This window comes from Luteithermobacter gelatinilyticus, assembly GCF_005849285.1.
In the GTDB taxonomy this organism is placed as follows: domain Bacteria; phylum Pseudomonadota; class Alphaproteobacteria; order Sphingomonadales; family Emcibacteraceae; genus Luteithermobacter; species Luteithermobacter gelatinilyticus.
Window position 1 is genome coordinate 1,687,529 of the sequence record NZ_CP040517.1, and the last position, 57,671, is coordinate 1,745,199.

General features: G+C 54.3%; 53 protein-coding genes and 1 tRNA gene (1 of these 54 cut by a window edge). 28 read left to right on the forward strand and 26 right to left on the reverse strand.

Features of this window, described 5'->3' with window-relative positions:
• The first annotated feature begins 191 nt into the window (after positions 1 to 191).
• On the forward strand, positions 192 to 386 hold the full coding sequence (locus FE788_RS07625; RefSeq protein WP_138380072.1) for a hypothetical protein: 195 nt from the start codon (positions 192 to 194) through the stop codon (positions 384 to 386).
• A 163-nt stretch (positions 387 to 549) separates the two neighbouring features.
• Here FE788_RS07625 and aspS read toward each other — a convergent pair whose 3' ends face one another.
• The gene (aspS, locus tag FE788_RS07630) at positions 550 to 2,334 is read right to left on the reverse strand and encodes an aspartate--tRNA ligase (RefSeq protein WP_138380073.1); all 1,785 of its coding nucleotides are present in this window, start codon (positions 2,332 to 2,334) and stop codon (positions 550 to 552) included.
• Positions 2,335 to 2,457: 123 nt separating this feature from the next.
• Between aspS and rnd the strand changes: the two genes are divergently transcribed.
• Positions 2,458 to 3,621, forward strand: coding sequence for a ribonuclease D (rnd, locus tag FE788_RS07635; protein ID WP_138380074.1), 1,164 nt, complete (start codon positions 2,458 to 2,460; stop codon positions 3,619 to 3,621).
• A 24-nt stretch (positions 3,622 to 3,645) separates the two neighbouring features.
• Here rnd and ppx read toward each other — a convergent pair whose 3' ends face one another.
• From ppx to FE788_RS07655, 4 genes are all read right to left on the reverse strand, one after another.
• Positions 3,646 to 5,115: an exopolyphosphatase gene (gene ppx / locus FE788_RS07640; RefSeq protein ID WP_138380075.1), complete on the reverse strand. Its 1,470-nt coding sequence runs from the start codon at positions 5,113 to 5,115 to the stop codon at positions 3,646 to 3,648.
• Positions 5,116 to 5,122: 7 nt separating this feature from the next.
• Complete coding sequence (locus FE788_RS07645; RefSeq protein ID WP_138380076.1) at positions 5,123 to 7,282, reverse strand: RNA degradosome polyphosphate kinase; 2,160 nt, start codon at positions 7,280 to 7,282, stop codon at positions 5,123 to 5,125.
• 75 nt (positions 7,283 to 7,357) lie between these two features.
• Positions 7,358 to 8,038, reverse strand: coding sequence for an HdaA/DnaA family protein (locus FE788_RS07650; protein ID WP_138380077.1), 681 nt, complete (start codon positions 8,036 to 8,038; stop codon positions 7,358 to 7,360).
• A complete protein-coding gene (locus FE788_RS07655; protein ID WP_168190326.1) occupies positions 8,035 to 9,138 on the reverse strand; it encodes a DUF2066 domain-containing protein in 1,104 nt (367 codons plus the stop codon). Before FE788_RS07655 ends, FE788_RS07650 begins: the two co-directional genes overlap by 4 nt.
• Positions 9,139 to 9,484: 346 nt before the next feature.
• Between FE788_RS07655 and purM the strand changes: the two genes are divergently transcribed.
• Together purM and purN are read left to right on the forward strand one after the other, a co-directional pair.
• On the forward strand, positions 9,485 to 10,603 hold the full coding sequence (gene purM, locus FE788_RS07660) for a phosphoribosylformylglycinamidine cyclo-ligase (RefSeq protein WP_138380079.1): 1,119 nt from the start codon (positions 9,485 to 9,487) through the stop codon (positions 10,601 to 10,603).
• Between the two features lie 19 nt (positions 10,604 to 10,622).
• Positions 10,623 to 11,291, forward strand: a complete 669-nt coding sequence (purN, locus tag FE788_RS07665; RefSeq protein ID WP_138380080.1) for a phosphoribosylglycinamide formyltransferase — start codon at positions 10,623 to 10,625, stop codon at positions 11,289 to 11,291.
• A 160-nt stretch (positions 11,292 to 11,451) separates the two neighbouring features.
• On the opposite strand, the gene ndk is transcribed toward purN, so the two are convergent.
• Entirely contained in the window at positions 11,452 to 11,874 is a 423-nt protein-coding gene (ndk, locus tag FE788_RS07670) for a nucleoside-diphosphate kinase (RefSeq protein WP_138380081.1), read from the reverse strand.
• Positions 11,875 to 12,010: 136 nt separating this feature from the next.
• Here ndk and FE788_RS07675 point away from each other — a divergent pair, with 136 nt between their 5' ends.
• Entirely contained in the window at positions 12,011 to 13,894 is a 1,884-nt protein-coding gene (locus FE788_RS07675) for an ABC-F family ATP-binding cassette domain-containing protein (RefSeq protein WP_138380082.1), read from the forward strand.
• A 3-nt stretch (positions 13,895 to 13,897) separates the two neighbouring features.
• Here FE788_RS07675 and FE788_RS07680 read toward each other — a convergent pair whose 3' ends face one another.
• Both FE788_RS07680 and FE788_RS07685 read right to left on the reverse strand, forming a co-directional pair.
• On the reverse strand, positions 13,898 to 14,347 hold the full coding sequence (locus tag FE788_RS07680) for a DNA polymerase III subunit chi (RefSeq protein ID WP_138380083.1): 450 nt from the start codon (positions 14,345 to 14,347) through the stop codon (positions 13,898 to 13,900).
• Positions 14,348 to 14,384: 37 nt separating this feature from the next.
• The gene (locus tag FE788_RS07685) at positions 14,385 to 15,875 is read right to left on the reverse strand and encodes a leucyl aminopeptidase (protein ID WP_138380084.1); all 1,491 of its coding nucleotides are present in this window, start codon (positions 15,873 to 15,875) and stop codon (positions 14,385 to 14,387) included.
• A 188-nt stretch (positions 15,876 to 16,063) separates the two neighbouring features.
• On the opposite strand from FE788_RS07685, the gene FE788_RS07690 reads away from it, so the two are divergent.
• From FE788_RS07690 to rsmA, 4 genes are all read left to right on the forward strand, one after another.
• Positions 16,064 to 18,262, forward strand: a complete 2,199-nt coding sequence (locus FE788_RS07690; protein WP_138380085.1) for an LPS-assembly protein LptD — start codon at positions 16,064 to 16,066, stop codon at positions 18,260 to 18,262.
• A 76-nt stretch (positions 18,263 to 18,338) separates the two neighbouring features.
• Positions 18,339 to 19,643 carry a peptidylprolyl isomerase gene (locus FE788_RS07695; RefSeq protein ID WP_168190327.1) on the forward strand — a complete coding sequence of 435 codons (1,305 nt, stop codon included), beginning with the start codon at positions 18,339 to 18,341 and terminating at the stop codon, positions 19,641 to 19,643.
• Positions 19,621 to 20,685 (forward strand): 4-hydroxythreonine-4-phosphate dehydrogenase PdxA, encoded by a 1,065-nt coding sequence (pdxA, locus tag FE788_RS07700; protein WP_138380087.1) that lies wholly within the window; start codon positions 19,621 to 19,623, stop codon positions 20,683 to 20,685. The genes FE788_RS07695 and pdxA overlap by 23 nt, the downstream gene beginning before the upstream one ends.
• Positions 20,682 to 21,542 carry a 16S rRNA (adenine(1518)-N(6)/adenine(1519)-N(6))-dimethyltransferase RsmA gene (gene rsmA, locus FE788_RS07705; protein WP_138380088.1) on the forward strand — a complete coding sequence of 287 codons (861 nt, stop codon included), beginning with the start codon at positions 20,682 to 20,684 and terminating at the stop codon, positions 21,540 to 21,542. The genes pdxA and rsmA overlap by 4 nt, the downstream gene beginning before the upstream one ends.
• Positions 21,543 to 21,618: 76 nt before the next feature.
• Here the strand turns inward: rsmA and gmk are convergent, their stop codons facing one another.
• Both gmk and FE788_RS07715 read right to left on the reverse strand, forming a co-directional pair.
• Positions 21,619 to 22,251: a guanylate kinase gene (gene gmk, locus FE788_RS07710; protein WP_138380089.1), complete on the reverse strand. Its 633-nt coding sequence runs from the start codon at positions 22,249 to 22,251 to the stop codon at positions 21,619 to 21,621.
• A gap of 6 nt (positions 22,252 to 22,257) precedes the next feature.
• The gene (locus FE788_RS07715; protein ID WP_138380090.1) at positions 22,258 to 23,145 is read right to left on the reverse strand and encodes a YicC/YloC family endoribonuclease; all 888 of its coding nucleotides are present in this window, start codon (positions 23,143 to 23,145) and stop codon (positions 22,258 to 22,260) included.
• A gap of 81 nt (positions 23,146 to 23,226) precedes the next feature.
• Between FE788_RS07715 and FE788_RS07720 the strand changes: the two genes are divergently transcribed.
• Positions 23,227 to 23,991, forward strand: coding sequence for an SDR family NAD(P)-dependent oxidoreductase (locus FE788_RS07720; RefSeq protein ID WP_138380091.1), 765 nt, complete (start codon positions 23,227 to 23,229; stop codon positions 23,989 to 23,991).
• 118 nt (positions 23,992 to 24,109) lie between these two features.
• On the opposite strand, the gene FE788_RS07725 is transcribed toward FE788_RS07720, so the two are convergent.
• The 6 genes from FE788_RS07725 to fabD all read right to left on the reverse strand — a co-directional run bounded on the left by FE788_RS07725 (position 24,110) and on the right by fabD (position 29,164).
• Positions 24,110 to 24,394, reverse strand: a complete 285-nt coding sequence (locus tag FE788_RS07725) for a hypothetical protein (protein ID WP_138380092.1) — start codon at positions 24,392 to 24,394, stop codon at positions 24,110 to 24,112.
• Positions 24,395 to 24,552: 158 nt separating this feature from the next.
• Complete coding sequence (gene mltG, locus FE788_RS07730) at positions 24,553 to 25,539, reverse strand: endolytic transglycosylase MltG (protein ID WP_138380093.1); 987 nt, start codon at positions 25,537 to 25,539, stop codon at positions 24,553 to 24,555.
• A gap of 6 nt (positions 25,540 to 25,545) precedes the next feature.
• Positions 25,546 to 26,808: a beta-ketoacyl-ACP synthase II gene (fabF, locus tag FE788_RS07735; protein WP_138380094.1), complete on the reverse strand. Its 1,263-nt coding sequence runs from the start codon at positions 26,806 to 26,808 to the stop codon at positions 25,546 to 25,548.
• A gap of 134 nt (positions 26,809 to 26,942) precedes the next feature.
• Positions 26,943 to 27,176, reverse strand: a complete 234-nt coding sequence (locus tag FE788_RS07740) for an acyl carrier protein (protein ID WP_138380095.1) — start codon at positions 27,174 to 27,176, stop codon at positions 26,943 to 26,945.
• 266 nt (positions 27,177 to 27,442) lie between these two features.
• On the reverse strand, positions 27,443 to 28,180 hold the full coding sequence (fabG, locus tag FE788_RS07745; protein WP_138381330.1) for a 3-oxoacyl-[acyl-carrier-protein] reductase: 738 nt from the start codon (positions 28,178 to 28,180) through the stop codon (positions 27,443 to 27,445).
• A 33-nt stretch (positions 28,181 to 28,213) separates the two neighbouring features.
• Positions 28,214 to 29,164, reverse strand: a complete 951-nt coding sequence (gene fabD / locus FE788_RS07750; protein WP_138380096.1) for an ACP S-malonyltransferase — start codon at positions 29,162 to 29,164, stop codon at positions 28,214 to 28,216.
• 341 nt (positions 29,165 to 29,505) lie between these two features.
• Between fabD and rpsF the strand changes: the two genes are divergently transcribed.
• From rpsF to FE788_RS07805, 11 genes are all read left to right on the forward strand, one after another.
• Positions 29,506 to 29,853 carry a 30S ribosomal protein S6 gene (gene rpsF, locus FE788_RS07755; RefSeq protein ID WP_138380097.1) on the forward strand — a complete coding sequence of 116 codons (348 nt, stop codon included), beginning with the start codon at positions 29,506 to 29,508 and terminating at the stop codon, positions 29,851 to 29,853.
• 20 nt (positions 29,854 to 29,873) lie between these two features.
• Positions 29,874 to 30,137, forward strand: a complete 264-nt coding sequence (rpsR, locus tag FE788_RS07760; RefSeq protein WP_138380098.1) for a 30S ribosomal protein S18 — start codon at positions 29,874 to 29,876, stop codon at positions 30,135 to 30,137.
• An 11-nt stretch (positions 30,138 to 30,148) separates the two neighbouring features.
• Positions 30,149 to 30,793 (forward strand): 50S ribosomal protein L9, encoded by a 645-nt coding sequence (gene rplI / locus FE788_RS07765; RefSeq protein ID WP_138380099.1) that lies wholly within the window; start codon positions 30,149 to 30,151, stop codon positions 30,791 to 30,793.
• Positions 30,794 to 30,896: 103 nt separating this feature from the next.
• A complete protein-coding gene (locus FE788_RS07770) occupies positions 30,897 to 32,426 on the forward strand; it encodes a replicative DNA helicase (protein WP_138380100.1) in 1,530 nt (509 codons plus the stop codon).
• On the forward strand, positions 32,426 to 33,562 hold the full coding sequence (gene alr, locus FE788_RS07775) for an alanine racemase (RefSeq protein WP_138380101.1): 1,137 nt from the start codon (positions 32,426 to 32,428) through the stop codon (positions 33,560 to 33,562). Before FE788_RS07770 ends, alr begins: the two co-directional genes overlap by 1 nt.
• Before the next feature lie 35 nt (positions 33,563 to 33,597).
• Positions 33,598 to 34,374, forward strand: a complete 777-nt coding sequence (locus tag FE788_RS07780) for an MlaE family ABC transporter permease (RefSeq protein ID WP_138380102.1) — start codon at positions 33,598 to 33,600, stop codon at positions 34,372 to 34,374.
• The gene (locus tag FE788_RS07785) at positions 34,371 to 35,162 is read left to right on the forward strand and encodes an ABC transporter ATP-binding protein (RefSeq protein WP_138380103.1); all 792 of its coding nucleotides are present in this window, start codon (positions 34,371 to 34,373) and stop codon (positions 35,160 to 35,162) included. Before FE788_RS07780 ends, FE788_RS07785 begins: the two co-directional genes overlap by 4 nt.
• Positions 35,163 to 35,164: 2 nt before the next feature.
• Positions 35,165 to 36,538: a DNA repair protein RadA gene (gene radA / locus FE788_RS07790; RefSeq protein WP_138381331.1), complete on the forward strand. Its 1,374-nt coding sequence runs from the start codon at positions 35,165 to 35,167 to the stop codon at positions 36,536 to 36,538.
• A gap of 5 nt (positions 36,539 to 36,543) precedes the next feature.
• On the forward strand, positions 36,544 to 37,191 hold the full coding sequence (locus tag FE788_RS07795; RefSeq protein WP_138380104.1) for a CvpA family protein: 648 nt from the start codon (positions 36,544 to 36,546) through the stop codon (positions 37,189 to 37,191).
• 166 nt (positions 37,192 to 37,357) lie between these two features.
• The gene (gene purF / locus FE788_RS07800; protein ID WP_138381332.1) at positions 37,358 to 38,812 is read left to right on the forward strand and encodes an amidophosphoribosyltransferase; all 1,455 of its coding nucleotides are present in this window, start codon (positions 37,358 to 37,360) and stop codon (positions 38,810 to 38,812) included.
• 1 nt (position 38,813) lies between these two features.
• Positions 38,814 to 39,551: an SDR family NAD(P)-dependent oxidoreductase gene (locus FE788_RS07805; RefSeq protein ID WP_138380105.1), complete on the forward strand. Its 738-nt coding sequence runs from the start codon at positions 38,814 to 38,816 to the stop codon at positions 39,549 to 39,551.
• 144 nt (positions 39,552 to 39,695) lie between these two features.
• Here FE788_RS07805 and der read toward each other — a convergent pair whose 3' ends face one another.
• The 9 genes from der to FE788_RS07850 form a co-directional block, all read right to left on the reverse strand.
• On the reverse strand, positions 39,696 to 41,114 hold the full coding sequence (der, locus tag FE788_RS07810; protein WP_138380106.1) for a ribosome biogenesis GTPase Der: 1,419 nt from the start codon (positions 41,112 to 41,114) through the stop codon (positions 39,696 to 39,698).
• 106 nt (positions 41,115 to 41,220) lie between these two features.
• Positions 41,221 to 42,567, reverse strand: coding sequence for an outer membrane protein assembly factor BamB family protein (locus FE788_RS07815; protein ID WP_138380107.1), 1,347 nt, complete (start codon positions 42,565 to 42,567; stop codon positions 41,221 to 41,223).
• A 22-nt stretch (positions 42,568 to 42,589) separates the two neighbouring features.
• Positions 42,590 to 43,234 carry a tetratricopeptide repeat protein gene (locus FE788_RS07820; RefSeq protein ID WP_138380108.1) on the reverse strand — a complete coding sequence of 215 codons (645 nt, stop codon included), beginning with the start codon at positions 43,232 to 43,234 and terminating at the stop codon, positions 42,590 to 42,592.
• 103 nt (positions 43,235 to 43,337) lie between these two features.
• Positions 43,338 to 44,162 (reverse strand): 3-methyl-2-oxobutanoate hydroxymethyltransferase, encoded by an 825-nt coding sequence (gene panB, locus FE788_RS07825; protein WP_138380109.1) that lies wholly within the window; start codon positions 44,160 to 44,162, stop codon positions 43,338 to 43,340.
• 112 nt (positions 44,163 to 44,274) lie between these two features.
• Positions 44,275 to 45,822, reverse strand: a complete 1,548-nt coding sequence (guaA, locus tag FE788_RS07830) for a glutamine-hydrolyzing GMP synthase (RefSeq protein WP_138380110.1) — start codon at positions 45,820 to 45,822, stop codon at positions 44,275 to 44,277.
• A 72-nt stretch (positions 45,823 to 45,894) separates the two neighbouring features.
• A complete protein-coding gene (locus tag FE788_RS07835; protein ID WP_138380111.1) occupies positions 45,895 to 47,178 on the reverse strand; it encodes an RsmB/NOP family class I SAM-dependent RNA methyltransferase in 1,284 nt (427 codons plus the stop codon).
• Between the two features lie 8 nt (positions 47,179 to 47,186).
• Entirely contained in the window at positions 47,187 to 48,647 is a 1,461-nt protein-coding gene (guaB, locus tag FE788_RS07840; protein WP_210413819.1) for an IMP dehydrogenase, read from the reverse strand.
• Positions 48,648 to 48,860: 213 nt separating this feature from the next.
• Positions 48,861 to 49,550 carry an SAM-dependent methyltransferase gene (locus FE788_RS07845; protein ID WP_138381333.1) on the reverse strand — a complete coding sequence of 230 codons (690 nt, stop codon included), beginning with the start codon at positions 49,548 to 49,550 and terminating at the stop codon, positions 48,861 to 48,863.
• A 38-nt stretch (positions 49,551 to 49,588) separates the two neighbouring features.
• Positions 49,589 to 50,686: a Ppx/GppA phosphatase family protein gene (locus tag FE788_RS07850; protein ID WP_138380113.1), complete on the reverse strand. Its 1,098-nt coding sequence runs from the start codon at positions 50,684 to 50,686 to the stop codon at positions 49,589 to 49,591.
• Between the two features lie 289 nt (positions 50,687 to 50,975).
• Here FE788_RS07850 and FE788_RS07855 point away from each other — a divergent pair.
• The 7 genes from FE788_RS07855 to lexA all read left to right on the forward strand — a co-directional run bounded on the left by FE788_RS07855 (position 50,976) and on the right by lexA (position 56,081).
• Positions 50,976 to 51,049 (forward strand) — tRNA-Gln (locus FE788_RS07855).
• A 121-nt stretch (positions 51,050 to 51,170) separates the two neighbouring features.
• Positions 51,171 to 51,785 (forward strand): anthranilate synthase component II, encoded by a 615-nt coding sequence (locus FE788_RS07860; RefSeq protein ID WP_138380114.1) that lies wholly within the window; start codon positions 51,171 to 51,173, stop codon positions 51,783 to 51,785.
• The gene (gene trpD, locus FE788_RS07865; protein ID WP_138380115.1) at positions 51,782 to 52,798 is read left to right on the forward strand and encodes an anthranilate phosphoribosyltransferase; all 1,017 of its coding nucleotides are present in this window, start codon (positions 51,782 to 51,784) and stop codon (positions 52,796 to 52,798) included. Before FE788_RS07860 ends, trpD begins: the two co-directional genes overlap by 4 nt.
• A 24-nt stretch (positions 52,799 to 52,822) precedes the next feature.
• Positions 52,823 to 53,620 carry an indole-3-glycerol phosphate synthase TrpC gene (trpC, locus tag FE788_RS07870; protein ID WP_138380116.1) on the forward strand — a complete coding sequence of 266 codons (798 nt, stop codon included), beginning with the start codon at positions 52,823 to 52,825 and terminating at the stop codon, positions 53,618 to 53,620.
• Positions 53,620 to 54,096 carry a cyclic pyranopterin monophosphate synthase MoaC gene (moaC, locus tag FE788_RS07875; RefSeq protein ID WP_138380117.1) on the forward strand — a complete coding sequence of 159 codons (477 nt, stop codon included), beginning with the start codon at positions 53,620 to 53,622 and terminating at the stop codon, positions 54,094 to 54,096. Before trpC ends, moaC begins: the two co-directional genes overlap by 1 nt.
• 9 nt (positions 54,097 to 54,105) lie before the next feature.
• On the forward strand, positions 54,106 to 55,314 hold the full coding sequence (locus FE788_RS07880; RefSeq protein ID WP_138380118.1) for a molybdopterin molybdotransferase MoeA: 1,209 nt from the start codon (positions 54,106 to 54,108) through the stop codon (positions 55,312 to 55,314).
• A gap of 92 nt (positions 55,315 to 55,406) precedes the next feature.
• Entirely contained in the window at positions 55,407 to 56,081 is a 675-nt protein-coding gene (lexA, locus tag FE788_RS07885; protein WP_138380119.1) for a transcriptional repressor LexA, read from the forward strand.
• Positions 56,082 to 56,161: 80 nt separating this feature from the next.
• Here lexA and FE788_RS07890 read toward each other — a convergent pair whose 3' ends face one another.
• A protein-coding gene (locus FE788_RS07890; protein ID WP_168190328.1) for a ComEC/Rec2 family competence protein crosses the window boundary here: on the reverse strand, positions 56,162 to 57,671 show its 3' portion. It continues 650 nt past the right edge of the window; only the last 1,510 of its 2,160 coding nucleotides appear in the window; its start codon lies beyond the right edge, outside the window — the gene reads right to left on this strand; it ends in the stop codon at positions 56,162 to 56,164.

The following is a 57,671-nucleotide window of genomic DNA, read 5'->3' on the forward strand; positions in this document are numbered from 1 at the left end:
ATTGAGGTGCTGTTTCCAACAAAAGATTGTTTTTGTTATATTTACTGGTCAGGGCCAGCATACCGTCTTCTGTTAACCATAACCAGAAACTTTTCCCGGGAACGATATTTTTTTGGCCCCTATATTACGTGTTAATCTTTTGGTAAAGTTTATGATATAGGGTCGGGACGAATAGTTTTGAGGATAAAAAAATGGTAGATATAGCCGAAGCCAGCAAAGCTTCTAGTACCGTTCAGGTAGACGCCGGACGCAGCAGCACCCAGGAAAGCCGTGCCGCCATTCAGGAAACTGTTCAGAAAGCGGCCGAGGATTCCGCCATTGAACGGAAAGAAGTGGAAGCGGATACCGGCCCCAATGTGGGACAAAAAATCGATATCCGCGCCTGAGCGCCCTCCTCCCCCTTTATACCATATCTCCACCACACAATCGCGAACCCGCGCCATATATTTTTAGGGAAGGGTGCGGCGATCCGGAAACGCCACAGAAGCACGGATAGTTTTGTCGCTGGCGCTTGCTCGCCATGACAATCTCAGCGCATCAAAATTTGCCCTATTCTTTCTCCGTCTCCGGCAAAACCGTACGGATATGCAATTCCCGAAGTTGGGCATTGCTGGCCTCGCTCGGGGCCTTCATCATCAAATCTTCCGCCTTCTGGTTCATCGGGAAGACGATGACCTCACGAATGTTCGGCTCATCGGCCAGAAGCATCACAATCCGGTCGATCCCCGGGGCAATACCACCGTGGGGCGGCGCGCCGTATTTCAGGGCGTTAAGCATGCCGGAAAACCGTTCTTCCACCACTTCCGGCCCATATCCGGCGATTTCAAACGCCTTATACATGATTTCCGGTTTGTGATTCCGGATCGCACCGGAAGACAGCTCAATCCCGTTACAGACGATATCATACTGATAGCCCAGAATATCCAATGGATCCTGAGTCTCAAGCGCCTCCATTCCGCCCTGCGGCATGGAGAACGGGTTGTGGCTGAAGTCGATGCGTTTTTCGACTTCATCATATTCATACATGGGGAAGTCAACGATCCAGCAGAATTTATAGACATTCTTTTCAATCAGATCGAGATCCTCACCCACTTTGGTGCGCGCAAGCCCGGCCAATTTGGCGGCGTCGCCTTCTTTGGCGCAGGCAAAAAACACCCCGTCATCCGGTCCAAGACCAGCGGCTTCGCGCAATTGCGCCAATCGTTCTTCACCCAGATTTTTGGCAATGGGTCCCTTGCCTTCCCCATCCTTGAAGATCACGTAACCCAGACCAGCATAACCTTCGCTGCGGGCCCAGTCATTCATCTTGTCAAAAAAGCTGCGGGCCTGACTTTCGCCGGCACCCGGTGCAGGGATCGCCCGCACCACAGCGCCCTTGTCAATCATTCCGGCGAAAATGCCGAAGCCGGAATTGCGGAATACTTCCGTCACGTCACTGATTTCAATAGGGTTGCGAAGATCCGGCTTATCACTGCCGTATTTCAGCATGGCTTCGCGATACGGAATCCGCGGGAATGGCGCGGGGGTGACTTTTTTGTCGGAAAATTCCTCGAACACCCCGACCATCACGGGTTCGATGGCCGCAAAAACGTCTTCCTGAGTGACAAAAGACATTTCCATATCCAGCTGATAAAATTCCCCAGGAGAACGGTCCGCCCGGGCGTCTTCATCACGGAAACAAGGCGCAATCTGGAAATACCGGTCAAATCCAGCAATCATCAAAAGCTGCTTGAATTGCTGTGGTGCCTGGGGCAGCGCATAAAACTTGCCCGGATGCAAGCGGCTGGGCACTAGGAAGTCCCGGGCGCCTTCCGGCGAGCTGGCGGTCAGAATCGGGGTTTGATATTCCCGGAAGCCCTGTTCGGTCATCCGCCGCCGGATACTGGTAATCACATCGGAACGCAGTACAATATTTTTGTGCAGACGCTCCCGGCGCAGGTCCAGAAAACGATATTTCAGGCGGGTTTCCTCAGGATACTCCTGATCGCCGAAAACCGGCATGGGCAATTCTTCCGCCGCCGACAAAACCGTAAAGCCGGTCACTTGAATCTCGATTTCCCCGGTCGGCAGGTTGGGATTCACAGTCTCCGGGGTCCGGGCCACCACCTTCCCTTCAACACGAATCACGCTTTCAGGGCGAACCTGCTCTGCCTCTTTAAAAAAGAGGCTCTCTACATCAACTACACACTGGGTCAGGCCGTAATGATCTCTCAGATCAATAAACAGCAATCCCCCGTGGTCTCTTTTTCTGTGGACCCAACCGGAAAGACGGACAATCTGGTCAACATTATCCAGGCGAAGTTCGGAACAAGTGTGCGTTCTGTATTCGTGCATTACATTTCTTCTATATTTCGAGTTCAATTCATGGTGTTTTTGTGCTTTATTGCCATTTTGTCAAGTCATTCCGATGACGATTCCCCAGAAAAGCAGCAATGGAAAGCGCGTTAGAGTCCATAAATGAGTGTTATTACAAAAAATGATCAGCTGATAGCGCTGTGTGAGCGCCTGTCCCAAGCCGAATATATTACTGTCGATACGGAATTCCTACGCGACAAGACTTACTGGTCCAAACTGTGCCTGATTCAGGTCGCCAGTGAAGAGGAATATCATGCCATTGATCCATTGGCCGAAGATATTGACCTTGCCCCCTTTTATGATCTGCTGGCCAATGAAAAGGTGCTGAAGGTTTTTCACGCCGCACGACAGGATATCGAGATTTTTGTCAAGGAAGCCGGTGTCGTGCCCAAACCCCTGTTCGACAGTCAGGTCGCCGCCATGGTCTGCGGTTTCGGGGACAATATCGGTTATGACAAGCTGGTCAGCAACCTGACGGGGCAGACTTTAGACAAAAGTTCCCGCTTTACGGACTGGTCCCGCCGGCCCTTGACCCAAAGGCAGATTGAGTATGCGCTGGGGGATGTTACACATTTGCGCATCATTTACAAAAAGCTCCGCGACAAACTTGAACAAAGCGGCCGTACCAGCTGGCTGGATGAAGAGATGGCCGAACTTCTCAACCATGAAACCTATATCACCCGGCCCGAAGACGCCTGGAAACGGATCAAGATGCGCAATAACAATCGCCGTTTTCACGCCATTGTCCGCAAACTGGCCCAATGGCGGGAACAGGAGGCCCAACGGCGCAACATCCCCCGCAATCGTATTATGCGGGATGAAGTGCTGCTTGAAGTGGCAGCCATCCGGCCCCAGCACGCCAATTCCCTGAACGGTATCCGCGGCCTGCCGCCACAGTTCGGCACCACCAAACCCGGTCAGGCGGTCCTCAAAGTGGTCAAGGAAGCCCTGGACATGCCGGAGGATCAATTGCCGACAATCCCACGCCCGCGCCCGCCGGCACAGAATATTGATCCGGTTATGGAGTTGCTCAAGGTTCTGCTGAAGCTGAAATGCCAGAAAGAAGGCGTCGCTGCAAAACTGGTAGCGACCATGGACGATCTGGAAAAGCTGGCCCAGGATGACAAAGCGGACATCCCTGCGCTGCATGGCTGGCGGTACGAACTGTTCGGCAAGGAAGCGCTGGACCTGAAAAACGGCCGGATCGGTTTCGCCATGAAAGATGGGGAAATCACGGTTTTTGCCCTTGATGAGGAACGGAGCTAACCGCCGCTCCTCATTCTTGGGGCCTTATGCCTGGGGCTGAACGTCGTAAGGCAGGTCCAGAAAGTCCGCCAGTTTGGCCAGGCGGCGCAGAACCACTTCATTAATCAGGTCCCGCTTGCCCGGTTTGACAAACAGTATCAACTTACCATCTTCCTGCTGCAACTTCACGGCGGATAATCCCCGGGCGGTTCCGGCCGATAAACGCTGCGCAAGACGCAGCGCCAGCCCTACTCTTTTGGCATAGGAAATGTCATCGGAGCTGACCAGGGCTTCGGCGATACGGGTATTCTGATCCCCGATGCTGCCCCCGTAACATACATAAAGCGCCAGACCAATCAGCCCGGCCCCCCGATGATCAATTCCGATTAGGCGCCCATACAGGATCTCCGAAAGAACCTTTTCAGCCCGGTATTCCGGATGTCCACGCCAACCCACATCGCTTAACATACAAATCGCCAGACGCAGCCGCCGGTCTTCTGCGGTTTCCTCCCTAAACAGCGGATCAATCCAGTCTAGAAGACGCCGGCCATGTTCCGGAAAACGCCCCGTCATTTCAGCCACTTCATGGCATCCCTGGATCAACGGGTCCTGGGCCTGAACCGCCTTGGACATACGGTCGTACAAAACCCCCTCACGGATACCAAAACCCGAGATCACCACGCTGGAAGGCATCAGCAGTTTGACGATCCGCCGCAGGATTAGGGCCGACAGGGGCAGAACCTTCAAGCGTCTGCTGGCGACCCTGCCGTTATAACGGGACAACTCTTCCGGGCTCATGCGGGAAATGTTTTTGGTCAGGTTCAGGACCTCATCCCGCGAAATTTTGTAATTATGCAGATTGGTCAGGGGATATTCGGTTTCCATCATATGAATCTTGGCCAGCGCCCGCCAAGACCCGCCCACCGCATAAAAAGTTCTGTCAACAAATGCCGGCAGCCAGGGCACTTCGGACAAGGCCCTGTCGATCGCAAATTTCGGATTGTTTACACTTTCCCCGTCCGAAGCCTGAAATTGCAATGGACCAATGGGTAAGCTGATTTTTTCATGCACGTTACCATTGGCGACATGAACCAGTTCCAGGCTGCCCCCGCCCAGATCCCCGGCCACCCCATCGGCATGGGGCATGGCACACAGGACCCCAAGCCCCGCCAACCGGGCCTCTTCTTCACCGTCAATAACCTGAACCTCCAGGCCGCAGACCTGTTTGACCGCCCTGACAAAATCGGGGCCGTTCCTGGCCTCCCGGACCGCGGATGTGGCAATGACCCGCACGCCGGAAACCGACATTTTGTCAATCAGCATAGCGAATCTTTTGAGCGTTGAAAGTGCAGCATCCATCGCTTCCTGCTGCATCAGGCCGGTTTCCGATACCCCCCGGCCAAGGCCGCAGAGCACCTTCTCGTTAAACAGCACATAAGGCGCCCGATACGGGCTTTCATAGACAACCAACCGGACCGAGTTGGAGCCTATGTCGATGACGGCGTACTTCTTCAAGTCACATTCACTCTTTCAGCAGGCGCGGTATTTCGATTCCTTTTAACGCCCCACCCATACCTGAAAGACTGGGATTTGTCATGAAATAATGATGTGCCGAGAACGGTTTTTCGCTTGGATCCAGGCGTATGTAGCTGTGATCGGGTTGAAGCTGCCAGCTTTGCGCCGTGTCCTTGAAATTGGCGACCATGATCTGATCAAGGATCTGGGAATGGACCGTCGGGTTATCCACCGGCACCATCACTTCGACCCGACGGTCAAAATTCCGCTGCATCCAGTCAGCCGAGGAAATGAACACCAGCGCCTGTTCCGAGGGCAACGCCGCACCATTGCCAAAACACACAATGCGGGAATGCTCCAGGAAACGCCCGACAATGCTCTTTACCCGGATATTTTCCGACATGCCCGGCACACCGGGCCGCAGACAGCAGATGCCCCGGATCACCAGATCAATCTGCACCCCTTTACACGATGCTTCATACAGTTTGTCGATAATTTTTGGATCCACCAGGGAATTGAGTTTCGCCCAGATAGCCGCCGGTTTCCCGGCATCGGCAAAGGAAATTTCCCTGTCAATCAGTTCGATCAGGCGATCCCGGATCCCAAAAGGCGAGATGGAAACTTTTTCCAGTTGCCGCGGTTTGGCATAACCTGTGAGAAAATTAAAAATGTGGGAAGCATCACGCCCCAATGCCTCATCATCCGTGAAGAACGACAAATCCGTATAAATTCTCGCCGTGATCGGATGATAGTTGCCGGTGCCGTAATGCACATAGGTGCGCAACTGATTATTTTCCCGACGCACCACCACGGAAATCTTGGCATGGGTTTTCAGTTCCAGAAAACCGTACACCACCTGCACCCCGGCCCGTTCCATATCGCGGGCCCATTTGATGTTGCGGGCTTCATCAAAACGTGCCTTGAGTTCCACCAGGGCCGTTACCGATTTTCCGCTTTCCGCCGCATCAATCAGCGCCCGCACAATCGGCGAATCCTCACTGGTTCGATACAGCGTCTGTTTGATGGCCACCACATTGGGGTCTGTCGCCGCCTGTCTGAGAAAACTGACCACCACATCAAAACTTTCAAAAGGATGATGAACCACAAAATCCTTTTGCCGGATGGCAGCGAAACAGTCCCCGCCATGTTCACGAATCCGCTGTGGAAAGCGGGGGTTGTATGGGGCAAATTTAAGATCCGAACGGTCGTCTACAATCAGCTGGCTGACTTCGGAAATGCCCAGGATGCCATCCACCATCACCACTTCACTAGAAGACACATGGAGTTCATCCATCACCATTTTTTTTAGTTTGTCCGGAATGTCGGACGTCATTTTCAGGCGAATGACATGTCCCCGCCGGCGGCGCTTAAGCGCAGTTTCAAACACCCGCACCAAATCTTCCGCCTCTTCCTCCACTTCCATCTCACTGTCCCGTAGGATTCGGAATATACCTTCTCCCAGCACGGAATAGTTGGGGAAAATACGGTCCAGAAACAGTCTGATGGTATTTTCCAGCGTAATGAAACGTATCTCCTGACCCGGCAGACGAATAAAGCGACGGACCTGGGGCGGAACGGGCAGAAGCGCCATCAATGTCGCCCCGGTATCGTCCCGTTTCAATTCCAGAACCAGTGAAAACCCCTGATTGGGGATAAAGGGAAACGGATGCGCCGGATCTACGGCCAGGGGGGTCAGAATGGGGAAGATATTTTCCAGAAAATACTCTTCCAGCCAGGCTTTTTCCTGCCTTTTCAATTCGCCCTGCTCAATCAGGCTGATGCCTTCCGCCCGCAGTTCCTCGACAATACTGGCCCACCGCTTTTGCTGTTCATTGATGAGCTCCTCAGCCATTCTGTTGATCTGGTCAAGCTGCTGAACCGGGGTCAACCCATCAGGACTGACGGTTTCCACGCCGGCCATGATCTGTCCTCGAATACCAGCCACGCGGACCATATAGAACTCGTCCAGATTGCTGCCGGAAATGGACAAGAACCGCAACCGCTCCAGAAGCGGATGACTGGTGTTGTAGGATTCTTCCATCACCCGCTGATTAAACCGCAGCCAGGACAGCTCCCTGTTGATCAAACGTTCCCCCGCGGGCCAATCTTTATAGGCAAACGGTTCGGTGTCCCCGGGAACGGATGTTTGTGGATTTTCCTGTGCCATAGTCCTACTTTTTGATATCTGGGAAAGTATAAACCAGCTTAGTTTAATCAGGGATTATTTCATATCTGTTAAAGTTTAACAATCCCGCAGCCCTTCCAACGCCTTGCGTACCAGGGGTATGGTGATCCGGCGTTTTTCCGACAGGGCCAAAAGATCCGTTTTTTCTACCAGCTGTCGCGCCGCGTCAAAGGAACGCGGCATACGCGGCAGAATATACTCCAGCACTTCCGCTGATACCGCAAGCTGGCGGTCGGAAAACTGTTTGATGATCAGAGCCGACAACAACCGGTCATCCGGCCCACTGATTTCTGCGGTTACACAGGATAATATTCTGGAAGAAAGGTCCGCAAGCGTCATAGGCCAGTGACGCGGGGGGTGGTACGCCGTGAGCAACAGGCTGTTATTCTGTTCCCTGAGCCAGTTATACAAATGCAGAAGCTGTTCCTGCCGTCCGGGCCCTGATTGCAAAAAAAGTTCAACATCTTCCAAAATACAGGGGCGATCCCGGTCAAGAGCCGCAAAGGCTGCGACGTCTTCATGCGTTAAGCGCCGGGCACCGGATTTCTTCTGCCACACATGACTGAGATGGGTTTTTCCGCTGCCGGGCGGCCCATACAGAATCAGCACATGGGACGGCCAATCCGGCCAACGGTCAATCCAGGTTACGGCTTCCTGATTGCAGGACGCCACAAGAAAGTCTTCATGACCGAAGGCTTCCCGCTGTGGCAGGATCAGCGGCAATTGTACCGGTGTCATGGGTGGTCGGCCTCCAGTTTGAGGACTTTAACGCCTTCTTCTTCTTCCACCAGCAACCCCTTCTGGCGCAGCGTCAGCATAAGCTGCTCATATTCACCGGCATGGTCCACTTCCAGCGTGGCATGATTCAGCGCCAGCCGCTGAAGTTTTACCTTGCGCACCAAAGGGATAGCCATAAGCCTTTCATGAATTTCCCGCCATTCCGCCATATCAAGAAAACGAGCATCAAAACGGACCGAAGCCGCCACCCCGAAATGTACCAGAACCTTTTCCCGCCAGACCGTGTTCAGATACTCCATGGTGGCCGCAATGCCCTTTTCATATAAAAGCGCCACTTCGGCCCCAGGAAGCGCCATGTCATCCACCCCAGCCTGTAGATGTTTACTGAACACAACCTCCCCTTTTAGGCCCCGGCGCAGCGTCAGTGTCATGTCATAGCGGTCTCTGACAATATCTTTATTCAGCACGGCAATAGCTACCACAAGATCCTTTACCTCCTGCGCCCTGGCAAATTTTTCCAGACTGGCGGGAAAACCGGCCTCTGCCTGCCAACTGGTAATCAAAAGCTGCTGCTTAAATGTGGAAGGAGGAATCACAACTGGGACCAGGCTGTTAAGGCCCTCATATGCCTCCCACGCCTTTTTCCACTCATTGCGGTCTTCCCATAAAAAATACGCGCCGTCCTTGCGCAGGACCGGCAAAATCGTCACCGGCGCGGACAGGGTTTCCGCAAATGGGATCTGCAACAGCGAAAGCAGGTCAAATACTTTGTTCCGGCTGAAGTGAACCCTAAGTCTGGCGATGTAGCGGACATCAGAATTGCGTTCGTCAAGAATTTCAAAACCGCTAATCAGATCGCGAACTTGGCGGTCATCAAAATATGGCAGTTTGTCCAGATCCTCTGGCCGTAGGATTTTCCTGAGTAATTGAGTAAGCGCCTCCCGCTGCCCTTTGGTCAGAGCGATGATCCGAGCCTGAGCCACATTCCGGGCCGTTTCATCAACGGCAATATCATAAATGGTGTAAACTTCGGGCTTTCGCTCCCCGGTTTCTTCGGTGCGTCCCGTGACCGCAAGGAAAACATGGCTAAGGCAAAACATTAATAAAAGAATACAATGCATTGTATTATTGTGTAATATTTTCAATTCACTTTACCCGAATAGGAGAATTGGCCGGTCTATGTCATAATAGTGCATCTTGAGATGGGCTTGGCAAGGACTTTTCCAATACTGGCTGCCGTCCTTTCAGCCCCTGTCCGGGCAAGATCATGCCCGGAGCAAGAGAACATCCAGATAAGGTCATATATGAGAAGCCCAAAGGCCATTAATGTCATTATTCAAAAATCAATATGGCAATTTAATGAATTGCCCCTTATATGTGGGCCAATCAGTCGCAGACTAGAACCATAACAACTTTGAACAGCAGAGCAATCCAGGATAGCGTCTCGTGAACACAAACGATCCGAAAACCTCTTATACCTATAAAGACGCCGGTGTGGATATTGACGCCGGAAACGATCTTGTGAAGGCCATCAAACCCGCTGCCGCCTCCACAAGGCGCAGGGGGTGCAATGCCGATCTTGGCGGATTCGGCGCCCTGTTTGACCTGAAGGCCGCCGGCTATAAGGATCCCATTCTGGTTTCCGGCACGGATGGCGTGGGCACCAAGCTTAAAATCGCCATCGAGGCAGGCAAACACGACACTGTAGGCATTGACCTAGTGGCCATGTGCGTCAACGACCTGATTGTCCAGGGGGCAGAGCCGCTGTTTTTCCTGGATTACTTTGCCACCGGACGACTGAGCGTGACAGCCGGAAAAGCCATCATCGAAGGAATCGCCGAAGGCTGCCGACAGGCCGGCGCGGCGCTCATCGGTGGAGAAACGGCGGAAATGCCGGGCATGTATGCGGACGGGGATTATGACCTGGCCGGGTTTGCCGTGGGAGCGGTGGAACGTGACCGTCTGCTCACCGGCGCGACCATTGCGCCGGGGGATGTGGTGCTCGGACTGGCCTCCAGCGGTCTTCATTCCAATGGCTTTTCCCTGGTGCGCCGGCTGGTTCAGGACAGCGGCCTGACCTATCAAGACCCTTGCCCCTATGACAATTCAATAAATTTCGCCCAAGCGCTGCTCACCCCCACCCGGATTTATGTCAAAAGCTGCCTGGCCAATTTGCAACAGGGCATCCTGAAAGGATTGTCACATATTACCGGAGGCGGGTTTGTGGAAAATATTCCACGGGTCCTGCCGGATCATGTGGCAGTGAAAGTGGAAGCCGGCAGCTGGACCCTGCCCCCGATCTTTGACTGGCTACGTACCACCGGAAATATCGCCCCGCAGGAAATGGCAAAAACATTTAACTGCGGCATTGGCATGATTGCCGTGGTCGCCGAAAAAGATGTCGAAAAAGCCATGGCCCTGTTCCAGGAGCATGGAGAGATCGTCTCGCGCATCGGCAAGGTCATCGAAAGACAGGCCAATGACCCGGCTACGGTGGTGATCGGCCAGGCGGGCGACTGGGGATATGAACAGCCCTGGACCGCTGTTTCAGCAGGTAAAAAATAAACAGGGGTTGGATTTCATCATGGTCGATGTAGCGGTATTGATTTCGGGACGGGGCAGCAACCTTCAGGCTCTGCTTGACGCCTGTGCCGACGAAAAATTCCCAGCACGGATTGTCAAAGTCATTTCCAACAACCCGGATGCCCAGGGCCTGAACCGGGCCCGCCGGGCTGGCATCCCCACCGCCGTGGTCAATCACAAGGATTATGAGGACAAACAAGCTTTCGAGGATGCGCTGGACCGGGAACTGACCAGTTGCAAAGCCCAGCTGATTTGTCTGGCAGGATTTATGCGAATTCTGGATGCACGGTTTGTCAATCGTTGGAAAAACCGGATTCTGAATATTCATCCGTCACTTCTGCCAGCCTTCAAGGGATTGCACACCCATGAACGCGCGCTGGAGGCGGGCGTGCGGTTTACCGGCTGCACTGTACATATTGTGCGTCCGGAAATGGATGACGGCCCCATTATTTTGCAGGCGGCCCTGGCCGTCAAACCCGATGAAAGTGCAGAACAGCTCGCCGCCCGCGTTCTGGAGCTTGAACATATCATCTACCCGGAGGCCCTGCGACTGATGGCCAGCGGCGAAGCCCGCGTCGCCGGAGACAAGGTGATTATCGAAACTGCTGCCTATCCCGATGGCGGCTGGATCTGTCCGGTGCCTAAGGCAGAACTGGCGCGAGAGAGCTGATAGTATACCAATAGCTTTGGCGCCACCCGATAAATCGGATACCAACCAAAGACATCAAAACCAGACAACCAAAAGGCCCTCCCTAATGGTCGGGAGGGCCTGTTTTTAATCAACCTGGTCTGCCGTTTCCACGACAGAGACGTCAGATAATACGATACTATCAGCCGACGATTTCTTCGGGCTTAAAGAAAAAGTTGATCTCGATTTCAGCATTTTCGAGAGAGTCGGAACCATGCACGGAGTTTTCCCCGATATTGAGTGCGTATTCTTTGCGGATGGTCCCCGGGGCCGCTTCTTCCGGATTGGTGGCTCCCATGATTTCCCGGTTGCGGGCCACAGCGTCTTCTCCTTCCAGAACCTGAACTACAACAGGGCCAGAAGTCATGAACTCCACCAGTTCGCCGAAAAAGGGACGATCTTTATGCACAGCATAAAACCCCTCGGCCTGCTCCCGGGTCATGCGAATACGCTTGGAGGCGACGACCCGCAAGCCGCCGTCTTCAAGCATCTTGGTGATGGCGCCTGTCAGGTTGCGCTTGGTGGCATCCGGTTTGATAATGGAAAAAGTACGCTGAATAGCCATTCTTCAATCCTTATTCTTGATGAAAGTGATACGGTTTGCGGCGGGTTATAGTGCTTTCCGGTCAAATGTGCAACAGGAGAAATGGTTCCCGAAAATGACACTTTGTTCTTTCCTCCTGGCATGGTAAACCCCTGCCATGCTGACTATTACCGATCTGACATACCGCATTGCCGGCAAAACCCTTCTGGAAGGCGCCAGCCTGAGCCTGCCTGACGGCCATAAAGTGGGGCTGATTGGCCGCAACGGCGTCGGCAAATCCACGCTTTTTAAGCTGGTTCTGGGCGACGCGGAACCAGATGAAGGCGAAATCCGACTGCGCCAGGGCATAAGTGTGGGTCAGGTGGCGCAGGAAGCCCCGGACGGGCCACAAAGCCTTCTGGAAACGGTTCTGGCGGCGCATAAGGAACTGAATGCGCTGGAACAGGAACTCAAGGTTTGTTGCGATCCATTGCGGCTGGCGGAAATTCATGAACGATTAACCGTACTGGATGCCCACAGCGCCGAATCCCGGGCAGCGGAAATTCTGGCCGGGCTGGGCTTTGACAATGCGGCACAACAGCGCCCCTGTCATGATTTTTCCGGCGGTTGGCGCATGCGGGTAGCGCTCGCCTGTACCTTGTTCACACGCCCCGAACTGTTGCTGCTTGACGAACCAACCAACTATCTGGATCTGGAAGGAGTCATGTGGCTGGAAAATTTCATCCGCAGTTATCCCCATACTGTGATGATCATCAGCCATGACCGGGATCTTCTGAACCGGGCCGTGGCTGGCATAGTGCATCTGGAAGACCGGAAACTCACCTATTATGCCGGAACCTATGATGTTTTCGAAAAAACCCAGGCGGAACAACGGCAAATACGCGCCGCCCAAATCAAAAAACAGGAAGCCGCCCGCGCCCATATGCAGAAATTTGTGGATCGCTTTCGATATAAGGCGTCAAAGGCAAAGCAGGCCCAAAGCCGCTTGAAGATGCTGGAAAAAATGGAACCTTTGGCGAAGCTTGGCGCAGAACGAACCGTCACATTGCAGTTCCCCAATCCGGAACAGTTGCCGCCGCCGCTTATGATGCTCGAAAACGTGGCCGTGGGCTATGAACCGGACAAACCCGTCCTAAAGCGGCTTAATCTGCGTATTGACATGGATGACCGCATCGCCCTTCTGGGACAAAATGGCAACGGTAAATCCACCTTTGCCAAACTGCTGTCACGGCGTCTTGACGCCACAAGCGGGCAAATCAAGGCACCGGCAAAACTGCGTATCGGCTATTTCGCTCAGCATCAGAAAGACGAACTGGACCCTTCCGGCACGCCCGTGGAACATATGGCGCGCCTTATGGCCGGTGAAACAGACACCAAAGTCCGCGCCCGTCTTGGCGCTTTCGGTTTCGGGGCCGATAAGGCCGATACGCTGGTTCGGGACCTGTCGGGCGGAGAAAAGGCCCGGCTGCTGTTTGCACTGATGAGCTTTGAGGCGCCGCATCTGATGATTCTGGATGAGCCCACCAACCATCTGGACATGCAAAGCCGTGAAGCCCTGATGCGGGCCATTAATGACTATGAAGGTGCAGTTATCTTGATCAGCCACGATCCCTACCTGGTGGAAGCCTGCGCCGATCGCTTGTGGCTGGTCAAAGATGGCACCATCACCCAGTTTGACGGGGACATGGCGGATTACCGAAAACTGATTCTACAGACCGAGACGCCCTCGGCACCGCCCAAAGGCGGTAACAATCGGAAGAATGAAAAACGAAATGCGGCGCAACAGCGCACCATCCTGGCGCCATTGCGCAAAGCGGTAGAAGAGGCAGAAAGACGGGTTGATGCCCTGACCCGGGAAATCGCCAAATATGACCGGGCACTCAGCAACCCCAAACTTTACGACCCCGATGACCCCAAGGCCAAAGAAGCCCTGACCAAATTCACCCGGGAGAAGGCCGAACTGGAAAAACAGCTTGACCAGGCCGAAATAGACTGGATGGAAAAACAGGACAAGCTGGAGCAGCAGGAAAGTGGATTTTAAAGCCTAGGCTTTTTTGGTCCAGCCCCCGGTTTCGGTCTGTTGCCAATAAGTGAGCGTATGACCGGCTGCTTTATAAGCCTTCCACCTCTGGCGCGCAGCTACCACCATTTCCTCATCGGTTCCGTCGAACATTTCCAGCACCCGTTTATAGGCTGAAAAATCCGATACCGTCGTACCGTCCGTTAGCACCAATATATCCGCCCCGTTGGGGTTTTCTTCCTTGGTGGTCAGGTAAATCGGGTGTTCTTCGGCCCGTTTGCCCCCTTGCATACCATGTGGCAAAAAGCTGGCAGGATCATATGTCCAAAGCGCTGCGTTCAGGTCCTGCATGCGTTCGGTGGATCCTGTGAGGATCACCGCACGGTGTCCCGCCTGCAGAACCTTTTCCAGAAGTTTTGGCAAAGCCCGGGAAAGCGGCTGGCGCTGCAAATGATAAAAGCTGATTTCGGTCATGTGATATACCTTAAACGCCAGCGCGCTTCCCTTTGCCTTAATCCTCGTAATTATCCCGAATCAGCCGGTCAAGGAGACGCACCCCATATCCGGTGGCGCCTTTTTCCGCCAGGTCCGAAGCCTTCTGTTTCCAGGCCGTTCCGGCAATGTCAATATGTACCCACGGCACATCATTGACAAAACGTTGCAGGAACTGGGCCGCAGTAATACTACCGGCATTACGCCCGCCAATATTTTTCATATCCGCCACATCGGAATTGATCAGCTCATCATACGCTTCTCCCAATGGCAACCGCCAGACTTTTTCCTCCACGGCTTCCCCGGCCGCGACAAGTTGCGCCGCCAGTTCGTCGTTGTTGGAAAAAATACCGGCATATTCCTGCCCCAGGGAAATCAGTATGGCCCCAGTCAGCGTGGCCAGATCAATCATCAGTTTGGGCTTGTATTTGTCCTGGGTATACCAGAGCGCATCAGCCAGCACGAGACGGCCTTCTGCATCGGTGTTAATCACTTCAATAGTCTGCCCGGACATGCTGGTAACCACATCGCCGGGCCGCTGCGCCGTGCCAGAAGGCATGTTTTCCACTAGTCCCACAACGCCAACGGCATTGACTTTCGCCTTGCGTCCTGCCAGCGCCTTCATCAAACCGACCACGGCGGCGGACCCGCCCATATCGAATTTCATGTCCTCCATGCCGGCTCCCGGTTTCAGGCTGATGCCACCGGTATCGAACGTGACGCCCTTACCCACAAACGCCAGCGGCGCCTCATCATCGGAAGAACCGTTCCAGCGCATAATGACCAGATGCGATTCACTGGCGCTGCCCTGCCCCACACCCAGCAGCGCGCCCATGCCCAGTTCCTCCATCTCGTCTTCGCCCAGAACTTCCACGTCCACGCCCAGAGCGGACAGCTGCTTGATCTGTTCCGCATAACTTTCGGGATAGATGACATTACCGGGTTCGGAAACCAGATCACGGGCAAAAATCACCCCTTCCGCCACAGCATCCAGAGAGTCATAAAGTGTCGCCGCCGCATCGGTTTCATTCAGCATCACATCCAGGGCAATAACGGATGGCTTTTTCTCTTCCCTTTCCTTGGTGCGATATTTATCAAACCGGTACCGGCGCAGCTTCGCCCCATAAGCCAGATGCGCGGCAAACTCTTCTGGGGTGAATTTGGCTTTTTTCGACGTTTCCACCGCTACCGACAGACGTTCATCCCCGCTCATCATCAGGGAGGCCATGATCTTGCCGCCAATTTTTTCGGCTTTCAGCTCATCAAGCTCATCTTCCTTGCCAAGACCCACAAGGCACAAACGGTTGACCTTCAGGCCGCTTGGCGCAGACAGGCACAGGGTCTGTCCAAATTTTCCTTCATACCGGTCATGTTCCATGGCCCGGCTGATCTGACCGTCTGTTTTTTTATCTACCTGTTTAGCAAACTCGGAAAGTTGCTTTTCCTCATATCCAAAAACGACTAGGCTCCCCTCTTTGGGAAACGTGCTCTCGATAAAGTTAATTTTCATAACTGCCTCAATTCTGTCTATATTGTGCCTGCTCATTAACAGGAATAATTCCCCGACCGGCGATGTTCAAGCAGAAAGTCGGGGCGACATGTCTTTCCTGACCGAAGCTCCGCAATCCGGTCAAGAATACAGATCAAAAGGGAAATAAAGGTAGGCAAGAAAAGCAAAAATCTGTAAAACATGCCCCCATGAAAAAATCGCTGTTCCTGATCACATTGTTATCTTCGGTTTCCGCGGTCGCGGCACAGGGTACCCGCGCGCAAGAAGCATATGGGCCGGCAGCAGACCAGGCGACAACCGAAAGACAGAAAATTGACTTTGCCGCAGACCGGGTCGCCTATGACAGCAAGACCGGCGTCTATACGGCGAGCGGGGATGTTTCATTGTATCAGGGAGGGCGGGTTCTGCATGCCGATGAAATCCGCTATGATGAAAAAACCGGGATGGTGACGGCCCGGGGAGCCATCACCATACGCGATAAGGACGGCAATGTGCTCTACACGGACGAGGCCGTTCTGGAGGAAGGATTTCGCAACGGTTTTATCCGCAATGTGCGTATCCTTTTTTCCGATGATGCCCGCATGATCGCCAAAGAAGGGGAACGGCGTGGCCCCAAAACCACAGTACGCAATGCCACCTACTCCCCCTGCCGCATCTGTCTAGAACAGGGTCCACAGAAACCCGTCTGGCAGATCAGGGCCAAGGAAATCACCCATGACGAGGAAGACAATATCATCCGCTACCGGGATGTTGTTCTGGAAATTGCCGGTATTCCGGTTTTGTATACCCCCTATTTTTCCCATCCGGATCCTTCGGTAAAATATAAGTCCGGCTTTCTTTCACCCGATCTGGGCCGCACCAGCGAATTGGGCGTTTTTGCCCATATTCCCTATTATTTTGCCATAGATTCCTGGCGGGATTTTACGCTGGAACCGATCATCACCAGCAACGAAGGCGTCGTCTTTGGTGGCACATTCCGCCAGCACACGGGTAACGGGCAGTTCAAGGTGAACGGCTCCTTTGCCAATGTGAATGAACGGGATGAAAACCTTGTCAAAACGGGGGATCATGAGATTCGCGGCCATTTTCTGTCCGACGGCGCTTTCAGCCTTGATCATTTCAACCCCTTCGGCTCAGGGGACTGGCAATGGGACTACAAACTGCACTATGTCAGTGATGACACTTATCTGCGGCGCTATTATGCGGATAAATCAGACTTTTTAGAAAGCCATGCCCGCCTGGAACGGTTTTCCGGCAATAATTACGCTGCTCTCGCGTTGTATGGATTTCAAGGCCTGGATGCGGTGGATGAGTTCGAGAAAACCCCGTTGGCGCTGCCCGCCATTGATATCAACATGGTCAGTGATCCCCAGTTTCTGGGCAGCACCTTTTCCGCTAACGCCAATGCCGTTTCCATCTACCGGTTGGAAGGCATGAAGTCTCACCGCGCCAGCCTGGAAGGCAAATGGCAAATGCCGCTGCGCTCCGCCCTGGGGGATTCTTACACCTTTACCGCCAGTGTCAGAGGCGATGTTTATTACAATCAGGATCAGGACCAGCCTGATCTGCCCCAATATGCCGGCGAAGACGGCACCTATACCCGCCTTTTGCCCTATTTTGCTGTCGACTGGCGTCTGCCCTTCATCAAAAACGGGGAGACAACCCAGCAGATCATCGAACCACTGGTTTCAGTAGTGGTCGCGCCGGAAAACAAGAATATTCCGGAAATCCCCAATGAAGACAGCCGCAATTTCGAATTTGATGAAAACAACCTGTTCAGTCATAACAGGCATAACGGCTATGACCGCTGGGAAGGCGGCACGCGCGTCAATTTCGGGGTGCGCTACAGCCTGTATTCCAGCCAGTTCAACCTTCAGGCCACATTGGGACAGAGTTACCGCATCAATGACGAGGAGGATTTCCCGGTCGGTTCCGGTTTTGACGGCAATCTGTCCGATTTTGTCGGACGCCTGGATGTGTCGTGGGGAGACTATATCGACTATGTACATCGCTTCCGGCTGGACAAAAACACCTTTGCCCTGAGGCGCAACGAGCTTATCCTGTCCGGCGGTCTGAAATGGTTCCGGGCCTCTGTCCGCTATCTTGACCTGGATAGGGACACCACTGATCTGAGCGGTACTGAACTGCTCAATCGCCGGGAATTGGGCTTTGGCGGCGAATTTTACCTGGATCGGCAATGGACACTGCATGGCAGCCTGGTGCAGGATCTGTTGAATGACGATACGATCTCCTATGATGCCGGTCTGTTGTATAAAAATGAATGTCTTGAGTTCGGGTTACGGTATGAACGGCGGTTTACCTCTGACAGAGATATCACGCCGTCCAATACCATTCATTTCCGTCTCATCTTAAAGAATCTGGGATAGAGCCGTTTTTTGATTTTATTCCGGCAAGATAACGTATATGAAAAAGAACACACAAAATATGGCAAGCGGGATAATCATGTTTGGACGAGTTAAGATTTTTGTGAAAATTGTATTATGTGCCGTGTTAGGATCCCACCTGTTTCTTGCCCAAGCAGCACAGGCGCAACAGGCACAGGCCCAGCAGCTCGATGACGTCCAGCAGATCGTGGCCATTGTAAATGATCAGGTGATCTCCCTTTATGACCTGAAACAACGGGTTCTGCTGTTTATTATTTCATCAGGCATGCGGGAATTGAGCGCGCAGGAACAGCAATATCTTCAACAGCAGGCACTGCAAAGCCTCATCGACGACAAGCTGAAAATTGCCGAAGCCGCCAAATATAAGGCCGTGATTTCCAAAGAGGAACAGGAAGAGGCCTTTGCCAGCTATGCCAAACAGTTCAACCTTTCGCCGGAAGAATTTGAAAAACAGCTCAATCAGGCCGGTATCGACAAAAAGTCCATGCTGCAACAAATCGAAGCCAGCCTTGCCTGGGAACAGGTGGTTGGTGGTCTTCTGATGCCGCAGGTCAGCGTGACAGACGAAGAAATCTATAACGTCATTGAACGTTTTGAAAGCAACAAAGGACAGGATGAATATCTGGCTCGGGAAATATTTCTCCTAGTCACAGACAACGATCGTCGGGAAGAAACCCGCCAGGCCGCCCTGCAAATCATTGAGCAACTGGAAAAAGGCGCCGCCTTCCAGGTGATGGCGCGTCAGTTTTCCCAGTCCACCACCTCTGCCGTGGGCGGCGATATGGGCTGGGTTATGAAAACGGAACTGCCAAAAGAAATTGCTTCGGCCCTTTCGGGAATGAAAAAGGGCGAAATTTCGGATCCGATCGAAACCGAAGACGGTTTCTATATCCTGCAATTGGTGAACAAACGCCAAATTCTAACCCCGAGCCCCGAAGACACCACCGTAACCCTCAAACATATGTTCTTCCAGATTTCTGATCAGGCCGAGGCAGAAGAAGTAAAGGCACTGGAAAAAGCCGTGCAAGAAGCTTCCGGAAAAATTGACGGCTGTGAAAATGTCGAGGCCCTGGCCGAAGATCTTGACGCCAAAGACAGCGGCACGCTGGGCACCCTGAAAATCGGCGATATGCCCGAACGTCTGCACACTCCGCTGCTGGAAACAGCCGTGGGCAAGGCCACTGCGCCCCTTAAAGAGAGCGGCGGATACCGGATCTTTATTGTATGTGACAAAAAAGCTCCCGAAGTTCAGGTGCCAGATTATGAAACCGTACAAAACACCCTGACCAATCAGCGCGTGGGCCTGATTGCCCGCCGCCATTTGCGGGACCTGCGACGCGATGCCATTATCGACTACCGCTAACCCAAACTCTGTCAAACCAGACGGCGGCCCCTTACCGCTGGCCGTCACCATGGGCGAACCGGCGGGTATTGGGCCGGAAATCATTCTCAAGGCCTGGGACCGGCGCCAAGAGGAAAACCTCGCCCCCTTCGTAGTCCTTGGTGCCAAGGACGTGTTACACCAATATGCCCCTGACCTCCCGCTGGTCTCAGTCACCAGCCCCCGCGACTGTCCTGCCATTTTTGACAAGGCCTTGCCGGTTCTGGACCTGCCCTGCCCGTCAAGAATCACGCCAGGTCAGCCCGATAAAACCAGTGCCCCTCAGGTCATCGACGCCATTGACCGGGCCGTGGAACTGGTTTTTGCAGGAGAAGCCCGCGCCGTGGTCACCGCCCCCATACAAAAATCAGTTCTTTATGAAGCGGGATTTGACTGTCCCGGGCATACGGAATATCTCGCCCGCCTGTGCAACGCGCATACCGGCAAGCCCCACCAAGCCGTCATGATGCTCGCCAGTACACTGACGGCGACTGATACCCTGCGTGTGGTGCCGCTGACTATCCATGTGCCCCTGAAAGATGTACCAGCCCTGATCACCGCAGAGCTGCTCAGTCAGACGCTTGAAATACTGCATATGGCCTTGCACCAGGATTTTGCCCTTTCCTCTCCACGCATTGCGGTCGCCGGCCTCAACCCCCATGCAGGGGAGGATGGCGGCCTGGGACAAGAAGAACAAGATATCATCCTCCCCACATTGAACCGGTTGCGCCGCAAGGGGCGTATACTCCAGGGCCCCTTGTCTGCCGATATCCTGTTTCATGCGAACGCCCGGAAAAATTATGACGCCGTATTATGCATGTATCATGACCAAGCTCTGATTCCCCTGAAAACCCTGGATTTTGAAGGCGGGGTGAATATCACCTTGGGACTGCCGATCATTCGCACCAGTCCTGACCACGGCACGGCACTGAATATTGCCGGACAGAATCAGGCCAATCCGCAAAGTTTCATCAACGCCCTGAAGATGGCGGAACTGATGGCCGCCAACAGGACCATGCGATGACGGCCCTGTATTCAGACGACGGCCTGCCCCCTATCCGTGACGTGATCCGGGACTTCGGGCTTGCAGCCAAAAAGTCCCTGGGCCAGAATTTTCTTACTGACCTTAACCTGACCGGTAAAATTGCCCGGGCGGCAGGGGATCTGTCCAACAGTATTATTTATGAAGTGGGGCCCGGTCCCGGGGCGCTGACCCGCGCCCTACTCATGAACGGCGCCCACAAGGTGGTGGCCGTGGAAATGGACGAACGCTGCATTGCGGCCCAGCAACAGATCGCCGCCGCCTATCCCGGCCGTCTGGATATCATAGAAGGTGATGCCCTGAAGATGGATGAGCCCGCCCTGATCGGAGAGACGGGAGACAAAACCGTCCGCATTGTGGCCAACCTGCCCTATAATGTGGGCACTGCATTGCTGGTCAAATGGCTGACCCTTGAAAAATGGCCCCCCTGGTATGCGTCCCTGACCCTGATGTTCCAGAAGGAGGTGGGAGACCGCATTGTGGCCGCCCCTCGCAGCAAAGCGTATGGCCGCCTCAGCGTTCTGGCCCAGTACCGGGCCCATGCCCGGCGTTTGTTTGATGTGCCCGCCCGGGCCTTTGTGCCGCCGCCGAAAGTCACCAGTTGCATCGTCGGCATCACGCCCGTCGCAGAACGCGCCAGCACCCCGTCACAGAAGGTGCTTGAAAAAGTGGTTTCCGCCGCCTTCAGCCAACGCCGCAAAATGCTGCGTGCCAGCCTGAAAGGACTTGGCGTTGATCCTCTGCCCCGGCTTCAGGCCGCCGGGATTGCGGAAACGGCCCGTGCCGAAGAACTTACCATCGACGACTTCTGCCGTCTGGCCCGGGTATATGAGATGTAAAATCCATCTCTAGAGTGAATTAAGTCAATCTATTCACAATTCACTCTAGCCGGCGTGAGATGAGTTATATAGAGGCTTACGCTTCGCCCATCAGTTCCTTGACAAAGTCCACAAGGCCCGTCTGGCGTTCCCGTTTCAGACGCTCTGCCCTGAGAATAGCGAACAGTTCCTGTTCTGCCTCTTCCAGATCATTATTAATGATCACATAATCATATTCTGCCCAGTGGCTGATTTCCTGGTTGGCTTTACTCATGCGTTTTGCCACCACTTCGTCGGAGTCCTGAGCACGGCTTTTCAGGCGCCGTTCCAGTTCCTTCTTGTTCGGCGGCAGAATAAAGATCCGCACCAGATCGCCTTTGGTTTTCTGCGCCAATTGCTGGGTCCCCTGCCAGTCAATGTCAAACAGAATGTCCTTGCCCTGTTTCAGGGCGGCCTCTACCGGTGCGGCAGGCGTGCCGTAATAATTGTCAAATACCTTGGCATGTTCCAGGAAACCGTCCTCGGCCACCAGTCTCTCAAACTCCGCAACGCTCACAAAATGGTAATCCCGGCCATCCACTTCACCTGGACGGGGCGAGCGGGTGGTGGTGGAGATCGACATGGTGATGTCAGGATCCTTTTCCAGTAGACGCCGGCTCAGGGTGGATTTCCCCGCCCCGGACGGTGAAGACAGAACCAGTAACAATCCCCGGCGCCGAATATTGGTCATCTACTCCTACTCCACATTCTGGACCTGTTCCCGCAACTGATCAATGGCCGCTTTGAGCGCCAGACCGATTTCCGTCAGGCGGATATCCGGCGATTTACTGCATAACGTATTGGCTTCACGATTGAATTCCTGTGTCAGAAAATCCAGCTTACGCCCCACAGGCCCATCCTGTTGTACATGTTTACGGGCGGCCTTGAGGTGTGCCTCAAGGCGATCAAGTTCCTCCTTGACGTCCGCTTTGGTGGCCAGAATGGTCACCTCCTGGGCGATCCGGTCCGCATCGAACCCTTTATTGTCCTCCAGCAGGGCATTGACCTTTTCAAGGAATTTATCCCGGATTACAGCCGGCAGGTCAGCGGCCAGACGATTGGCCGCTTTCACCTGGGCTTCGATTTCATCAAGAATTTTCGTCAACATTTCGGCCGTGGCCCGCCCTTCGCCCCGGCGACTGTCTTTCAGGGCCTCAAGAGCCTCACCCAGGCTGGCTTCAAGGGCCTGGTCCCGTTCTTTAAGATGCGCTTCGTCTTCTGTACCATCCACGATCCGCACCACATCCCGCACGGTCAGTAGGGCAGCGATGTCGGGCTGCGGCAAATGATGTTTGGCACTGGTTTCCATGACAATATCCACAAGCTGATCAAGCGCCTGTTGATTGATCTCAACCTGAACATCTGCACTGTCGCGCTGCATTTGTAGATTGACATTCAGACTGCCACGGGCGATATGTTTTTTCACCAGGTTGCGAACAGTCTGATCCAGAACCTCAAACCCATTGGGCAGACGACACCGGATGTCAAGACCGCGGCTGTTCACACTACGGATTTCCCAGGTCCAGTGATAAGTTTCCCACTGCCCCTGAACGCGGGCAAATCCCGTCATGCTGGATAAAGTCATTTGCGCTAGCCTGTATGTTGAGTATATTCCGTTTCCTTGGGCACAGCTATAGCAGGAACTGTTACAGAAGGAAATCCCCAGATGAAAAATCCCCGGTCCCTCCTCATCACCGGCGCCAGCAGCGGCATTGGCGCAGCGCTTGCCCTGGAATATGCCGCCCCCGGTGTAACATTATACCTTTCTGGACGGGATAAAGGGCGTCTGGAGGCCGTCTGCCGGGCCTGCCGTGATAAGGGCGCCAGGGCCGAAGGCCGGGTTCTAGATGTCACGGATCGCAAGACCATGGCGGCCTGGATACAGGAAGCCGACGCCCAAACTCCGCTGGATCTGGTCATTGCCAATGCGGGCATCGCCAAGTCTTATCACCGGGATGTGGATCTGGCACAACATACCGCGGATATTTTTGCCGTTAATGTAAATGGTGTGTTTCATACTGTTCACCCAGCGCTGGAATTGATGCGTCGGCGCAAGCGCGGTCAAATCGCCATAATGGCATCACTTGCCGGGTATCGAGGCATGTCTTCCGCACCGGCTTATTCCACCAGCAAAGCGTGTGTCAAAGCTTATGGGGAAGCCTTGCGCGGGGCCTACTGGCGGGACGGCATTGAAATCAATGTGATTTGCCCGGGGTTTGTGACAAGCCGTATCACCGAACGCAACAAGTTTCCTATGCCTTTTCTGATGAGCGCAGAAAAAGCCGCCCGACTCATCCGTCGAGGGCTCGCCCGCAACAGGGCCCGCATCAGTTTTCCCTGGCAACTGGCCTTGTTTCTTGAGGCGCTGTTGCGGCTGTTACCGGAAAGCATTCTGGATCGGACTTTCCGCCGCTTGCCCGATAAAAGTTAGAGTGAATCTTGATGAGAGGACCTGGAGTGAATTGAGTCAACCTATTCACAATTCACTCTATGCCACCAAAAACTTAAGGGGCCCGTAAAGGCCCCTTAAACACAAAGTAATGTAACCGTCAGGATTTCGGTTTATCTTCCTGATGATGTTCCTCGTCCTCCATTGCCGGGTTTTCGTGTTTCCCGGCCTCTTCCGCCTCATCTTCCAGAACCTCCCCGGTTTCTTCGCCGGCGGCAGGCGTCAGTTTCTGGGCTTCTTCAGCGGCCTTATCCATTTTTTCTTTATGGTAGACTTCCACATCATCATGCCCTTTGTCCGGGCCAGCAGCAAAAAGGGCCGCTGGGCTCAATGCCAGCCCCGCAAACGCCGTGCTGGCAAGAAGAACATGTCCAATTTTTTTCATTACCCGATAGTCTCCCATAATATTTCTCCTGTCTAAAGTTATGATGGAAATTCACTTCCCTAAAACGCAGGATTTACTAACAACATCTGATCTTTTTACGAAAATATGGTGTCATTAAGGCAGGGGAGACAGGAGAGATCAAATAAGGCTCAGGGCAGTCATTTATCAGCCTTTTTTTGCCGTTCCAGTTGTCTGAGATGACGAACATTGCGCAGATGTTCTTCATTGGTGACCGCAAAGCTGTGCCCGCCGGTCCCGTTGGCAACAAAATACAGTTCATCCGTGGGCAAAGGATGTAGAACCGCCCGGATGGAGGCTTTGCCGGGATGGGCAATAGGGGTGGGCGGCAGGCCACGAATTAGATAGGTATTGTAAGGGGTCTCGGTCCGAAGATCCTGTTTGGAGAGCGGCCGGTCAAGACTGCCCGAAGAATCGAGACCATAAATCACCGTAGGGTCCGTCTGCAACCGCATCCCCTTGCGCAGACGGTTGATGAACACCCCGGCGATCCGGGCCCGTTCCTCTTCAAGAGCGGTTTCCTTCTCCACAATACTGGCCAGGATCAGGGCCTCTTCCGGACTGTTTAATGGCAGATCCGGATCGCGCCGGGACCATTCGTCCAACAGGAAGTCACGTTGGCGTTTCTGCATTCGTTGGATCAAACTGTTACGGTCGTCATTGCGTACATAAAGATAGGTTTCTGGCATCAGGCTGCCTTCCGCAGGCGGTGCAACAATCTCCCCGCTGAGATTCTCAAGGGAATTAAGATATGACACCACCTGATGGCTGGTCCAGCCTTCCACAATGGTCAGCTTGTGCTGTATGACAGCGCCAGAAGCAAAAAGACGCATGATACCGGACATGGTTGCCCCCGTGGGGATCAGATATTCTCCGGCTTTAAGCCGTTTATCATGCCCGGCAAGCCTCACCCCAAGCCGAAAGATGTCTGCATTGCTGATCATTCCCCTGCGTTCCAGGTCCTGCGCAGTCCTTGCCACCCCCTGCCCCGGTTCCAGAACATAAACACGATCTTCCTGCATCACTGATTTTGTAGTGAATTCCCGATACCCCAGATAGGCGAACAGCGCCGCAAAGGCGACGCTGCCAAAAAGCAAGAGAAAAATATATTTTTGAAACCCCCGCATGGGGTATCAGACCGCTTTCATGATAATGGAGGCATTGGTGCCGCCAAAACCAAAGCTGTTGCTGAGCACGGCCCTGATTTTCTTCTGCTGGGCTTCATGCGGGACCAGGTTAATGCCCTCCACCCCTTCAGACGGATTGTCCAGGTTAAGCGTGGGCGGCACTTCGCCTCTGTTCATGGCCAGAATGGCAAAGATCGCTTCCGTACTACCCGCCGCGCCCAAAAGATGGCCAATAGCCGATTTGGTGGACGACATGGCAATTTTGCCCGCCGCATCCCCGAACAGACGCTTGACCGCGGCAAACTCCAGTTCATCCCCAAGCGGCGTCGAGGTGCCATGCGCGTTCACATAATCAATATCATCCGGTGTCAGGCCCGAACGTTTCAATGCCATTTCCATGGCCCGATAGCCGCCATTGCCATCCGGAGCCGGCGCCGTGACATGATAGGCATCCCCCGACAAGCCATACCCCACAATTTCGGCATAGATTTTGGCCCCGCGCGCCTTGGCATGTTCATATTCTTCCAACACCACCATACCGGCCCCTTCGCCAATGACGAACCCGTCGCGATCCCGGTCCCAAGGACGGGAGGCCTTTTCGGGGGTGTCATTGAAATGGGTGCTCAACGCCTTGGCCTGGGCAAAACCGGCCACCCCGATCCGGCAAATGGCGGCCTCCGCCCCCCCGGCCAGCATCACATCCGCGTCATCCAGGGCAATCAGGCGGGCAGCATCGCCCAGGGCATGGGTGCCCGTGGCACAGGCCGTCACCACCGCATGATTTGGACCTTTAAGACCGTAACGGATGGACACATTCCCGGAAATCAGGTTAATCAGACAGCGCGGAATAAAATGCGGGCTAACCCGACGCACACCACGTTCATGCATGTTGATGGCTTCATCCTGAATGCCCGGCAGGCCTCCAATCCCGGACCCGGCCAGCACGCCGGTGCGGCACCGTTCTTCTTCGGTTTCCGGCATCCAACCGGAATCTTTCAATGCCATGTCAGAAGCAGCAATCCCATAGAGAATGAAATCATCAATGCGACGGCGGTCCTTGGCGCTCATCCAATCATCCGGATTAAAGGTTCCGTTCGTCCCGTCGCCATACTTCACCTCACAGGCGATTCTGGACGACAGATCAGATGCATCAAACTTGGTAATGGGTCCGGCACCGGACTCACCGGCAATAAGACGTTTCCAGGTTTCTTCAACCCCTGTGGCCAGGGGTGTGACAAGACCAAGGCCGGTGACTACCACTCGTCTCATTCTCTTAACCTCTTATTGTTTCTCTTCTCAGGATGTCATATTCCGCAAATATGACAAAGCCGCGACAATGCTGCACCTGGCTGAGAAGGATAACAGAATTGCGCGGCATTGATAAAGGGCTGGTTTACAGCGAGTTACGCGTTGGCGCTGATAAAATCAATGGCGTCCTTAACGGTCAGGATTTTTTCAGCGGCATCATCGGGAATTTCGCATCCGAATTCTTCTTCAAAAGCCATAACCAGCTCAACGGTATCCAGGCTGTCAGCTCCCAGATCGTCAATGAAGCTGGCTTCATTGGTCACTTTGTCTTCTTCAACGCCGAGATGCTCGACAACAATTTTTTTAACGCGCTCAGCTACGTCACTCATATTTCTTTCCCTAAGTTCTGTGGATCCTCCAGATCCGGTTATAAACAAAACTATACCTGGCGAACCAGTATTTAATACCCCAAGATCGGTGATAGAAAAAGGCATTCTTGTGACTTTTTGCCACCAAACTGAAACATTTGCAGTTTTCGCAGGCTACCTAGCACAGATTTCCCGGCTTTGCCAATATAATATTGGCTCAATAATATCTCAGCCCAAGAATATCGTCAGCCCAGACACATTAATCCTGTTCCGCCCTTGGGGCAGTTTCAGATCATTGCCATGCCGCCATTAATATGTAAGGTCTGCCCGGTAATATAGGCAGCTTCTTCACTGGCCAGATACACCACGCCCGCAGCAATATCCCCTCCCGTGCCCAGACGCCCCATCGGCACACTATTCAGAATCCGTTCCTTCTGTCCCTCGTCCAGAGCGTCGGTCATGGGGCTTTCGATAAAGCCCGGGGCAATACAGTTCACGGTAATGCCGCGACTGGCCACTTCCTGGGCCAGAGACTTGCTCATACCGATCAGGCCAGCCTTGGAGGCCGCATAATTGGCCTGCCCCGGATTGCCGGTCACCCCTACCACGGACGTAATATTGATAATGCGACCAAAGCGGCGTTTCATCATGCCCCGCATCAGCGCTTGGGATAACTTGAATGCGGCTTTAAGATTCACCTGCTGTACCAGATCCCAATCCTCGTCCTTCAGGCGCATGGCTAGATTATCCCGGGTAATACCCGCATTATTCACCAGAATATCCACGCGCCCCAGGGCTTCTTCAGCAGCTTTGGGCAAGGCCTCCACCGAAACCGGATCGCTGAGGTTTGCCGGCACGACATAGGCCCCGTCCCCCAATTCCGCCGCCAGGGCCTCAAGCGGTTCCATACGGGTTCCTGAAAGCGCCACTTTGGCGCCCTGCTGAAACAAAGCCATGGCGATGGCTTTGCCAAGACCGCCGGAGGCGCCCGTCACCAGCGCGCATTTATCCTCCAGGTTAAACATCATCTGTCTCCCAAAAATTTCGATATATCATTTTCAAGACTTCAAGGACGTGGCGAAAGCCTCAATATCCGTCGGAGTCTGCAAGGATAGGCCGGTCAATGAGCGATCAATGCGCCGCACCAGACCGGTCAGAACCTTGCCGGCGCCGGCTTCCACAAAACTGTCCACGCCTAGTTCGGCCATTTTCAACACACTTTCCCGCCAGCGCACCCGTCCAGTGACCTGTTCCACCAGAAGGCGGCGGATCACCTCCGGGTCATTTTCCGGCGCGGCTGTCACATTGGCAATAACCGGTACCACCGGCGCCTGAATGGCCGTCTCCTTGAGCGCAGCCTCCATTTCCTCGGCCGCAGGCTGCATCAGGGCGCAATGGAACGGGGCGCTCACAGGCAACAGAACACCTTTCATTGCCCCCTTTTCCTTGGCCAGCGGAATGGCCCGCTCGACGGCCGCTTTCGTGCCGCTGATCACCACTTGGCCGTTCGCATTATCATTCGCTGCCGTACACACCTCGCCGTCCTGTACGGCCTCCTTCACCACAGCCTCCACATCGGCCATCTCCAGCCCGAGAATCGCCGCCATGGCACCCTCGCCCACCGGAACCGCCCGCTGCATGGCTTCCCCCCTCAGCCGCAGCAATTTCGCGGCATCAGAAAGAGTCAGCGCGCCAGCCGCCGTTAAGGCGGAATATTCACCAAGGGAATGCCCGGCCACATAGGCGGCAGCGGTGGCCAGCGGCACGTCAAAATCCTTTTCCAGAACCCTGATCACGGCAATACTGACCGCCATCAGCGCCGGCTGAGCATTATGGGTCAGGGTGAGGTCTTCCTGCGGTCCCTCAAACATTACCCGGCTCAAATGTTCACTCAAAGCGTCGTCCACTTCCTCAAAAACCTGAGCGGCCACAGGCATGTTTTCCGCCAGTTCCCGGCCCATGCCAACGGTCTGACTGCCCTGTCCCGGAAAGGTGAATGCACGTGTCATGACTATTTTGTCCCTCATAGATGTCAAATAAAGGTTGCTTATCTCATAACGCCTACCCTGAAACTGTCAAGAAGACTTGCAAAAAAGCCTTACCTTCCGCCGCAAGACCCTTTAATATAAGGGCCCTCAGGCCCATAAAGACACTTCAGGCGCGCCGTCTTATAAAGCCCGCGTTTTTTTTGGCGAAAGGGCTTGTTTTTGGCGGTGTTTGTTGTATAGTCCGCGCCTTCTGCAGCAATTTTTTGCGGCAGAAGCGGTCCGGTTAATTGTGTAATGTGGCCATCTGATATTCGTGTCCACCCCGGGCAAGGACTTTTAACTGGTAGTTTAAAGGAAACCCGATGCCTTATTATGAATTTACATATATCGCACGGCAGGATATCCAACCCCAACAGGTTGATGCGATTACCGAAGATCTGACAAAAGTTATTGAAAATAACGGTGGTAAAGTTACCAAATCAGAATATTGGGGTCTTCGCAATCTTGCCTATCGTATCAAGAAATACAAAAAGGGTCATTATGTTCACCTGAACATTGACGGCCCGGCTCAGGCCATTTCAGAACTGGAACGCAATTCCCGCATCCATGAAGACCTGATCCGTTACATGACGGTCCGGGTTGAAGAACTGGAAGAAGGGGATTCCGTCATGATGCGCTCCAAGGAGCGTGGCGGCCGCGGCGAAGACTAACCCAGTAGAAAGGATTACCCATGTCAGAGAAAAAAGATACCCCCCGCGCAGGCGGTTTCTCACGTCGCCCCTTCTTCCGGCGCCGTAAGTCATGCCCCTTCTCCGGGGAAAATGCCCAGACCATTGACTATAAGGACGTGCGTCTGCTGTCCAAATACATTTCCGAACGTGGCAAGATCGTCCCCAGCCGGATTACCGCCGTTTCTTCCAAGAAACAGCGCGAGCTGGCCCGGGCCATCAAACGGGCACGTAACCTGGCCCTGCTGCCTTATGTGGTTCAATAAGGAGACAAAACATGCAAGTCATTCTTCTTGAACGTATCGCCAAGCTGGGACAGATCGGGGATGTGGTGAGCGTTAAGGACGGTTATGCCCGTAACTTCCTGCTGCCGCAGAACAAGGCCCTGAGAGCCACGAAGGCCAACCTCGATTATTTCGAGGCTCAGCGCAAGGAAATTGAAGCCCGCAATCTGGAAGCCAAAAAAGAGGCCGAAGCAGTTGCTGCGAAAATGGACAATGTTTCCGCCATTATTATCCGCAGCGCCGGGGATTCCGGACAGCTTTACGGTTCTGTGTCTTCCCGGGACATTGCCGCAGCCCTCGTGGAACAAGGCTATCAGGTAAACCGCAACCAGATCGTTCTGGATCGGGCGATCAAATCCATCGGCATTTACGCCATCGAAATCCGTCTGCACCCGGAAGTCAGCGTCACCGTTTCCATCAATGTGGCCCGTTCCAAGGATGAAGCGGAAATTCAGGCCAAAGGCGAAGAAGTCCGGGCCCGCGAAGCTGCCGAAGAGATTTCCGTCGAAGACTATTTCGAAAAACCGGAAGAAGTTATTGAAGAGCTTTCCGCGGAAGCCACAGAAGAAGCTTCTGAACCCGAAGCTGAAACTGAGGCCGAAGCTACGGAGACAGAAGAAGAAAACAAAAGCGAATAGTCTTTTTTCCCCTTATCGAATTTCAAAAGGCAGCCATTTGGTTGCCTTTTTTCATGCTTATGAACTATGATGTCCCCTATAGAATCGGAGATCAGAAAACGTTATGGCAGACAACCCGGAAATCCCCAGCACTCCTCTCGACAAAGACACCAATGTCATCGCCTATAATGCTGCGAAATTCCGTGAAATCCCCCATAACCTCGAAGCGGAACAGGCGCTGCTTGGCGCAATTTTATCCAATAATGACGCCATTGCCCAGGTTCAGGATTTTCTGGAAGCCCAACATTTTGCCAATGCCGCCCATCAAAAAATCTATGAGGCCTGCCGCAAACTGATCGAAAAAGGCATGATTGCCTCGCCGGTCACCCTGAAACCTTATTTCGAGCAGGAAGAAACCCTGGAAGAGGTGGGCGGGGCGGCGTATCTGGCCTCTCTCGTAGGCTCGTCCATCAGCATCATCAATGCCGCCGATTACGGCCAGATCATCTACCAGATGGCGCTCAAACGCGAATTGATCAAGATCGGCACCGATATTGTCAACGACGCCTATGATCATGATCTGGACAAAAACGCTCAGGATCAAATTGAAAACGCTGAACGGGCGCTTTATTCCCTGGCCGAAACCGGGGCCAGCGAGGGCGGCTTCAAAAGTTTTGCCAAGGCCGCGGCAGAAGCCGTACAAGTCATTGAAATTTCCCGAAAAAACGCCGGGAAACTGTCAGGCGTGACAACCGGTTTTACTTCCATCAACAATCATATTGGCGGGTTGCATAAATCCGACCTGGTTATTCTGGCGGGCCGTCCCGCCATGGGAAAAACGGCGCTTGCCACCAATATCGCCTTCAACGCCGCCAAGGCCTATCTGGAACAGGCCCGCGCCGGCATTCCTCATGAAGAAAACCGCGGCGCGGTGGTGGCATTTTTCTCTCTGGAAATGTCTGCTGATCAGCTGGCCACCCGTATTCTTGCGGAACAGGCGCAACTGCCGTCCCAGGATCTGCGCAAAGGTCAACTCAATCAGGAGCAGTTCAACCGGCTTGCCCGCACCGCACAGGAGATTGAGGAACTGCCGCTGTTTATCGACGACACCCCTCAGCTTACCATTGGCGGCCTGCGCACCCGGGCGCGCCGCCTGCAACGCCAGCATGGTGTCGGGTTGGTGATTGTGGACTATCTGCAATTGTTGCGCGGAGGCAATGACAGAGGCAGAGGCCCGGAAAACAGGGTCCAGGAAATTTCCGAAATTACCCGTGGCCTCAAAGGCTTAGCCAAAGAACTTCAGATTCCGGTTCTGGCCCTTTCTCAGCTCAGCCGAACCATCGAATCCCGGGACAACAAACGCCCCCTTCTGTCTGACCTGCGTGAATCCGGGTCTATTGAGCAGGATGCGGATATGGTGACTTTTGTTTACCGCCCGGAATATTACCTGCACCAGCAACAGCCTGACCCCGGGACACCGGAACATGTGACCTGGTTGGAGGAATGCGACAAAATGTTGGGCAAGGCCGAATTCATCATCGGGAAACAGCGTCACGGCCCTACCGGCATTATTGAATTGCGTTTTAACAGCGAAACCACCAAATTTTCCGACCCGCCCATGGCGGACGATCATTTACCGGAGCGCAATTTCTGATGACTTCCGACATGATGATCCCGGAGGCAACCATATGGGAACTTCCTTCGGATTGCCAGGCCAGTTTGACCATTGACCTGCCGGCAATCGTTGAAAATTATCAAACCATTAGGCGACTGGCGAACGATATCGAGGCCGCCGCGATGGTCAAGGCCGACGCCTATGGCACGGGAATCGAAAGGGTCGCCCCCGCATTATATCACCATGCGGGCTGTCGCCAGTTTTTTGTCGCCAATCTGGCGGAAGCCGTGAAATTGCGCCGGCACGTGCCACAAGCGGTCATTTATGTGCTGAATGGAATTTTCCCGGGGCATGAAACAGTATTCCGGGATCATGACCTGCGCCCGGTTCTCAATACGCCGGAACAGCTGGCCTTCTGGAGAGAACTTGGCGGGGGGGCGCCCTGTGCCCTACATTTTGATACCGGAATCAACCGGCTTGGTTTTTCTCCCGAACAGACAGAAAGACTATTGAATACGCCGGAACCCCTGAACGCGTTGACGATCCGTCTGGTTATGAGCCATTTGGCCTGTGCCGATATGACCGATCACCCGCTGAACGAAAAACAGCGCCATGCCTTCCACAAAATATGTGAGGCCTTCCCGGACTGCCCGGCGAGTCTTGCCAATTCTGCCGGTATTCTCCTGGGGCGAAGCTACCATTTTGACTTGTTGCGGCCGGGCCTGTTGATGTTCGGCGGCAATCCTGCCATCCCGGCCCCCTTGCCGGAGGGCATCCGCCCGACCTGCACCATCACCGGTAGAGTATTACAGATCCGCCAGTTGGAAAAAAACATGACAGTGGGATATGGAGCGACCTGGACCGCCCCGAACAGTCGGCGCATCGCCATTGTCAATGTGGGATATGCGGACGGATATCTTCAGAAATTTAACAATACGGGACGGGCCTTTATCGACGGCGTAGACGTGCCGGTAGTGGGCCGGGTATCCATGGACATGCTGGCCCTTGACATCAGCGACGAAAAACTCAGTACCGTCAAGGTCGGACAGGAAGTAGAGCTTTTGGGGCCGCACATTACACTTGAAAAGGCGTCTGAACTGTCTAACCTAAGCCAATATGAAATTCTGACAGGGGTGAGAGAGCGTTATCAACGGATCTATATCCCCATAGATTAACTGACAGATTTACTGTAAAGCGGATCATAAGCATAATGAATTTTCTTGCCATTATCGGGCGTGTGGTTTTTCTGTTCCTACAAGCCGCCGGGCGCGTCGGCCTGTTTGCTACTGCTTCGGTGAGCCACATGTTTGCCCCCCCCTATTATCTGCGGTCCTTGGTCCGGCAAATGATGACCGTAGGGTATTATTCCCTGCCGGTGGTGGGATTGACGTCGTTGTTTACCGGTGCCGCGCTGGCGCTCAATATTTATGAAGGCGGCTCTCGTTTTAATGCGGAAAGCGTGCTGCCCAGCATCGTCGTGATCGGCATTGTGCGCGAACTGGGTCCGGTGCTGTGTGGTCTGATTGTTGCCGGACGTGTCAGCGCCGCCATGGCCGCCGAAATCGGCACCATGCGGGTCACGGAACAGATTGACGCCTTGGCCACCCTGTCCACGGACCCCTTTAAATATCTGATTGCGCCGCGGGTTCTGGCCACCACCATCATGATGCCGTTCATGCTGGTGATCGTGGCGGATACCATCGGCGTGTTCGGCGGTTTTTTAATTGCCACAGGCAAGCTGGGGTTTAATCCCAGCACCTATATCACCACCACCGTGGACTTTCTGGAACAGATTGACGTCATGGCCAGCCTGACCAAAGGCGCCGTTTTTGGATTCATGTTATCCCTGATGGGCTGTTATCACGGTTATTACAGCCGCGGCGGCGCCCAGGGCGTAGGGGTTGCCACCACCAATGCTGTGGTGTCCGCCTGTATCCTGATCTTGCTTTCCAACTATATTGTGACAGAGATGTTTTTCGGCACATGAACAAATCTTCCCCTATACATCAGCCCAAAATCAGCCTTCAGGGCGTTCGCAAACAGTTCGGGCGCAAAACCGTACTGGAAAACATCAACCTGGACATCATGCCCGGGGAATCCATGGTGATCATCGGCGGCTCGGGCTCCGGAAAATCCGTTACGCTGAAATGTATCCTCGGGCTTTTACATCCGGACGGGGGCAGCATCAAAATCGACGGCCAGGAAACCGTAGGGATGAAAAACCGGGACCGGCGCAAAATTCTGCGCAAATTCGGTATGCTGTTTCAGGGCGCGGCGTTGTTTGACAGCCTACCGGTCTGGGAAAATGTCGCTTTTGGTCTTCTTGCGGAAAAAAGCGTCAGCCGCAAGGAAGCCCGGGACGTCGCCATTGAAAAACTGCGCCGGGTAGGGCTTGAACCGGACGTGGCGGATTTGAGTCCCGCAGAACTGTCCGGCGGCATGCAAAAACGCGTCGGCCTCGCCCGCGCCATTGCCCACGAACCGGAAATCATCTTTTTTGACGAACCGACCACAGGCCTTGACCCGATCATGGCGGATGTGATCAATGACCTGATTGTGGAATGCGTGAAGGATCTGGGGGCAACCACACTGACCATTACCCATGACATGTCGAGCGTGCGCAAGATTGCCGACCGCTGCGCTATGATTTACAAGGGCAACATTATATGGAGCGGCCCCCGGGATCAGATTGATCACAGCGGCAATGACTATGTGGATCAATTTATTCACGGCCGCGCCGAAGGGCCGATCCATATGGAAATCCTTAAGAGTTGATGATGGCCAGGGCGCGAAAGAAATATGTCTGCCAAAGCTGCGGCACCGTCACCTCCAAATGGATGGGACAATGCGAGGGCTGCGGCGAATGGAACAGTCTGGTCGAAGAGACGGACGAAAGCCTTCCTTCGGGTCTTGGCAGAGGAGCCGCCAATGCCAAGGGCCGTATCATTGAGCTTGGAGATCTGAAAGGCAGCGAAGCTGCACCGCCGCGTATGGTCAGTGGGATCAAGGAATTTGACCGGGCCTGTGGCGGCGGTCTGGTGCCGGGCTCGGCGCTGCTGATCGGGGGCGATCCAGGGATCGGAAAATCCACTATATTGTTGCAGGCCATGAGCCGCCTGGCCCATAAAGGCATTTCTGCGGTCTATATCTCTGGCGAGGAATCCACCAACCAGGTGCGCATGCGGGCACGGCGTCTAGGGCTGGCTGACAGCCCAGTCAGACTGGGATCGGAAACCAGTCTGCGGGATATTGTCAGCACCCTCGAACATACAACGCCCCAGGTGGTGGTCATCGATTCCATCCAAACCATGTATGCAGACACCATCGAGTCCGCGCCCGGCACGGTGGCACAGGTGCGCACCTGTGCCCAGGAACTGATCCGGTTTGCCAAACGCCGCAATGTCTGCGTGCTGATTGTGGGACATGTCACCAAGGATGGACAGATCGCCGGTCCCCGGGTGCTGGAACATATGGTGGATACGGTACTGTATTTTGAAGGGGAACGGGCACATCAGTTCCGCATCCTGCGCGCCGTCAAAAACCGGTTTGGCGGCACCGATGAAATCGGGGTTTTTGAAATGAGCGACCAGGGGTTGCAGGAAGTGCACAACCCTTCCGCCCTGTTTCTTGGCAATCGCAGCGATCAGGTCACAGGCTCCGCGGTATTTGCCGGCATGGAAGGGTCACGGCCGCTGCTGGTGGAAATGCAGGCCCTTGTTGCCCCCTCTTCCCTGGCCACGCCGCGTCGGGCCGTGGTCGGCTGGGACAGCGGGCGACTCGCCATGATCATTGCTGTGCTTGATGCTCGATGTGGGCTGGGGCTTGGCGGTTATGACATTTACCTCAATGTGGCCGGAGGGCTTCGGATCAACGAACCCGCGGCGGATCTTGCAGTTGCAGCCGCCTTGATTTCGTCACTTTCCGGGCGTCCAATACCTGCGGAGACCGTTCTGTTCGGGGAAATAAGTCTGTCCGGAGAGATTCGCCCCGTTGGACAGGCCGATGCCCGGCTGAAGGAATCCGCAAAACTGGGGTTTGAACAAGCCTATATTCCGGCTAATATTAAACATAAGGGGAAGGAGCTGCGCCTTATCGAGCTTGACGAAATTCGTAAACTCGTTGATCTTGTCGCAGCAGATTTCGAGGGATAAACATTATGGATGGCCTGTCGATCAATCCTTTTGACGCCGTGGTCCTGGTGATCCTTCTGGTGTCCGCCATTGTCTCCCTGTCCCGGGGATTCACGACCGAAGCCCTAAGCCTTGCGGCCCTTGGCGGAGCGATCTTCCTGACCCTGCAGGGACACCCCCTCGTGGCGCCTTATGCCTATCAACTGATCCGCCCCGAATTTATGGCGGACATCCTCACCTACGCCCTGCTTGGCGCTCTCAGCCTGGTCTTGCTGAAACTGATCGCGTCAACCATCGGTAAAAAAATCAAGGAAAGCCATGTGGGTGCCGTGGATCGCGGGCTTGGCGTTTTATTCGGCCTCGCCCGCGGCATATTGTTGATCTGCTTTTTTTATCTTCTGACCACTCCCTTTATTTCGGAAAAAAAATACCCGGACTGGTTTCTGGACTCCCGATCCCGTCCACTGGTACAATATGGGGCCAGTATGCTGAACGCCATCAATCCTTATAAGGAAGATATGGATTTTGAAGAGCGCCGCAAGGATATCGAAGCCCTGCAACGCCTGAAAAAAATGGTTCCCTCCTTCCCGGCGGAACATCCGGATGAACCCGGATACCACGAAGATGATGCCCAGGCGCTTGACGAACTTTTCAAGAAACACTCGAAAGAATAAAAAAAGGTTCACATACCATTGATTTGGCAATATAACGCCCGTGTAACCACAGAGACGAGCTGGCTTTAGCATGATGGATAAAAAGACCCCCTCTTTTGAGTCCCCCGTCCTTGACGGGACGGCCCCCTCTCCGGCAACACAAATTCATCAGACGCCGGACCGAGATATTCTCGGTACAAACCCGTTTGATGATGACAAGCTGCATGAGGAATGCGGCGTTTTCGGCATATACAACCACCCGGAAGCGGCGGCCCATACGGTTCTTGGTCTGCATGCTCTGCAACACCGGGGTCAGGAAGCGGCGGGGATTGTTTCCTTTGACGGCAAACAGTTTCATACCCATAAATCCATGGGCCATGTGGCTGATAACTTCAATTCCGAACGGGTTATCCAGTCCCTTCCCGGCAATGCAGCCATTGGCCATGTACGCTATTCCACCACAGGCGGATCCGCCATGCGCAATATTCAGCCGCTGTTTGCCGATCTGTCCTCCGGCGGATTTGCCGTGGCCCATAATGGCAATCTGACCAATGCCTGGACCCTGCGCAAACTCCTTGTGGATAAAGGGGCGATTTTCCAGTCCACATCCGATTCCGAAGTGATCATCCATCTGGTCGCCACCAGCACCTATATGAATCTGGTGGACCGGGTCATTGATGCCCTGCGACGGATCGAAGGGGCCTATTCCGTAGTCGCCCTGTCGCAAAAGAAAATGATCGGCGCTCGTGACCCGTTGGGTGTACGCCCCCTAGTGCTGGGCAAACTTTCCGAAGGAACCTATATTTTCGCGTCCGAGACCTGCGCCCTTGATATTATCGGCGCCGACTATATTCGGGATGTGGAACCCGGCGAACTGGTGGTTATTGATGCGGACGGCATTACCTCCCATAAACCGTTCCCCACCCAGCAGCCCCGGCCATGTATTTTCGAACATGTGTATTTTTCCCGCCCCGACAGCATCACCAATAACAGCAGCGTTTATGAAGTCCGCAAACGCATCGGCCAGGAACTGGCCAAAGAAAGCGGCGTAGAGGCGGACATGGTTATCCCGGTCCCCGACTCAGGGGTGCCCGCGGCTATCGGTTATGCTCAACAGTCCGGAATCCCCTTTGAACTCGGCATTATCCGTAACCATTATGTGGGTCGAACCTTTATCGAACCCTCCGACCAGATCCGGCATCTGGGCGTAAAACTCAAACACAACGCCAACAAGGCCGAAATTCGCGGTAAACGCATCGTACTGATTGACGACAGTATCGTGCGCGGCACCACATCCGTCAAAATTGTCGATATGATGCGCCAGGCCGGCGCCAAAGAAGTGCATATGCGAATCGCCAGTCCGCCCACAACAGATTGCTGTTTTTACGGCGTGGATACCCCGAAAAAAGAAAAGCTTCTTGCCTCGCGCATGAATGTCGAGGAAATGGCCCAATATATCAAAGTGGACAGCCTGGCTTTTATCAGTATTGACGGGCTGTACCGGGCAGTGGGGGAAAGCGGGCGCAATAATGACAGCCCGCAATATTGCGATGCCTGCTTCACTGGGGATTACCCCACCCCGCTTACCGATGAATCCCTGGGTGAAGGGGAAAAACAAATATCATTTCTCACGGATTCATGACATGAGCATCACAGACGACAAAAAACTGGATGGTAAAGTCGCTCTGGTGACCGGTGCCTCGCGAGGCATTGGCGCGGCGGTGAGTCTGGAACTCGCCAGACAAGGCGCCCATATTATTGCTGTAGCCCGCACAGTGGGCGGTCTTGAGGAACTTGATGATCGCATTCGCACCGTAGGCGGGGAAGCAACCCTTGTGCCCCTGGACCTGAAAGATTTTGACGGCATAGACCGGCTGGGCGGCCATGTGGCGGAAAAATACGGTCGCCTGGATATTCTGATCGGCAATGCCGCTATTCTCGGGCCGCTTTCCCCCCTGCCCCATATCCGCCCTAAGGAATGGGAAGATCTCATGACTGTCAATGTCACCGCCAACTGGCGGTTGCTCAGATCCTTCGACCCGTTATTGAGAAACGCCGAAGCCGGGCGGGCGATTTTTGTCACCTCGACCGTCGCGCGAAATCCCCGCGCTTACTGGGGCGGATACGCCACCACCAAGGCCGCCCTGGAATGCCTGGTGAAAACTTATGCTGCTGAAACCAATAAAACCAATCTGCGAACCAATTTGATCAATCCTGGCCCCACTCGCACCGCCATGCGCGCGCGCGCCATGCCGGGGGAAGATCCGCAAACCCTGCCGCACCCCGCAGAACTTACCCCGCTTTTCCTGAAACTCTGCCTGCCCGATTGCACCGCCAATGGGGAAGTCTTCGACTTTCGGGACTGGAAAGACAGGCTTTGAAGTGAATTCTCAACCACTTGTCATTATTGCGAGTGAGCCGCAATCATACTACTGTCCCGTCTCTGGAATGAACCCCTCAAACATGGTAGATAACAGCCATCATAGCATTGGGATAGATCACCCCGCACAGATCATGGCTTATATTCAGGATTTTTTGGCAAAGGGGTTGTCACCGCCACGCAGCAGAAGACGGATCGGCACGCCAGGCAGATCGAAATCCCAACGCAACTCATTGATCAGATACCTCTGATAGCTGGTGGCTACATCCGCCGGCCGGTTACAGAAAATAGCAAAAGTCGGCGGCCGGGTCTTCACCTGGGTCATGTAACGCAACTTGATACGTTTGCCTTTCACTGAAGGCGCCGGATGATATTCCGTCGTTGCCGCCAGCCATTTATTCAGCTTGGCGGTACTGATGCGGCGGTTCCACTGCCGGTAGGCTTCAAATACCGCCGGCATAAGCTTGTCCACATGACGCCCCGTGAGCGCCGACAACGGCACCAGGGGAATACCCTTGACCTGCGGTAGGGTATGCTCCAGCTTATACTGGATATCTTTCATGACTTCCTGACGGTTTTCAATCAGGTCATATTTATTCAGGGCAATGACCAACGCCCGCCCTTCCTGCACAATCAGGCTCGCAATGTTCAGGTCCTGCCGTTCAAAGGGCTGGGTCACATCCACCATCAGCACCACCACCTCGGCAAAATTCAGGGCCCGAATGGTGTCCGCCACAGATAGTTTTTCCAGCTTGTCCTGAATTCGGCTTTTGCGTCTCAGGCCAGCGGTATCAAACATGCGGATCTCACGCCCCTGATAGTCGAAAGTAATTCCGATCGTATCCCGGGTGAGCCCCGCTTCCGGCCCGGTAATCTGCCGATCTTCGCCCAGAAGCCTGTTGACCAGTGTGGATTTGCCCACATTGGGCCGGCCGACAATGGCCATCTGCAGGGGAAGCCCGCTGTCCACTTCGCTTTCGCTTTCCTGTTCTTCGGTAACTTCCCCGACAATATCAACGGATTTGGAAGTGACCTCGTCATCCTCTCCCTCGCCGCTGTCCAGGTTAAGATCGAAAATCATTCTGTCAAACCCTTCGATCAGTTCCGCCAGCCCTTCGCCATGTTCGGCGGAAACCGGGATAGGGTCTCCCAGCCCCAGTTCGTAGGCTTCATACAGCCCCTGCTCTCCCGCCCGGCCTTCGGCCTTGTTGGCCAGGAGCAGCAAAGGGTGATTGCCTTTACGCAGAATATCGGCAAAATGCCGGTCCAGCGGCGTCACGCCGGCACGGGCATCAATCATGAACAGGGAAAAATCGGCTTCCTCGATGGCTTTTTCCGTCTGCCGCCACATGCGCGCCGACAGGCTATCGCCCTTGCCTTCTTCAAGACCTGCCGTATCAATGATCCTGAATTTAAATGGCCCCAGCCGCGCCAAGGCTTCACGCCGGTCACGCGTCACCCCCGGGGTGTCATCCACAAGCGCCAGCCGCTTGCCGACCAACCGGTTGAACAATGTCGATTTTCCCACATTGGGACGACCAATAATAGCGACAGTAAAGGACATTTCCGGAACCCTGTCTCAATAAAACTGGCCCGTTTTTTACCAAAACGGGCCAAAGAATCAAATCCGTTTGTTAAAAATATTCTGGCGCGCAAGCCGCTCCCGGGCCCTAACGATACGCCACCAGTTCGCCATCCGTTGTCATGATATAAAGCGTGTTATTGGCGACAATCGGCCCCATTTCCGCATCTCCCGGCAACTTCAGGCCACTGATGAACTCTCCCGTATAAGGCGAAACGGAAACCGCATAACCGTGGGATGAGGTCACGACGAGACGATCCCCCGCCAGCAACGGTCCATGCCAATGCACCGGTTCCTTGCGGGAATTGGGATCTTTGTAACGTTCCAGCTGAGTAATCCAGCGGATTTTTCCATCCCGGCGGGTCAGACAGATCAGCTCACTTTCCGGGGTGACCACGTAAATAAAGTCCCCGGCCACCCAGGGCATATGCTGCGAGCCCACATTCTGTTCCCAGATACGAGTCCCGGTCCTCAAGTCAATGGCCACCATACGGCCGCTATGACTGATGGCGTAGACCTTGTTGTCATAGATGACCGGATGACCATCCACATCCCTCAGACTTGCCATAGCTGTCAGCCGCCCTTGCCGAGACAGGGTATCGGACCACAACCCGCGGCCGTTTTCCACCCGCATGGCATAAATTTCGCCCGAAGAATAGGCGGAAATAACCGTTGTACCAATCACAGCCGGGCTTGCCGCCCCCAACAGGCCAGCCACTTCTGCAATACCAATCTCATTCCAGAGAATTTCGCCATTTTCCGCATCAATGGCATAGGTCTGATTGTCATTGGTCAAGGCAAAAACACGCCCGTCTGCATAGGTGGGCGCGCCGCGCATCGGGGTTCCGGTCCTAGTTTGCCACACTACCTCCCCCGTCGCCGGGTCCATTGCCGCCACATGCCCATAGCCGTTCGTGATGAAAAGCCTGCCGCCACCGGTGGTCACCCCCCCGCCATAAGCGTTCTTTTCAGTTTCCCCTTCTTCCTTAAATTTGTGTTCCCAGATCTTGCGGCCCGTTTCGGCATCAAAGGCCCGCACAACAGCCCGGGAATCAATCATATAGACGCGTCCGTCACTGATCACCGGCATACTGCCCAGACCGTGGCGCCCATTGGATCCTTCCCCAATGTCCGTACTCCATATCTTGCGGGGATTATCGGACAGCGCGGGATGCCCCAGATAATGACGGGCATTGCCACCGGCCTGCGGCCATTCCGGGTTCACTTGCGGCGCCGGTAACACAATCTGAAGATTGTGCAGATCGGAATCCGGTTGAAGTGTCTGTTCAAAAGTCAACACCGGAATACGTTCTCCTTCCAGCCGGTCCTTGCTGGTCGGACTTGATCTTCCGCCGCAAGCGGCAAGACTGCCGATCATTACAGCAAGAAGAGGATAGCGAAATCTGTTGAAGGCGGGGGAAAACTGAAACACCATGGATGGTCCCACTATTGTCTGCTTATTCAATGATATTTAACAGCTGTTCTGCGCGCAGCTTGATGGTTGCGGGAGTTTCCAGATTCTCCACCAGGCTCGTAAGAACCTCCCGGGCTTCCGCCGAATCTCCGTTTCTCAAGGCAGACATCGCCAGCATTTCCAGCGCCAGAAACTGCCAGGTATTGCCTTCACGTGTCAAAGGATCGAGACGGGCCTTGATGTCCTCATATGTCGCCATATCAATCAGCATGGTGGCGGCCTGAAAGCGGGCCAGATCTCGGTAAACCTGATCCACATCTCCTGATGCCGCCAACGCATCCAGCGCAGAGACCGCCGCCATTCTGTCTCCCTCCTTCAGAAGGATATCCGCCTTTTTAAAGGCAGCAAGCATCTGGTAACCTTCCACGGCGGATGTCTCAAGCGCGTTGAGTTGCTCCAGAGCTTTTGCCGTCTCCCCCTGCTCCAGGGTTTTCAACATTTCGCCATAAGCCAGCGCCTGTTCCGCATACCGGCTTTCCATATATTTCCCATAGCCCTGGAAAACGGCCACAAACAATATCACCCCTACGGCCGTTCCAATGATATACACGCCGTATTTTTTCCAGAGGGAAACGAGCTGCTGATGACGCAGATCTTCATCAACTTCACGAATAAATTCTTCAGACAATCAAGGTCTCCTGTTTTATTTTTCCCTTGATGGATAGTGCTGCACAAGATAGCCCGCCTCGCCTCAGAAGGCAATCGGCAAAGCCACAGATATGGAAAAAGCCTTAGGACTTGCTTTTCATGGCATAAGTATGTTCAGGGCCGGGAAATTTTCGATTTTTGACTTCTTCGGCATAAGTCCGCACCGCTTCATCAATGGTTTTTCCGATTTCCGCATAGCGTTTAACAAATTTGGCATTGCTGGGAAACAGGCCAAGCATGTCTTCGGTGACCAGAATCTGACCATCACAATGTACGGAAGCCCCGATTCCGATCGTGGGGATATCTAACTCCTCGGTAATCTTGCGCGCTAGCGGTTCGGCAATCCCTTCCAGTACCACAGCGAAGGCGCCGGCTTCCTGAACGGCAAAGGCATCGTCCAGAATCGGCCCCCAGCTATCTTCTGTGCGGCCCTGGGTGACAAAACCGCCCATCACATTCACGGCCTGGGGTTTCAGACCAATATGGGCCATCACGGCAATCTTGCGTTCTGTCAGAAAATGAATGGTCTCGGCCATTTCCGCCCCGCCTTCCATTTTGATGGCGGAACAGCTGCTTTCCTGGACCGCACGGGCCGCATTGCGGAAAGCGATTTCCGGAGATTCCTCATAGGTCCCGAACGGCATGTCCAGGATCACCATGGCCTTGCGCGAGCCGCGCACCACGGCCTTGGTGTGCTCGATCATAATATCCAGGGGAAGTCCGGTGGTAGACTCAAAGCCATAAAGCACCATGTCCAGGGAATCCCCGACCAGCAGAAAATCTACATGGTCGTCCAACCAGTTGGCCATGGGAGCTGTATAGGCCGTTAATGACACAATAGGACGTTTGCCTTTCAGTTTCGCAATATCACGCACCGTGTTGCGGCGGACTTTGGCTTCTGCATACATGTCACACTCCTTGTCAACGTCCCATGTTTATACCGCCGGAAGCGCCGTTTGCCAATGGCAGCACAGTTTCAGCTTATCTTTGCCGGAAACCGGATCATTCCCCTTCGCCGCATTATTCCCACTCGATGGTGCCTGGCGGTTTGGAAGTGATGTCATAGACCACCCGGTTGATCCCGCGCACCTCGTTGATAATGCGGGTGGATACCCGGGAAAGGAAGTCATGATCAAAATGATAATAGTCCGCCGTCATGCCGTCTGTTGAAGTTACGGCCCGCAGCGCACAGACATAATCATAGGTCCGTTCATCGCCCATGACCCCCACGGTGCGCACTGGCAGAAGCACGGCAAAAGCCTGCCAAATGGCGTCATACAACCCGGCATTGTCAATTTCCTGAAGGTAGATGGCATCGGCTTTGCGCAAAATATCGCATTTTTCCCGGGTAATCTCTCCCGGAATACGAATGGCCAGCCCCGGCCCAGGGAATGGATGACGTTTGATAAACGCTTCCGGCAGGCCCAGTTCCCGCCCGAGGGCGCGAACTTCATCCTTGAACAGTTCCCGCAGAGGTTCCACCAGCGCCATATTCATACGTTCCGGCAAACCGCCCACATTGTGATGGGATTTAATGGTTACGCTCGGGCCACCAGTAAAAGACACGGATTCGATAACATCGGGATACAGCGTTCCCTGCGCCAGGAAATCCGCGCCACCAACTTTTTTCGCTTCTTCCTCGAAAACGTCAATGAACAGTCCACCGATGATTTTCCGTTTCTGTTCGGGATCCGTCACCCCGGCAAGCCGCCCCAGAAACAGATCACTGGCGTCTTTGTGCACCAACTGGATATTATAATGATCCCGGAACAGGCTGACCACCTGTTCTGCTTCATTGGCGCGCATCAGGCCATGATCCACAAACACACAGGTCAGCTGGTCTCCGATGGCCTCATGCAGCAATACCGCAACCACAGAAGAATCAACGCCGCCGGACAGGCCGCAAATCACGCGCCCCTTACCCACCTGATCGCGAATGGCCTGAATGGCGGTTTCTTTGAAGGACGCCATGGTCCAGTCCCCGCTGCAGCCACAGATCTGATGCACAAAATTGGCCAGCAGTTTCGCCCCGTCCGGAGTATGCACCACTTCCGGATGAAACTGCACGGCGTAGAATTTTCGCTGCTCATCAGCAATAGCGGCATAGGGGGCATTATCACTGGTGCCAATCACGGTAAACCCGTCAGGCAGCGCCACCACCCGGTCCCCGTGGCTCATCCAAACCTGATGACGCTCGCCTTTGTTCCAGACCCCCTCAAAAAGCTTGCTGTTTTCTGTCACATTCAGAAAAGCCCGACCAAATTCCCGTTCTTCGGCTTTTTCCACCTTACCCCCCAACTGGGCACACATGGTCTGTTCGCCGTAACAGATGCCAAGCACGGGCACCCCCATCTCAAATACCCGCTGCGGGGCGCGGGGGGTATCGGTACCAGTCACGCTGCTGGGTCCGCCGGAAAGAATAATTCCGGCCGGGTTAAAGTCATCAAGAATTTCGGCCGCCCGGTTAAACGGGACAATTTCCGAATATACACCACTTTCCCGGACCCGGCGCGCAATCAGCTGGGTCACCTGGGAACCAAAATCAATGATTAGAATCCGCTCTGTCATGGCCGGAAAATAGCCTGCACCCCGTCGCTTGTCCAGCCGAATTCGCAGGGAGAGGGCAATTTTACACAGCGGTTATGAAACTGTTTTTTTCTCCATGATGGCGACAAAAAAACCGTCCGTGCCATGACGGTGCGGCACCAGCAGAAGACAAGGCGCCATTAAGGAGAATGTCTCAGGGAACCGGCCCGGCGCCGTATCCCGATAATCCTTCAACACCGCCGTCTTGTGTCGCCGGAGAAACTGTTCAACCTGGTTTTCGTTTTCCTCTTCAAACAGGGAACAGGTCATATAGACAAGACGCCCGCCCTCTCGGACCAGGGGCCAGGCCTGATCCAGAATTTCCTGCTGAAGATGTACGTAAAACATCAGATCTTTTTCTTCCAGCCGCCATTTGGCTTCTGGATTGCGCCGCCAAGTGCCACTTCCGCTACAGGGCACGTCCACCAACACCCGATCCATTTTCCCCCGCACCGGGGCAAGCTGCTTCTGTCGTTCAGCCTCGGTTTGCGCCAGCCCCCTGCTTTGAAGGATATGTACGCCAGCACGTTTTGCCCGGGGTTTCAGATCAGCAAGCCGTGCCTTGCTGATATCAAAGGCGCAAATTTGTCCCCGATTTTGCATGACCGCTGCTGCCGCCAGACTTTTCCCACCGCCCCCGGCGCAAAAATCCACAACCTGCTGCCCGGGGACAAGGCCGCATAAGCTGACGGCGATCTGCGCGGCTTCGTCCTGAAATTCCACCAGGCCCTTTTTGTACAGATCAAGATCCCTGATCCGCGTATTGGTCGGCACAATCAGCGCCTGCGGTCCCCACTGGCCCGGCATGCCGTCAATATTGTGTTCTCTCAATATCGCACAGACGTTTTCCCGGTTGGTTTTCAGCGTGTTCACCCTAAGATTAAGCGGCGCCCGTTCATTAAGTGCTGACAGTGCCTCGTCCAGTTCCTCACCAAAACGACCCCTCAAACGGTTTTCCATCCATTCGGGGCAGCGACGTTCGGGAATCTTCAGATGATCCAGATAACATTGTTCCTCTGGCGTCAGCGGGGCCGGGCCGTGGGTGGCTCCTCCAAAATATGTGTCGATTTCCTCCCGTGCCGTGCCATTCGAAATCAAAAAGGCCAGAACCATCTTACGGGCGGAAAATTCCTCCATACTGGCGCGGAAAGATCCCCACCCCCGGATGATGTTATACAGCATGTCGGTAATCAACCGTCGATCCCTGCTGCCGGCATACCGGCGGGAGCGGAAATATTGCCTGACCAGCATATCTGCCGCAGGCCCCTTTTGTTCAAGGCTGTGATGAACCTCCTCAACAAGGTCAATCACCGCCTGAACTCTGGCATGATCCTGCATTGCGGACCTTATGAGGACGGATAATTGGGAGACTCTCGGGTGATGGTTACATCATGGACATGGCTTTCCCGGAGTCCGGCATTGGAAATTTTCACAAACTTGGCCCGTTCATGAAGGTCCTGAATGGTCGCACTGCCGGTATAGCCCATGGCAGCCCGAAGCCCGCCCACAAGTTGATGTAGCATGCCGGCGACCGGCCCTTTGAACGGCACCTGACCTTCAATGCCTTCCGGCACCAGTTTCAGCGTGTCCTTGACTTCCTGCTGGAAATAACGATCCGCAGAACCGCGTGCCATGGCGCCCAGGGATCCCATGCCCCGATAGGCCTTGTAAGACCGTCCCTGATACAGGAAAACTTCGCCCGGGGATTCTTCGGTCCCCGCCAGCAGGGAGCCGATCATTACCGTACTCGCCCCGGCAGCAATGGCCTTGGCGATATCACCGGATGTTTTGATCCCCCCATCGGCTATGATGGAAACTCCTGAATTCCGGGCAGCTTCAACCGCATCCATAATGGCGGTCAGCTGCGGCACGCCAATGCCTGCCACAATCCGGGTGGTGCAGATGGATCCCGGGCCAATCCCCACCTTGACCGCATCCGCACCGGCGTCGATCAGAGCCTTGGTCGCATCGCCCGTGGCCACATTACCGCCCACCACCTGTACATCGCTGTATTCTTTTTTGAGTCTTTCGATAATGACGCGAATATCCTTGTTATGGCCGTGGGCGGTATCCACCACAAGAAGATCAACACCGGCATCTATGAGCGCCTCAGCCCGGGCAAAACCATCCTTGCCTACGGAAGTTGCAGCCCCGACCCGAAGACGGCCGCCCTCATCTTTACAGGCATTGGGATGCTGACGGGCTTTTTCAATATCTTTAACCGTAATCAGGCCAATACATTTATATTCGTCGTCCACCACCAGAAGTTTTTCGATCCGATGCTTATGAAGCAGCATCTTGGCTTCTTCCATCTTGACGCCGGCCTTGACGGTCACCAGGTTCTCGCGGGTCATGATCTCACTGACTGGCTGCGACATGTTACTGGCAAAACGGACATCCCGGTTGGTAATGATGCCCACCAGCTTGCCAGTGGCTTTTTCCACAACGGGAATGCCGGAAATCTTATGATCGGTCATCAGCTGCAACGTGTCCGCCAGCGTATTATCCGGATTAATGGTAATCGGATTGACCACCATGCCGGATTCAAATTTTTTGACAATACGGACCTGGTTGACCTGCTCTTCGATAGAAAAATTTTTGTGGATCACCCCGATTCCACCGGCCTGCGCCATGGCAATCGCCATGGGGGCCTCTGTCACCGTGTCCATCGCCGCAGATATAAGGGGAATGTTCAGTTTGATTTTTCGCGTCAGCTCGGTCTGCACATTCACCTGCGCAGGCAGAATCTCCGACGCCTGCGGCACCAGAAGAACATCATCAAATGTGAGTGCTTCACGGATATCCATGTTTGTGTCCTTATCCATAACGGCGATGAGTATAGCTGAATTCCGCTCCTGCTGCAGGGAAAACCACACCCGCAGAAGGAAAGTAAGGGGTGATAGCAGGATTTCGTCAAAAGGTCAAAAAAAGAATCCTGTTCCGTTCCGGAAGCACTTTGTCGTCAGATCACGGTATTTTTTATCTTTACTGACGCTATAGACCAGGCTTTTTCAATATGGCTAAACTTCATGGAGTCCGCTTTTTCTGAACCCCTGTGCCACCACATAGGTTTCCGGCGATTCAGGCCGGCTGGCCGGCGGTTTGTAATGGCGGACACTGCGGAAATTTCCCTTCATCAGCTCCAGAAGTTCATGATCCGTCCCGCCCCGGAAAACTTTTGCCACAAACGCCCCGCCTTCGCTAAGCACATCCCGGGCAAAAAAATACGCTGCTTCTACCAATGCAATGGTGCGCAAATGATCGGTCTGCGGATGGCCAATAGTAGACGCCGCCATATCACTAAGCACCAGATCTGCATCCCCGTCAATCAGCTTTTTCAATGCCTTATCGGCACCGTCCGCCATAAAATCCATCTCCAGGATGGTCGCGCCGGCAATGGGATCCACCGGCAGCAGATCAATCCCAACAAGCCTGACATCTTTCGGGCAGCGTTGTGACGCCACCTGGGTCCAGCCGCCAGGCGCCGCCCCCAGATCCACCACCGTATGGGCGTCTTTCAGAAAATGGTATTTTTCATCCAGTTCAATCAGTTTATAAGCCGCGCGGGAACGGTACCCGTCCCGTTGAGCCGCCGCCACATAAGGGTCATTCAATTGCCGCTCCAACCATCGGGTGGAGGACAACCGACGGCCTTTCGCCGTCTTGACTCGGTGTTTTCTCCCCCGGGTAATGCCGGCTGCGTGAGTCATACGGGGTTTGCCGGTGCGGGTGAGTTTTGGTTTTTTGATCATCGCACGGCCTCTTTGCGGGTCTGATTCATGTCTGTCGCAACGGCCGGTTTCCGAGACGGTTCCGTGGTTCTGGAGCGTTTTCTCCGGGACCGCTTGCGAAAATATTTTTTGCGCTGCGGCGGCTGGTGAGCGGCCATGAGATCCAGCAGAACCCCTTCACGGATCCCCCGGTCGGCCACACGGATCTGATCAATGGGCCACAAAGCCATAATGGCTTCGAGAATAGCGCACCCCGCCACCACCAATTCCGCCCGGTCATGGCCAATGCCCCCGCGCGAGGCCCGCTGTTCATAGGTCATGCGCGACAGTTCCATGCAGAGTTCCTGCATATGTGTACTCATCACCCGGGTGCCGTCCACCTGATTGCGATCATATTTTTCAAGATCAAGATGCATGCTGGTCAGGGTCGTAACCGTACCGGAAGTTCCCAGAAGCTGCACTTCGCCCCGATCCACATGCGCGCGCATATTATATTTGTCTTCAAAGGATTTCAGCGCGGTGATCACCAGATTTTTCATTTCCAGATAATCCTGCGCCGGAATGACGTCATGGGTGCCATAACGTTCCGACAGATTGACCACGCCATAGGGAACTGAAGTCCAGCCGATAATCTCCGGCTGGCGGTTTTTCTTGATTTTCAGCCAGATCAGTTCGGTGCTGCCACCGCCAATATCAAACACGATCGCATAAGAATAGCGGGTATCCAGCAGCGCCTTGCAGCCCAAAACCGCTAAACGCGCCTCTTCTTCCGGATCAATAATGTCCAGCTTGATACGCACTTCTTTTTCCACCCGCTCTACAAATTCGGCACAATTACGGGCTTCCCGGCAAGCCTGGGTCGCCACATTGCGCATATAGGCCACCTGCCGTCGCTGCATCTTGTTGACACAGATCTGCAGTGCCTCAATAGTGCGATCAATGGCGGCATCCGACAAAACGCCGTTGCGGCTTAACCCTTCGCCCAGCCGGACAATGCGGGAAAAAGCGTCCACCACCTTGAACCCATTTGCCGTCGGGTGCGCCACCAGCAAACGACAGTTATTGGTGCCAAGATCAATGGCGCCGTAAGCTGGTCCGTTCACCTGTTGTCGCATATAGCGGTTTTTGGGCCTTTTTTTGCTCCACTTTTTTCCCGAACTGACATCAGAGTGCTGTGTTTTACCGTCCTTATTCTGATTATTCATGTTCGCCTGGGGGGTTAATCCCCATAATAACCTTATTCAACATATCCACAGCCCTTTATATAATGTGCCTGATCCAACCTTCATAGAAAAAACAGCAAAAATTATTCCCCCGGAAACGAAAATTATTACTGGACCTTGGAAAAAAAATCATTATATAAGGGCTCATCAAATCCAATAGCCGTTCGCAACGGCCCCCTGATCCGGGGTAGTTTAATGGTAGAACTATGGACTCTGACTCCATCAGTACTGGTTCGAATCCAGTCCCCGGATCCATCTTTTCTTCGCCCAGAGCTTCCCCAGAGTTTCCAAAGCATTTCCTGCGAATTAATATTAGCCCTTTGCGATCAACTTCTGTAAAAGGATAAAGAATAAACCGAACACGTTTGGGCCGGGCATGTTTGTACTCATAGATAATTACGACAGTTTTACCTATAACCTTTATCACTATCTGGGCGAACTTGGGGTAGATGTCGAGGTATGGCGTAATGATGCCATCAGCGCCGAAGACGTTCTGGCCCTTCATCCGGAAGGGGTCATTCTTTCTCCCGGCCCCTGCACTCCCAATGAAGCGGGAATTTGCCTCGACCTTCTGAAAAAGGCGGCTGGTCGCCTGCCCCTTTTCGGGGTTTGTCTCGGACACCAGGCCATCGGCCAGGCTTACGGGGGCAAGGTTGTTCGCGCGCCTTATCTGATGCATGGCAAGGTGAGCGACGTCAAGCATCACGGCACTTCCGTGTTCAAGAAACTGGACAGTCCGTTTCGCGCAACCCGGTACCATTCCCTGATTGTGGATCGGGACAGCCTTCCGGATTGCCTCCAAGTCACAGCGGAAACCGAGGATGGCCTGATTATGGGCCTGTGCCATAAAACTCATCCGGTTCACGGCGTCCAGTTCCATCCGGAAAGCATCGAAAGTCAGTACGGGCATGAATTGCTGAAAAATTTTATTGACTTGGCTCGTGCCTTTACTGTCGCACAGGGATCCACTGATACGGAACAGGCCTCATGACATTCGATTTCAAAGCCATACTCGATAAGATTGCCCGGGGGCAAAGCCTCAGCCGGGAAGAATCGCGCCAGAGTTTTGAATTCATGATGAGTGGTGACGCCAGCGGCCCGCAGATCGGCGCCTTTCTCATGGGCCTCAGAGTACGCGGGGAAACCGTGGAGGAAATCACCGGCGCGGCGGAGGTTATGCGCGCCAAAGCCCGAACCATTCAGGCCCCCGAAGGAGCGGTGGACACCTGCGGTACCGGCGGTGACGGGGCCAGCACCTATAACATTTCCACCGCCGCCGCCATTATCCTGGCGGCCTGTGGCGTGCCCGTGGCCAAACACGGCAACCGGGCCATGTCCTCCAAATCCGGTTCCGCTGACGTGCTGGAAACCCTGGGGGTCAATATCGAGGCCGATCTTGAGGTTGTTGAAAACTGTCTGCGGCATCTTGGCATTGGTTTCCTGATGGCCACCCGACATCACAGCGCCATGCGACATGTGGGCCCGGCCCGGGCCATGCTTGGCACCCGGACCATTTTTAATCTGCTTGGCCCCCTGGCCAATCCCGCTGGCGCTAAAAGACAGGTCATCGGCGTGTTTGATAAAAAATGGCTGCGCCCCATGGCCGAGGTTCTGGGCCAACTCGGGTCCGAACATGTCTGGGTGGTTCATGGCGCTGATGGTCTTGATGAACTCAGCATTTCCGGCCCCTCTTATGTGGTCGAATACCATAACGGCACCCTGAATGAATTTCAGATATTACCTGAAGATGCGGGCCTAACCAATTGCAAAATTGAAGATATCCGCGGCGGTGATGCCACCTATAATGCCGCCGCTTTGCGTCGGCTTCTGGATGGAGAAAAAACGGCTTACCGGGACATTGTGCTGCTGAACTCAGCAGCGGCTTTGCTTGTGGCGGGCAAGGCAGACAGTCTGAAACAGGGCGTCGTGATGGCTGCGGACACCATTGATAATGGCGGCGCGCGTCATAAACTGGAACAATGGATCAAAATGTCTAACCAATAATACGGCCTTTACGAATAACACACCATGACAACCATACTTGACAAAATTGCTGCCGACAAACGTGCCCATGTAGAAAACTGCAAACGACACCGTTCTCTGGCAGAACTGGAAATCCGAGCCCGAGAAGGCGCTCCGCCACGGGGGTTTTACCATCGCCTTCTTAAAGCACGGGAGGAAGGGCGTTTCGGCCTGATCTGCGAAATCAAGAAAGCCAGCCCCAGCAAAGGACTGATCCGTCCTGATTTTGTCCCAGCGGACCTGGCCTGTGCCTATGAAGCCGGAGGGGCAAGCTGTCTGTCCGTTCTGACGGACGTCCCCTATTTTCAGGGGGCCGACGACTATCTTATAGCCGCGCGGGAAGCGGTCTCCCTGCCCGTTTTGCGCAAGGACTTCATGATTGACCCCTATCAGGTGGTTGAAGCCCGGGCCATTGGCGCGGATTGCATTTTGCTGATCATGGCCATGCTGGAGGATAGTCAGGCGGCGGAACTGGAACAGGTCGCCCGGGAGCTGGGTCTGGATGTTTTGATCGAAGTACATGATGAACAGGAGCTGGAACGGGCTCACAGGCTCAACAGCCCCCTCTTGGGCATAAACAACCGTGATCTTAAAACTTTTGAGGTGACACTGGAAACCACCATTCGCCTGGCCAACCGTGTGGAAAAAAACCGGCTTCTGGTCAGCGAAAGTGGAATTTTCACCCCTCAGGACCTTGAAATGCTGCGGCAGGAAGCCGGGGTGAACACATTCCTGATCGGTGAATCCCTGATGCGTCAGAATGACGTCGCCCAAGCCACCCGGGATCTATTGGGAGAAAACTGATGTCCAAACTCAGCCATATTGACAAGGATGGCGCCGCGCGCATGGTTGACATCTCCCGTAAAAAGGAAACCCATCGCAAGGCGGTGGCGCAGGGGGTGATTTATATGGCGCCAGAAACCCTGGCGCTGCTTGAGGATGGTGGCCTGCCCAAAGGGGACGTTTTGCCTGTTGCCCGACTGGCGGGGATCATGGCGGCCAAAAAAACCGCCGACCTTATCCCCCTGTGTCATCCCCTGTCCTTGCAAAATGCCGAGGTGACGTTCCGCTTTCTTCCCGAAAAAAACGGGATCGAGATCACCGCGACGGCGACCTTGTTCGGGCGCACCGGCATCGAAATGGAGGCATTGACAGCAGTTTCCCTGTCCGCGCTGACCATTTATGATATGTGCAAGGCAGTGGACAAAACCATGCGCATTGGCGACATCCGTCTGATACACAAATCTGGCGGCAAATCCGGCACTTTTGATGCGAAATAGGGGGCTCTCATGACGCTTCTTCCCGTATCCGATGCCTTGGAAAGGCTGTTAAGGGCCTTTACGCCAGTTTGTCCGGAAACTGTCCCCTTGCGTCAGGCCCATGGCCGCATCGCCGCAGAAGACATCAAGTCCCGGCTCACCCAGCCGCCGTTTGACGCATCCGCCATGGACGGTTATGCGGTTCGTCATGCCGATCTGGCCGACGGTCCGGCAACCCTCAAGCTGATTGGTGAAGCACCGGCGGGCAGCGTTTTTTCGGGTACGATCGGGCCAGGAGAAGCCGTGCGTATTTTTACCGGCGGCGTCATGCCCAAAGGGGCGGACACCGTGATTATTCAGGAAAATACTGAAAAGCCCGCAGAAGATATGGTGCGCATCCTGGAAAGTGCCCCTCGGGGGAAAAATATCCGCCGCGCCGGCGGGGATTTCAGAAACGGAGACATCCTTGTAGAAAAAGGCACCCGCCTCACCTCCCGCCATATCGGCCTGCTGGCGGCTGCCAATGTGGCCACGCTACCGGTGAGCCGCATCCCCCGTGTGGCCTTGCTTTCCACAGGAGACGAACTGGTCGAGGTCGGCGGAACTGTAACAGCAGGCCAGATCGTCAACTCCAATGCCGTGATGCTGAGCACCTTGCTCGAACATCAGGGGGCCGAGGTTCTGGAACTGGGGATTGCCCGTGATAATGAAAGCTCTTTACGGATTATGGCTGAACAGGTCAGGGATGTGGACCTGTTTGTGACCATTGGCGGGGCCTCTGTCGGCGATCATGACCTGGTACAAAAGGTCCTGGGAACACAGGGGCTTGAAGTAGATTTCTGGAAAATTGCCATGCGTCCGGGCAAACCGCTGATTTTCGGTCATTACCGGGATATCCCCATGTTGGGGCTGCCCGGTAACCCGGCCTCGGCCTATGTCTGTGCATTGGTCTTTTTGCTCCCGGCCCTGCATCGCCTCCAGGGGCGTCGGTCAAGTGGCGCGCAAAAGGTGATGGTCAGCCTATCCTGTGCCTTGCCCGCCAATGGCCCCCGGCAACATTACTTGCGGGCCCGCATTGACTCCGATGCGCAAGGTCGGCTTGTGGCGGACCTTGCCGGCGCTCAGGACAGCGGCTGGCTTAGCCCTCTGGCCCGCTCCAATGGCCTTCTGATTCGCCCGCCCCAGGCCCCGGCTGCCGCCCAAGACGCCCTGATCCCGGCGCTGATGTTGCCTGAGTGAGGTCTGAAAAAGATTCAGTTTTGTGCTTTTGCTTGACATAAGACCAAAAACAGAACATAAAAGAACAAAAGAGAACCACACAGGAGGCAGAGATGCTGACCAAAAAGCAGCGGGATCTTTTGTTATTTATTCATGAGCGCTTGCAGAACACCGGTGTCGCCCCGTCTTTTGATGAAATGAAAGATGCCCTTGAGCTGAAATCCAAATCCGGCATTCACCGCCTGATTAATGCCCTGGAGGAACGGGGCTTTATCCGTCGCCTGCCCCACAAGGCGCGCGCCCTTGAAATTCTGCGGCTGCCGGATCAGGAAATTCCCGTCCCGACCGCCTCCGGGCAGAATGTGTTCCGTCCCGATTTTTCCGCCAAAACACCACCGCAGGCCCCGTCAACTGTGGAAATCCCTCTGCATGGACGTATTGCCGCAGGCACACCGATTGAGGCGCTGGAACAGTATGAAAATATTGAAATTCCCGCCAGCATGATCGGCGGCGGAAGCCATTATGCCCTGGAAATTGATGGCGATTCCATGGTGGAGGCTGGCATATTGGACGGGGATACCGTGATTATCAAACGTTGTGACACGGCCGATAACGGGGCCATTGTCGTAGCCCTTGTGGATGAGCAGGAAGCCACCCTCAAAACCCTTTACAAAAAAGGTCCTGATGTGGCACTGGAACCGGCAAACCGAGATTATGAAACCCAGGTATATCCTGCAAACCGGGTCCGGATTCAGGGGCGCCTGGTGGGACTATTGCGCAAATACTGACGTCCGCTGTCCCCGGAAGAACGAAGCCCTTTCAAGACACGAGCCGGGAGGGTGGCGTTTAGAGTGAATCTTATCACAATTCATTTTAGCGGAGATATCGTCCACGGACGCTGTCCCCGCTCGCCAACAACAGTTTTTACAACAACGGCGCCCTGCTTGTGTTCAGGCAGCCACAGGGCATGACCGCCTTTTTCATAAAAATCCCACCTATCAAGCACCAGACGAGCCCGCGGGCATACTGTTTTCACCGCCACCAGGCTGATAACAATGTCTGCCCGCAAGCAATCCTCCCTCAGAGCCAGTTCATCCCGTACCAAAGCGATCAGAAAACCATTCTCCCTGCCTTCTTGACCTTTATCCGGGCGGAATAGGCAACTCAGCGCATCACAGCTGATTTCCGGGGTTGCCGTCCCCCCGATCCCGGCATAATCCCACTTTTCTGCGCTCTCCTGCCCATAATACCGAGCCCAGCTTTCCCGGGTAATACGACTGCCCTGTAGGGTGGACAGTTTGATACCGCCTTCTGCCGTCACGACGCCAATCATGCGGCCTTTATTGTCAACTAGGATGTCAGGCGGGTGTTGCAGGAATGCCATACTCACCCCCGCGGCAACCAATACTCCCCCGAGAAGCCGCAACCGACTTTGCCACAAGGCCAGCCACAATCCCCCCAGAACCATCAGCACCAGCGCGGCAAGACCGATATCAGGCAACAGGCTGACGGCAAAGGGATGCTGTGCCACCCAGCCTGCCACAAAAATAATCAACTCCAACCCCAACGACATGGGATAAAGCGCCAAAGCCTCCAGCCCCACGGGCATTAACATCAAACATATCACGATCCAGGGCATGACCCATATTGCCATCACCGGCATGGCGATCAGATTAGCCAACAACCCCAGATGCACAATCTTGTTAAAATGATACAAGGCCACCGGACCAATCGCCAGTTCGGCCACAAAAGTGGTGAGTATGACCGTCAGCAGATAAAACCCACTCCGCCAGAGCCAGCCCCGGTTCTTTTGTGCCATTTTCCGGCCGAGCGCCCCGCCCCATCGTTCATATACCGCCACCAACGCCGTCACAGCGGCAAATGACATCTGAAAACTTACCGACAGCAACGCTTCTGGCGTCATTGCCAGAATGAGACTGGCAGCCAGCGCCACAAGCCGGAGGGAAATTGCGCGTCGGTCGGTGAGAATGCCAAGAAAAACGATCGTAACCATGATAAAGGCACGTATGGTGGGAATGGAGCCGCCGCTAATCAACAGATAAATCCCCCCGCCCCCAAGCGCCAAGCAAGCCGCCCATTTCCGGATCGGATATCTGAGTGCCACCCAGGGAATACAGGCCAGGAGCAGGCGGGCAAGATAAAATATCGACCCCGTAAATAATCCCATATGCAACCCCGAAATGGCCAGAAGATGGGCCAGGCCCGCATCCCGCATATGTTCCGCTACCGGTTCCGGGATACCGCTGCGGTTTCCTGTGATCAGGGCTGTCGCCAGGCCGCCACTCTCTCCGTCCAACCGGGACAGCACCCGCTGGGCCAGAATATGCCTGATCCGCTCCAGATCAGTAAAATGTGGC

Excerpts from the sequence above, each read along its gene's own strand:
- FE788_RS07625 (WP_138380072.1), top strand. The coding sequence starts at position 192 with ATGGTAGATATAGCCGAAGCCAGCAAAGCTTCTAGTACCGTTCAGGTA.
- aspS (WP_138380073.1), bottom strand. The coding sequence starts at position 2,334 with ATGCACGAATACAGAACGCACACTTGTTCCGAACTTCGCCTGGATAAT.
- rnd (WP_138380074.1), top strand. The coding sequence starts at position 2,458 with ATGAGTGTTATTACAAAAAATGATCAGCTGATAGCGCTGTGTGAGCGC.
- FE788_RS07645 (WP_138380076.1), bottom strand. The coding sequence starts at position 7,282 with ATGGCACAGGAAAATCCACAAACATCCGTTCCCGGGGACACCGAACCG.
- FE788_RS07650 (WP_138380077.1), bottom strand. The coding sequence starts at position 8,038 with ATGACACCGGTACAATTGCCGCTGATCCTGCCACAGCGGGAAGCCTTC.
- FE788_RS07655 (WP_168190326.1), bottom strand. The coding sequence starts at position 9,138 with ATGTTTTGCCTTAGCCATGTTTTCCTTGCGGTCACGGGACGCACCGAA.
- purN (WP_138380080.1), top strand. The coding sequence starts at position 10,623 with ATGGTCGATGTAGCGGTATTGATTTCGGGACGGGGCAGCAACCTTCAG.
- ndk (WP_138380081.1), bottom strand. The coding sequence starts at position 11,874 with ATGGCTATTCAGCGTACTTTTTCCATTATCAAACCGGATGCCACCAAG.
- FE788_RS07675 (WP_138380082.1), top strand. The coding sequence starts at position 12,011 with ATGCTGACTATTACCGATCTGACATACCGCATTGCCGGCAAAACCCTT.
- FE788_RS07680 (WP_138380083.1), bottom strand. The coding sequence starts at position 14,347 with ATGACCGAAATCAGCTTTTATCATTTGCAGCGCCAGCCGCTTTCCCGG.
- FE788_RS07685 (WP_138380084.1), bottom strand. The coding sequence starts at position 15,875 with ATGAAAATTAACTTTATCGAGAGCACGTTTCCCAAAGAGGGGAGCCTA.
- FE788_RS07690 (WP_138380085.1), top strand. The coding sequence starts at position 16,064 with ATGAAAAAATCGCTGTTCCTGATCACATTGTTATCTTCGGTTTCCGCG.
- FE788_RS07695 (WP_168190327.1), top strand. The coding sequence starts at position 18,339 with ATGTTTGGACGAGTTAAGATTTTTGTGAAAATTGTATTATGTGCCGTG.
- pdxA (WP_138380087.1), top strand. The coding sequence starts at position 19,621 with ATGCCATTATCGACTACCGCTAACCCAAACTCTGTCAAACCAGACGGC.
- rsmA (WP_138380088.1), top strand. The coding sequence starts at position 20,682 with ATGACGGCCCTGTATTCAGACGACGGCCTGCCCCCTATCCGTGACGTG.
- gmk (WP_138380089.1), bottom strand. The coding sequence starts at position 22,251 with ATGACCAATATTCGGCGCCGGGGATTGTTACTGGTTCTGTCTTCACCG.
- FE788_RS07715 (WP_138380090.1), bottom strand. The coding sequence starts at position 23,145 with ATGACTTTATCCAGCATGACGGGATTTGCCCGCGTTCAGGGGCAGTGG.
- FE788_RS07720 (WP_138380091.1), top strand. The coding sequence starts at position 23,227 with ATGAAAAATCCCCGGTCCCTCCTCATCACCGGCGCCAGCAGCGGCATT.
- FE788_RS07725 (WP_138380092.1), bottom strand. The coding sequence starts at position 24,394 with ATGAAAAAAATTGGACATGTTCTTCTTGCCAGCACGGCGTTTGCGGGG.
- mltG (WP_138380093.1), bottom strand. The coding sequence starts at position 25,539 with ATGCGGGGGTTTCAAAAATATATTTTTCTCTTGCTTTTTGGCAGCGTC.
- fabF (WP_138380094.1), bottom strand. The coding sequence starts at position 26,808 with ATGAGACGAGTGGTAGTCACCGGCCTTGGTCTTGTCACACCCCTGGCC.
- FE788_RS07740 (WP_138380095.1), bottom strand. The coding sequence starts at position 27,176 with ATGAGTGACGTAGCTGAGCGCGTTAAAAAAATTGTTGTCGAGCATCTC.
- fabG (WP_138381330.1), bottom strand. The coding sequence starts at position 28,180 with ATGTTTAACCTGGAGGATAAATGCGCGCTGGTGACGGGCGCCTCCGGC.
- fabD (WP_138380096.1), bottom strand. The coding sequence starts at position 29,164 with ATGACACGTGCATTCACCTTTCCGGGACAGGGCAGTCAGACCGTTGGC.
- rpsF (WP_138380097.1), top strand. The coding sequence starts at position 29,506 with ATGCCTTATTATGAATTTACATATATCGCACGGCAGGATATCCAACCC.
- rpsR (WP_138380098.1), top strand. The coding sequence starts at position 29,874 with ATGTCAGAGAAAAAAGATACCCCCCGCGCAGGCGGTTTCTCACGTCGC.
- rplI (WP_138380099.1), top strand. The coding sequence starts at position 30,149 with ATGCAAGTCATTCTTCTTGAACGTATCGCCAAGCTGGGACAGATCGGG.
- FE788_RS07770 (WP_138380100.1), top strand. The coding sequence starts at position 30,897 with ATGGCAGACAACCCGGAAATCCCCAGCACTCCTCTCGACAAAGACACC.
- alr (WP_138380101.1), top strand. The coding sequence starts at position 32,426 with ATGACTTCCGACATGATGATCCCGGAGGCAACCATATGGGAACTTCCT.
- FE788_RS07780 (WP_138380102.1), top strand. The coding sequence starts at position 33,598 with ATGAATTTTCTTGCCATTATCGGGCGTGTGGTTTTTCTGTTCCTACAA.
- FE788_RS07785 (WP_138380103.1), top strand. The coding sequence starts at position 34,371 with ATGAACAAATCTTCCCCTATACATCAGCCCAAAATCAGCCTTCAGGGC.
- radA (WP_138381331.1), top strand. The coding sequence starts at position 35,165 with ATGGCCAGGGCGCGAAAGAAATATGTCTGCCAAAGCTGCGGCACCGTC.
- FE788_RS07795 (WP_138380104.1), top strand. The coding sequence starts at position 36,544 with ATGGATGGCCTGTCGATCAATCCTTTTGACGCCGTGGTCCTGGTGATC.
- FE788_RS07805 (WP_138380105.1), top strand. The coding sequence starts at position 38,814 with ATGAGCATCACAGACGACAAAAAACTGGATGGTAAAGTCGCTCTGGTG.
- der (WP_138380106.1), bottom strand. The coding sequence starts at position 41,114 with ATGTCCTTTACTGTCGCTATTATTGGTCGTCCCAATGTGGGAAAATCG.
- FE788_RS07815 (WP_138380107.1), bottom strand. The coding sequence starts at position 42,567 with ATGGTGTTTCAGTTTTCCCCCGCCTTCAACAGATTTCGCTATCCTCTT.
- panB (WP_138380109.1), bottom strand. The coding sequence starts at position 44,162 with ATGTATGCAGAAGCCAAAGTCCGCCGCAACACGGTGCGTGATATTGCG.
- guaA (WP_138380110.1), bottom strand. The coding sequence starts at position 45,822 with ATGACAGAGCGGATTCTAATCATTGATTTTGGTTCCCAGGTGACCCAG.
- FE788_RS07835 (WP_138380111.1), bottom strand. The coding sequence starts at position 47,178 with ATGCAGGATCATGCCAGAGTTCAGGCGGTGATTGACCTTGTTGAGGAG.
- guaB (WP_210413819.1), bottom strand. The coding sequence starts at position 48,647 with ATGGATATCCGTGAAGCACTCACATTTGATGATGTTCTTCTGGTGCCG.
- FE788_RS07845 (WP_138381333.1), bottom strand. The coding sequence starts at position 49,550 with ATGACTCACGCAGCCGGCATTACCCGGGGGAGAAAACACCGAGTCAAG.
- FE788_RS07850 (WP_138380113.1), bottom strand. The coding sequence starts at position 50,686 with ATGCGACAACAGGTGAACGGACCAGCTTACGGCGCCATTGATCTTGGC.
- FE788_RS07860 (WP_138380114.1), top strand. The coding sequence starts at position 51,171 with ATGTTTGTACTCATAGATAATTACGACAGTTTTACCTATAACCTTTAT.
- trpD (WP_138380115.1), top strand. The coding sequence starts at position 51,782 with ATGACATTCGATTTCAAAGCCATACTCGATAAGATTGCCCGGGGGCAA.
- trpC (WP_138380116.1), top strand. The coding sequence starts at position 52,823 with ATGACAACCATACTTGACAAAATTGCTGCCGACAAACGTGCCCATGTA.
- moaC (WP_138380117.1), top strand. The coding sequence starts at position 53,620 with ATGTCCAAACTCAGCCATATTGACAAGGATGGCGCCGCGCGCATGGTT.
- FE788_RS07880 (WP_138380118.1), top strand. The coding sequence starts at position 54,106 with ATGACGCTTCTTCCCGTATCCGATGCCTTGGAAAGGCTGTTAAGGGCC.
- lexA (WP_138380119.1), top strand. The coding sequence starts at position 55,407 with ATGCTGACCAAAAAGCAGCGGGATCTTTTGTTATTTATTCATGAGCGC.